The organism is Mucilaginibacter boryungensis, assembly GCF_015221995.1.
In the GTDB taxonomy this organism is placed as follows: Bacteria; Bacteroidota; Bacteroidia; order Sphingobacteriales; family Sphingobacteriaceae; genus Mucilaginibacter; species Mucilaginibacter boryungensis.
Genome location: NZ_JADFFM010000001.1, coordinates 692060 through 749730 on the forward strand (window position 1 = coordinate 692060; position 57671 = coordinate 749730).

Below are 57671 nucleotides of genomic sequence, written 5' to 3' on the forward strand. Positions count from 1 at the left end.
CCATCATAAAATCAACGCCGTAGCCCATGCCTGTTGCCATTAGTATTACAATAGGTTTGCCCATACCTGTTCGGCTTTTGGCCTCGGCTAAAGTTTGGACAACATCGGCCATATCATTACCATTCATCGTCATTACGTCCCAGCCAAAGGCACTCCATTTCGCAGCCAGGTCAAGCAGGCTCATAATCTTTTCGGTAGGGCCGTCAATTTGCTGCCCGTTCACGTCAACCGTAGCAATCAGGTTATCAACTTTATGGTGAGGGGCAAACATAGCAGCTTCCCAAATCTGACCTTCCTGTAATTCACCATCGCCGTGCAGGGTGTAAACCAGGCGCTCGTCACCGTTTAATTTTTTAGCTAAGGCCGCGCCAATAGCTACCGATAAACCCTGACCTAACGAACCTGAAGCGATACGTACACCCGGCAAATGTTCGTGCGTGGTAGGGTGGCCCTGCAACCGCGAATTTAGTTTACGGAAGGTAGCCAGTTCGGCTTTATCAAAATAACCTGCATGTGCCAGTACGCTGTAAAATACCGGTGAAATATGGCCGTTTGAAAGGAAGAACAGGTCTTCGCCAATGCCATCCATATTAAAGGCAGGGTCATGTTTCATGGCGTTAAAATATAAGGCTACCAAAAAATCGGTACAGCCTAAAGAACCACCGGGGTGGCCCGATTGGCAACCATGTACCATGCGTACAATATCGCGCCTTACCTGCGATGCTACTTGTTTTAATTCGTCAACGTTTTTGTTCATTATGGGTATTGTAATTGTTTTGAGTTGCTAATGTATGAATAAATGTCAATATGACAACTATAAAAGGTCAAGCACCTGCTGCGATGCATTCTGGGTATCTACTTTTTCAATAATGTGGGTAATAATGCCATCGCCATTAATAATAAAAGTAGTGCGGGCGGTGCCCATATATTTTTTGCCGTACATATTTTTCTCTACCCAAACGCCGTAGGCTTCGTTAATTTCTTTGCTGTCGTCGGCAATAAGGGTAAAAGGCAAGCTGTATTTGGTTTCAAATTTTTTGTGCGATTTTTCGTCGTCGGTGCTCACGCCAATCACTTCGTATCCTTTAGCCAATAACGATTGGTAATTATCCCTGAAATCGCAGGCTTCGGCGGTGCAGCCGGGTGTATCATCTTTTGGATAAAAATATAAGATGGTGGTTTTGCCTTTAAAGTCGCTTAGCGATACCTCTTTGCCGTTTTGGTCTTTAGCGGTAAAGCCGGGGGCTTTGTCGCCTGCTGTTAATGTAGCCATTATCTGTAAAAATCTGCGGTAAACTGTGAAACGTTGTTTTTAAAATCGGTAGCGGTTAATTCAAAAGTATGCTTGCCGCTACTTATCTCGGGGCCAAATGTATAAATAAACATTTTGCTTTTATAATCATGTTCAACCACCACCCATTTACCATCTATTTTACCCATTACATTTTTAACGCCCGAAAGGCTATCGTTAACCCTGAAAATAACTTTGCGTGTTGCTGCCAGGTTACTGCCATTGCGAATATTTACCGGCGATATCACCGGCGGGATACTATCTATACGGATGTCATAATCGCCAAAACCATGGATAATGCCTTTTATAAAGCCGTTCTCATAAACGCTTTCTACAGCGCCGTTAATGCTGCTTACCAGCACAGCTTTATTGGTGTATTTACCCAGGTCGGCATCGGATTTAATATACAGTGTTAAACTATCGTGAATAGGGGTGTATTTATTATGGATGCGATGCAGCGCCGAATAACTGCCCGGGCGTTTGGGCAGGATGCTGTATTGCAGGTCAAGGTCATCATATAAATTACCGGGGTCGGATACCAACCTCACTTTATCGGTGGTAAATTCGCTGTGTTTGTCGTAATGCAATAAAGTCCCTTGCGGATGAAATACCGGGTGACTTTCTTTCGGGATGCTTGATTTTACTTTTAGTTTAACGGTTGATGTATTACCCGCAATGTCTTTTACTACATACTCCACATCATGCATTTCATTATCATTAAAGGTAACCACGCCACGGTTTACCGATTGCGGGTACAGCGTAATTTTAGCGCCGGGCAGTATAAAACATTTTTGGATAAATCCGCCGGTTTTTTGGATATAAGGATAATCTATAAAAGCGTTTATGGCGTGTGTTTGGTCGAACGCAAAACGCTCGGCGGCGTAAGTAAAGACGGTTTTATCATCCACCTTCAGCTCGATGGAATAGACACCATTTTTATTAGCCGATGTACTGTTCATGTCATTAGCTGTTATACCGAAGCCAATTTCACCGCTTAATTCAAGCGTTTGGGGTTTTGCTAAATGGTAATTGCCCGCAGCGCCCCGAACGGGATAGGTTTGCCTGAAGATATTTTCATCAAATGGGCGGCCGTTTAAATGGTACACGCTTACGCTGTAAAGGCTTGGCGGTATTTTATCGGGAACGGTTAGACCAAATAACTGCGCGTTAATGGTTTCCTGGGTTTCGGTGTCGCGTATCTCAAAGTGCACATGCGGCCCGCCCGATGCGCCGGTATTACCCGATGCGGCTACCACTTGTCCTTTGTAAACCGGGAACTGGAAAGGGTTCAAGGTCAGGTCTACATCCCATTTTTGCTGCTGCTCCTGCGCCTGTTTTATTAAAGCTGCCAGTTGGGGGATGAAATGATCTAAATGACCATAAACTGAAGTAAAACCACCGGGGTGCGCAATGTAAACCGCGTTGCCAAAACCACCATATTGCACTTTTAAGCGCGAAACATAGCCTTTATCGGCCGCATGCACAGGGAAGCCAATATGCTGCTGGGTTTTAAAATCCAAACCCGCATGGAAGTGGTTGGGCCTTAACTCGCCAAAAGTACCTGCCGTAGCGGGCGGCAAATCCAGCGGGTAGCGGAAAACATCTTTCGGGTATTCTTTAGATTGTTTAAAATCCTGGGCAGAAGCAATGGAAAAAATAGCCCACAGAAATATAGGCAAACAGTACATTTTAATCATTATCGTATGGTAGATGTATAAAATCCTGGTTTTACTTCACGTAAAAGTCCAGCATTTTCTTACCCTGCAAATATCCCTCCAAATAGTCGCCTATAGCAACTTTACTTACACCGGGGGGCGTGCCGGTAAAAATCAGGTCGCCTTTTTTAAGGGTAATGTATTTTGATACGAAAGCGATAATGCTTTCGAAACTAAAAAGCAAATCTTTGGTAGTACCATCCTGACGGGTTTGGCCATTCACGTCCAGTCGCAGGTTTAAGTTATACAAGTCGCCAAGTTCGGCTTTTGGTACAAAGTTGCTGATAGGGGCCGATCCGTCGAAGCCTTTGGCCAGTTCCCAGGGCAGGCCTTTTTCTTTATGGCGGCTTTGGATATCGCGCGCGGTGAAATCGATACCCAAACCTATCTCATCATAATAATTGGCGGCAAATTTTTCATCCACATGCTTGCCTTCCTTGCACACTTTTAACACCAGCTCGATCTCATGATGCACATCCTGCGAAAAATCAGGGTGGTAAAACGGCTTGTTGTCTTTTAACAAGGCAGTATCCGGCTTCATAAAAATCACCGGAATGGTAGGTACAGGGTTATTCAATTCTTTAGCATGCTCGGCGTAGTTGCGGCCAATGGCAATGATCTTCATAGCGTGGGTATTGGTAAGGTGCCAAAGCTAAGATATTAGGGGGAAAGGTGAAAGGGGCTGATCATAAGAAACATGATTGCGAGAAACGAAGCAATCTCCAATGTATCCATGAATGATGTTTATTGACTGATAAGCGGGTAAATAGCCTCGGGCGTTTGGTTTGCGTCTATTAAAGGAATGTTCTGTTCGCGCGCCATATTTTCAAACCAATCCCCCAGATTACCAGGCCGTCGCTGTTCTCATCCATTTGCGGGGTAGGGCGCGTGCCGTTACGCAGACGTTCGCGCTGTAGTTCAGGACTGATTTGTAAGCAATAAACCCGGTCGAAAAGATCGAACATTCTTATCACATTGCCCGAGCCGCCAAAAACAAAAACATCGTTAAACCGGGCGAGGAAGTTAGATAGTGTTTTCCTGCTCCACAGGAAGGCGTAGCCGCCGTTCAAGGCTTCATCGGCGGTTTCAGGTGCCGGTACCTTTTTGCCATCGCGATCATACCAATTCTCTAAGCCTTCAATTTCTTCGGCATCAAACGCGTTTATTCCTGCTGCTTTTAACTTGCGTGAAACATACGATTTGCCGGAAGCCGACGGGCCGATCACTAATACCTTCATTTGTGAAATGGATAATCGCGTGAATTTAGGAAATAGCCGGGAAAGAAAGCGTTTTACTTAAAGTATAGAGATCCGTTTGATCACCGATTCGGTGCCTACAACAACGCGCACAAAATAAAAGCCGCTGTTTAATTTACCTTTCAGGGTGTATACAGCTTTAAACTCGCCGGGTTCTACATGCTGCGAGAAAAGGTTGATCACCTCGTTACCCAGCACATCCATAATTTTAATGTTAACGTTAGATGCCTTTGAAATAGAGTACTTTAGGTTAATCTGATCGATAACCGGGTTAGGATAAACCTGCACGTTAGTTAGCAGTTTATCTTCGGCATAAGCCGTGGTACTGGTGGTTTTATTTGCTGGTACCGGTATAGGTTTTATAGCCGGAAAATTAACGTGGTAAGTTTTTAGCACGTTCTTGTCCTTTTTACTTAACCTGGTCAGGCGTAATAAGGTGGTGTCGCTTTTTTGTTTAGGAGTAGCAACCATAGTAAAACTCATAAGCATAGCTACTGCAAGCAATAATATACGCGAATAAATTTTAGTATAGTTTTTGTTCATATCTGGTTTATTAATGCAAAAATATAAATAAACCACCGCATATGTTAATACCGGTAGCTACTTTATATGTTATTTTAACAATTTTTAACAAAATTGGTTATATGCTTAGTGTGATTTTAACAATTATTTATACGATAGATAATTAAATAGGTTATACAATTAACATTTTTAATACTTTTGCATCGCTATAATTTAAGAAAGTGTCACAACATAAAGATTTACAGAAGCTAACCGTTGCCGGTCTTCTGATCAGTTTAGGTATCATCTACGGTGATATCGGTACATCCCCTCTATATGTATTTAAAGCTATTGTAGGTCCGCATACAATTAACGAGGTATTGGTGCTTGGCGGTGTTTCGCTTGTTTTTTGGACGCTGACCATGCAAACCACCCTGAAGTATGTAATTATTACTTTAAAAGCCGATAACAAAGGTGAAGGGGGCATTTTCTCGTTATTCTCGCTGGTGCGCCGTAAAGCTAAATGGCTGATAGTGCCGGCCGTATTAGGCGGTTGCGCTTTACTGGCCGACGGCATTATTACCCCGCCCATTACCATTTCATCAGCTATTGAGGGTTTGGAGCCTTTATATCCAAATATCCCCACGGTTTGGATAGTGGCGGCTATAATTACCGTATTGTTTATTATTCAGCAGTTTGGCACATCGCTGGTGGGTAAGGCATTTGGGCCAATTATGTTCCTGTGGTTTACTATGATGGGCGTATTGGGTGTAAGCTATATCTGCCATATGCCATCGATTTTTAAAGCCTTAAATCCGTATTACGCTTATCAGCTTTTAACAAGCAGCTCCAGTCACCAGGCGTTTATTATACTGGGTGCGGTTTTCTTGTGTACTACCGGGGCCGAGGCTTTGTATTCAGACCTGGGCCATTGTGGCCGTAAAAACATTCGCATTAGCTGGATCTATGTAAAAACCTGCTTAGTGTTGAACTACCTGGGCCAGGCAGTTTGGCTGTTACAGCATAACGGCCAAAAAATGGATCTGAACCTTTACAACCCGTTCTTCCAGATCGTGCCAACCCAGTTTTATTATGGTGGTGTCGCCATCGCTACAGCGGCGGCGGTTATTGCCAGCCAGGCTTTAATCTCAGGCTCGTTCACGCTGATATCTGAAGCGGTGCGATTGAACCTTTGGCCAAAAGTGCGCATTAACTATCCAAGCGAGCAAAAAGGCCAACTATACGTACCCAGCATTAACTGGATACTTTGCGCGGGCTGTTTAATAGTGGTGGCGTTGTTCCAACGCTCGGAAAGGATGGAGGCGGCTTACGGTTTAAGTATTACCGTGGCTATGTTAATGACCACTATCCTGGTATCCCGGTTCCTGAAACGGCGCAAGGTGCCATCGTATATTATCAATACATTTTTATTGGTTTACCTGCTAATAGAGGGCACTTTCCTTGCCGGTAACCTGGTTAAATTTATCCATGGAGGCTGGTTTACGCTGACTATTGGCCTGTTCCTGTTCTGCGTAATGTGGACCTGGCACACTGCCCGTAAAATAAGGAACCGGTATGTGAAGTTTGTTGAGATTGAAGATTATTACAACATTTTGCAGGAGTTAAGCGACGATGAAACTGTGCCTAAATACGCATCGCAGCTGATATACCTTACCAGTGCTAATTTCGATTCGGAGGTAGAGTCGAAGATCATTTACTCTATCCTGCAAAAGCAACCTAAGCGTGCCGATGTGTACTGGCTGGTGCACGTGGATGTAATGGACGAACCATACACCCGCGAATACACAGTAGACTTCCTGGTGCCGAACAAGGTGATCCGTATAGATTTTAAACTTGGCTTTAGGGTTGAGCAACAGATTAACCTGCTGTTCCGCAAAGTGGTAGAGGATCTGGTGAAGAAGGGTGAGGTAGAGATTATGAGTAAATATAAATCACTAAACAAGCACAAAATTGTGGGCGACTTCCGTTTTGTGGTGATAGAAAAAGTATTGTCGCGTTCGCACGGGTTATCTTTTTACGAGAACCTGGTGATGAATATCTACAAGCAATTGAAACACCTGAGTTTATCGGAAGAACGCGGTTTTGGGCTCGACCTGAGTTTTGTGACGGTAGAAAAAGTACCGTTAATGCTGGCCAATCCGGAGGAAGTGAAGATTACAAGGATGAATTAATTTTAGTTGGGAAGTCGGAAAGACCGAAAGTCCCGAAGATAGTAATGCAAAAAAGCGATGGGCTATAAACCCATCGCTTTTTTGTTTAGCATACTTTACTATCGTGAATATACACCCGCGAGCGGCGCTTAGTTACCTTATTCAGCTCCCTAATTCTAATATCCTGTCAAATTCGGCGGCTTTTAAAGCCATTACCGATAGGCGGCCCTGGCGCACCAGGCCAATGTCTTTCAGTTGTGGGTCTGCTTTTATTTGTTCGAGGGTAACCGGATTTTTCAAAGACTCTACCGGCGCTAGGTCAACCACTAGCCAGTTCGGGTCGCTGGTGGTAGGGTCCTGGTAGGCCGCTTTTACAACTTTGGCTATGCCCACAACGGCTTTGCCTTCGTTACTGTGGTAATACAGTACCAGGTCGCCTTCCTTCATTTCGCGCAGGTTGTTGCGGGCCTGGTAATTGCGCACGCCATCCCAAAAGGTTCGGCCCTCGCTTAAAAATTTCTCCCAGCTATATTTTACAGGTTCTGACTTGACTAACCAATGGTTCATGTTGACGGTTGATTTTACAGTTGGTAAAAATGCTTAAAAGTGGGGACAATATGAAAATTAATACAGATGGATTATCTTAGTAAACCAATATTACCATGCCGCTTAAAGTAACCCTTTTCCTGATGCTGTTTGCAGTCGACGCTTTTGCCCAAACGCCTAAAGTTAGCAGCGGCGCTATTCAGCATATCGCAAACTTTCCATCTAAGTACGTACCCGCCCGTAATGTGGACGTTTGGCTGCCAGATGGTTATTCGCCATTAAAAAATTATGCGGTAGTTTATATGCAGGATGGCATGGCGCTGTTTGATGCCGGTATTATGTGGAACAAGCAGGAGTGGGGTGTAGATGAAACTATGGGCAGGTTAATTGCAGATGGCAAAATAAAAGATTGCATTGTGGTAGGCATTTGGAATGGCAACGCTAACCGCCACAGCGAATATTTTCCGCAAAAGCCTTTTGAAATGCTGACTGCCCGTCAGCAGGATTCATTGTACAGTATACCGGCGGGAAACGGTAAACTATTTGCCGAAAAGATACAATCCGAAAATTACCTGAAGTTTATGGTGCACGAGTTGAAGCCGTATATCGATAGCCATTATGCAACTTTTACGGATGCGACCAACACCTACGTAATGGGCAGCAGCATGGGCGGGCTGATATCGCTTTATGCTATTTGCGAATACCCCAAAGTGTTTGGCGGCGCGGCCTGCCTTTCCACCCACTGGCCCGGCTTGTTTACGGTAAATAACAACCCTGTACCGGCTGCTTTTATGGCTTATTTGCGTAAGTATTTACCATCGCCAAAAAACCATAAAATTTATTTCGATCACGGCGATGCAACGCTGGACGCAATGTACCAACCCTATCAGCAACAAGTGGATGAAATTATGAAGAAAAAAGGTTTCTCTGCAAATAATTGGTTAAGCAAAGAATTCCCTGGCGCCGACCATTCAGAAAACTCCTGGCGTAAAAGATTAGATGAACCAATGGTGTTTTTGCTTAAAAATTAATTGCATACATTTATGTAAACCAAAACACAATGGACTTTTTGCCTCATCCTGCTGTTAGCGTCCCTGTATTCTATTTGATGATATTTGCACATCTGTTCTCCCTGTATTTTTTGATTGATGTTTTTCGCTCGAAATTTAAAGATACTATGAGCAAGGCATTTTGGATAGTTGTGCTTTTATTTATCCCGTTAATTGGCTCGCTGGTGTACATGCGAACAGGCAAATTGGATAAAGACAAGCTAGTTTAAACAATTCGCTGATACAACTCCCAATAATCATCCACCATTTTATCGCTGCTGAATTTACTCACCGCCCAATCGCGGCAGTAGGCACGGTTTATTGCGCTCACCTGATGTACAGCGTTTACCGCCTCATCCACATTATTTACTAAAAAACCTGTCTTTTCATGTTCGATCAGTTCGGGCATTGAACCTTTGCTGAAGGCAATAACCGGCGTGCCGCATAACATGCTTTCGGCCACACTCATGCCAAAAGGTTCGTTAAAATTAATGGGGTGGAGTAAAGCCAGCGCGTTGCCTAATAGTTCCCTGCGTTTATCAGGCCCGGCATGCCCTACGTATTGTATCTGATCGTTAAGTTCGGGTTCCACCTTGCTTTCGTAATAACCCTCATCCTGTATAATGCCGGCTATCAGCAGTTTGCGCTTACTTTGTTTGGCAATCTGGATGGCCTCGTAGGTGCCTTTATCATGATGGATACGGCCAAAGTATAGCAGGTAATCATCCGGTCTGTCCACAAAATCAAAATTGTTTGGGTCCATGCCATTGTACACCGTAGCCAGGTATTTCAAATCAGGGCTGCGGTCGGCATTGCTGATGGATACATAATGCGATGTATCGTTGTATTTTTTATAAACCGGGATGATCTTTGGCGATGAGAACCCATGTATAGTAGTGATCATCGATGTATGAATAAGTCTGGAATAGGTGAGCGGCAAAAAGTCAAAGTTATTATGGATCAGGTCAAACTCACCGGCCTGCTCCATCAGGTTACTGATGTGCAGGCATTCCAGCACCTTGACATCCTGGGTGCGGTCTTCTTCATAACCCGTAGCGCAAATTGATTTTAACTTGCCAGCGGTAATAGAATCGCCTGTAGCAAACAGGGTTACATCTGCCCCTTTTTTTATAATACCTTCGGCTATAGTGCTGGCAATTTGTTCCCATGGGCCGTAATGCCTGGGCGGTGTGCGCCAGGCAACAGGCGATAATATGGCTATTTTCATTATTTATATTAATGCGTCATTGCGAGGAACGAAACAATCTATAAGCTATACAGGAGTTAGTATAAATCCACCTGTGAATATAGAGATTGCTTCGTACCTCGCAATGACGTTGTGTTTATTACATGTTGAGGTGCGTTAACAGATCTCCATACTTGCGCCAACTTTATTGTATTCGTACTCTAATTCAAAGGCACGTAGTACCGTAAGGTGCGATATCAGGTAGGCCAGCGTGCTTTCGGCGCCCTGATTACGGTTAATACCGGTTGGCAATAAGCCATCGCAGCAGCCTTTTGTTTCATGGTCATACAACGGCGCGCGCAAGGTATTTTCGCCCAGGAACCAGCGATAGCTCAGGAACATTTTTTCAATATATTCCGGCTCGCGGAAGGTTTGGTAAGCTTCAAAATGCATTAATACCATGGCCATGGTTTCAATAGCCTGCTGATCGAAAATAGGGAAGTTGCCGCCGCGATAATACCAGCCATCGTTACCAACAGGACTTAAATACCCATTGGATAAGGTTAGCTTATCCAGGAAGCCCATAGTGGTAAGAGCTATTTTCTTTACTTTTTCATCACCGGTTATTTCGCACGAGTGCAAAAGGGCCAGCGGCAGGATGGCGTTATCATAGGTCATGCCCTCTTCAAACCACTGCCAATCGGGGGTGCTGGTTCTTTCATAGGCTTCAATTAGCGGCCTGGTCAGGTTAATTAATATCCGAACCATGCCCTCATCGGTAGGGAAAACTTTCAGATAGTGGCAAATGCCTATAATAGTGTTTGCCTGCCCCCTGATAAATTTAAGGCTTTCAAAATGCTGGATAGACCGGCGGAAGATCTCGATAGCGAACTCCTGGTACGAATTATTAGGTGCGCAGCCTATCAAATATCCCAGGGCCCATATGGTGCGGCCAAATGAATCTTCAGACCCTACGTCATCTAAATACTGGCGGCTAAAACTCAGGAAGTTCCTGAAGTTGCCGTCGTCGGTTTGCATATAGTGAATATAGCTGAGATAAATAGGCAGCAGGCGTAAAGCCTCGGCGCTTTTATTACGCTGGTAAGCCATTAGCGCCATAATCAGCGCACGGGCATTATCATCTAAACAATAGCCCTCTTTTAAATTGGGGATACCAAACTTGGCATGCTGTACAATCCCGGTATCATCAGTTAAACGGGTTACATGCGCCAGGCTAAACTTGGGCAGTATCTCTGGGTCAACAATGCTGTTCTTCAATACCTTGGCGCTAAAATCGTGCGTACGGCACGATTCCTGAGCTACCCTTATAAACTCAGCACCAATTTTTGGGTAACGCAGGTGCAGGCCATATTCGTAGGCGTTTTCTTTAAGCTGGCGTAATACAGCTTTATTTCCCAAAAGGTCGTTAATGGTTATAGCTAATTGTTCGTGGTCCTTAAAATCGAACAACCGGCCACGGTTATGGGCCAGCAATTCGGTAGCGTGCCAGTAGGGGGTAGAAACCACCGCTGCGCCTGCGCCAATGGCGTATGATAATGTCCCGCTGGTGATCTGCGCTTCGTTCAGATAGGGGGTAACATATACTTCGGCAGCTGTAAGATAATTGATCAGCTCGGCATCGCTCACAAACTTATTAATGAAGGCCAGGTGTTGCGATACCCCAAGTTGTGCTGCCAGGCTTTTTAAATGATCGCGGTATTCCTCGCCCGAGTGTTTTAATACGCCGGGATGGGTATTGCCCAATATCACATACATCACATCGGGGTGTTTGGCTACAATGGCGGGTAATGCCTTTATTACAGTTTCCAAGCCTTTATTACGGCTCAGTAAACCAAATGTCAGCAGCACCCGGTGATTTTTAAAAGCGGCCAGGTTTTTTACCGGGTTATCTGCAATGGCTTCCAGATCGGGCACACCATGTTCTATAATTTGTATCCGGTCTAAAGGTATTTCATAAATAGTTGTCAGAAATTCAACCGCCCGTTTGCTCATTACAATAATTTTTGACGACTGTTCGGCAATTTCACGGATGATCACTTTTTGTACATAGCTCGGCTCGCGCAGCACGGTATGAAGTATAGATATCAGCGGTTTTTCCAAACGCTTTAATAAGGGCAAAATATATATACCGCTTTCGCCGCCGTAAATGCCGAACTCGTGCTCCAGGATGCAAACATCAGCATCACTGGTGTTAACGTAATTAGCAGCACGGATATAATCTTTCTGATGGTTTTGGCGTATTACATAACTAACTTCCTTGGGGTATTCATATTCCTGTATGGTATCGGCGTCGTTCACCGCAACAACAAAACCACCCTGCGACGGCTCCTGCCGTTTAGGAAAATTACTGTTAATGGCAGTCATTAAGTTTTGGTTAAACGTAGCGATCCCGCATTCACGCGGCGGGTAAGTGGATATATATGCGATTTTCATAAGTATATGTATAGTTCAGATTGTTGTATTTTCTAATTTTTCTGACACGAGTGGCTTAAAAAAAGGGCATCAATATACATTCAGCGCAGGTTTTTCCAGTATGAAAGCCCTTGTGGTAGTAAGCCACGGTATATTTTGCACAAACCGTACCAAGATGAAAAGCGGATGAAAAAATGAATGGGGCTAAGTGGGTTTAACCACGAAAACGCGCAAAGCCATTGTGAAAACTGGCTCCTTATTGTAGCATCTGTACATCGCCTAATTATCTAAAATTATTTATTATTATTTATAATTATTCGAAAGGGCCGTTAATTTATTCCAAATTATTCAAAAAATTCGCTTTTTATCCGCGTTTGAATTTGGCATATTGTAATAAGTTCTTTGAAAGATGGCAGCGCGTTAAAAAGATGCTTAATTGCCAAAATTCAACAGGAAAAGACCAATGTTTGCAAAACATGCCGGGTTAATACTGCGTAAATATTGGGGGTAATTCCGCGGCTATTTGCCGTCCCATTTGATTTTTGGAATGCGGTGCAACCCGGAGTTCGGGCGATTATAAGATCAGGTAGCAGTAGATGCTAAGATTGTACAATATTAGCCGTGCTTACATAGCTCCCAGGGAGCAGACAAGGGTTGAATGATCAGGCGAAATATTCTACCGCTTCTATAATAACACTGCAAGCTTGTTCAATTTGTTCAGCAGTTATTACCAGCGGTGGCGCAATGCGCATGGAGTTGCTGCAATGTAAAAACCAATCGGTAATCACGCCGTTGGATATACAGCGGTCTATGATCTTTTTATTCAAGTCGAAGCTTTCAAATTCGGCCGCCAGCATCAGGCCTTTGCCGCGTACTTGCTTTATAGCCGGGTGTATCAGTAACTCGCGGAACAGCGCTTCTTTTTCGCCTACCGTAGCAATCAGTTGTTCGTTCAGGATAACCTCCAAGGCTGCCAGTCCGGCTGCGCAGCATACCGGGTGACCGCCAAAAGTGGTGATATGCCCCAGCATCGGGTTTTCCTTCAGGGCATCCATTATCTGGTTGGATGCGATGAAGGCGCCCAATGGCATACCGCCGCCTAATGCTTTAGCTAATACCAAAATATCGGGCACTATGCCATAATGTTCAAAGGCAAATAACTTACCTGTGCGGCCCATAGCGGCTTGTATCTCGTCGAGCACTAAAAGGGTCCCGGTTTGTTGGCAGCGGGCATTAAGGGCCTGCATATAGGTAATATCCGGTACGCGGATGCCGGCTTCACCCTGTACGGTTTCAATAACTACGCAGGCGGTTTGTGTAGTTATTAATTTCAGGTCATCTACATTGTTAAAACGAATGAAGCCGGTACCGGGTAACAAAGGGCGGTAAGCTTGCTTATATTCCTCGTTACCCATAATGCTTAGGGCACCCTGGGTGCTGCCATGGTATGAGTCATAACAGGCTAATACTTCCCGCCTGTCGGTATAGCGTTTGGCCAGTTTCATTGCCCCTTCAACAGCCTCGGCACCCGAGTTGACAAAGTAAATGGATTGCAAAGTATCAGGCAGAAGCGACACCAGTTTTTCGGCCAGCTTTACCTGCGGCGATTGCACATATTCGCCATAAACCATTAGGTGCAGGTATTTATCAAGCTGTGTTTTAATAGCTTCAATAACATAGGGGTGCCCGTGCCCGGTATTACTTACCCCAATGCCTGCTATCAGGTCGATATAAGGTTTATTGTCCTTATCGTACAGATATACGCCTTCAGCCCGCTCAAATTCTAGCAGTAATGGGAAATTGGTGGTTTGGGCATTATTGGCTAAAAAAAGTTGGCGCAAGGTAAGCATGGTGCAAAAGTAGTTTTTTGCAATGAGTTTGCAGGCATAGCGCTATAAATCCGGGATCGAAATTCCGGCATCCGAAATCAAAAAGTTATCTTTGCTGCATGCATCACAACATGAACGCCAAATCGCCAAAGGAATCTTACACGATAATGAACGAATTGGTATTACCTAACGATACCAATACGCTGAACAACCTGATGGGTGGGCGTTTACTGCATTGGATGGATATTGCCGCGGCTATTTCAGGTCAAAAGCATTGCAACCGCACGGTAGTTACCGCATCTGTTGATAACGTATCGTTCAAACATCCCATAAAATTGGGCGATGTGGTGAGTATAGAAGCTAAAGTAACCCGCTCATTTAATACTTCGGTAGAAGTACGTTTAGATGTATGGGCGCAAAATATACCATCCGGTACAAAAGTAAAAAGTAATGAAGCCTATTATACCTTTGTAGCGCTTGATGCGAACGGTAAAACTGTACCCGTGCCGGAATTAAAGCCAGAGACGGAAGAAGAACTCAATTTATTCGATGGCGCACTTCGCCGTCGCCAGTTAAGGTTAATATTAAGCGGCAAAATGAACCCGGACGATGCTACCGAACTGAAGGCATTATTCTTTGCGGCAAAATCATAAACAGCTCAATTCCTGTTGCTGATAGTATTAAAATCAACTGTATAAATATCGCCAAGCCCATTGCCCGCGCTTTGCAGGTGTTTGTTAAACTGCTTAATGTTTTCTGGCCTCGAGGGAGGAGCTATCCATTTACTACGCGTGCTGCCAAAATAAAATATCCTTTTATCCGGGGTAACTTTAGGCGCCCATTCTATCCCGTCGGAATTTAAGGGTTCGGGCAATCGTTTGGCTTTGGTCCATATACCGTTGCGGTTATAGCTCATATAAAAATCAAGTCCTGACAGATCTTTTGGTGTTGAATTATAAATAAGGAAACTTTCATCGGGCGCTATGTAGCACTCATATTCATTACCTGGGCCATTAATAGCAGCCCCTAAATTTTCTGCTTTTTGGTATTTTCCGTTCACTAAGCGGCAACGGTAAATATCGCTGCCACCCTTACCGCCCTTGCGCGGCGATCCAAAATAAATGGTGCCGTTATCGGCCAGGGTAGGGTAATATTCGTCGGCATCGCTATTCACCGGCGCATCTAAATGTATAGGCTGGCTCCAACCATTTGCAGTTAATACAACTTTCCATATATCGGTATCGTTTTTTGGCGACCCGTTACCCTTAACAGGGCGGTTTGACATAAAATAGATAGCCTGCCCATCATTTGTTACAAATGGGTCGGCGTCCATATATTTCCCTGAAAAGTAAGCCACTTCCGGTTCAGTCCATTTATGGTTGCGGAAATAGGATACACATATAGCCGAAACTTTCAGATCGTTACTGGTTTTGATAAAATACAACGTATCGCAACTTGGCGAAAAAGCCCCGTGCGATTCGTAATCGCCTTTGCTGATGATGCCCTCCTGAAAGATTTGTGGTTGTATACTTTTGCGGGTTTGAGCATTCACCAGGTTAACTGAAATCAAAACTAATACTGACAAATATATTTTCATACGGATACTGCTTATATACTTCAAAATTAGAAGGTATAACACTACGATAAAAAATAGGTTTTAAAGTATCCGTAAGATGGGCTATAAAAAATAAAGGGTTATCACCACAAATTGGTAATTACTTTGTTATTAAGATATTAGTAATAGTAACCCGCTTATTATACATGCCGCCATGAAGACTTTTATTCACAACCGTTCCATAATTGCTTGTATAGCATTATCAGTTATTTTGCTTGCGGCATGTAATCATAATAAAGTAAACGATGGTGATATCACACAACCTGCCAATAACGGCGGCACAGCTGGTACTGGCGCGCCCGTTGAAACTGCCGCTAAAGTAGCACCCAACCAGGCCCCTGCATTTGACGGACAAACCCGTGTAGGCAGTGTTAAAACAACCACTGCAATTAAAGTGAGCATTATCACCAGTAGCCTGTCGTATCCCTGGGGATTGGCATTTTTGCCTGATGGGCGCATGCTGGTAACCGAGAAACCAGGTCGCATACGTATTGTAACTACCAGCGGAGCAATTGGAAATCCAATAACCGGGGTGCCACTGGTAAGTTATGCCGGCGAAAGCGGTTTGTTAAGTATAGCGTTAGATCCTGACTTTGCTACCAGCCGGATGGTGTTCTGGACATTTACCGAAACGGTGACAGGCGGTGTTACTATGAGCGTGGCTAAAGGCAAATTATCGGCCGATGAAACGGCTTTTGAAAACGTGCAAGTGATCTATCGGGCCACACCTGCTTATAATGGCACCACTAACCATAAAGGGTCTAATTTATTGTTTGATAGTCAGGGGCGGTTATATGTGAGTTTTGGTGAACATTCTGCCGATGATATTCGCGTGCAGGCGCAATCGCTGGGTGCTACCATAGGTAAAATTATACGCATTAATAAAGATGGTACGGCCGCTGCCGGTAACCCCTTTGCCGGCACAGCTGGCGCCAAACCGGAGATATGGTCGCTGGGGCATCGCAATCCGCAAGGCCTGGCCTGGAATCCAGTGACTGGCGATTTATGGGAGAGTGAACATGGCCCCCAGGCAGGTGATGAGATTAACCTTATAAAAGCCGGGGGAAATTATGGCTGGCCAACCATTGCTTACGGACTGGAATACAGCGGGGCCAAAGTGGGCAACGGTACCCAGCAAGCCGGAATGGAGCAACCTGTTTATTACTGGGACCCCGCCATCGCGCCAAGCGGAATAACTTTTTATACCGGCAGCCTTATCCCCGAATGGCGCAATAACCTGTTTGTAGCCGCACTAAAAGGCATGCATATTGTCCGGCTGGTAATTAAAGATAACAAAGTTATTGGCGAAGAACGCCTGCTGGCAGATCAGGGCCAGCGTTTCCGCAAAGTAGTGCAAGGGCCAGATGGCGCTTTATACGCCATAACCGATATGGCACAGGGTAGAATTTACCGGATTGGGATATAAAGGAATTATCTCCATCTTTAGGCATGCCTTTTTATAGTGACCTGTTCATTTATTTATTCCTGCTAAGTGGGGTTATTATAAGCTATACCACCCGTAAATTAACATTAGCCGGTGCTATTACAGGCGGCCTGGTTGGTTTGTTAATTTATAAAGGTGCGGGTTATAGTGGCTTGCTCATGATGTCTTTTTTCTTCATTGCCGGGTCATGGGCTACGGGGTGGCATAGTCAAGATAAACAAACTATACCTACAGTCGAAAATGATAATAGCCCACGCACAGCCGGACAGGTTGTGGCCAATGGCGGTGTGGCTGCTATACTTGGTGGCGTAACCTGGTGCATGCCTCAATATATTACCTTAATGCAATTAATGATAGCCGGCAGCCTGGCATCGGCTACTGCTGATACTTTATCATCTGAACTGGGTACAGTTTACGGGCGAAATTTTTATAATGTTTTAACTTTCAGAAAAGACCAGCGCGGGTTAGACGGCGTAGTGAGTCTGGAAGGTACGCTAACTGGCGTTTTAGGGGCGGGTTTTATAGCCGTTATCTACGCCTTGTTCTTTGGTTGGGGATGGCCTGTGTGCTGGGTTATTATCGCCGGCACTATAGGTAACCTGGCCGATTCTGTTTTAGGTGCCGCGCTTGAGCGTAAACACCTGATTGGAAACAACCTGGTTAACTTTTTGAACACGCTGGTTGGAGCGGCAGTTTGCGGTCTCCTGATATATCTGGTATAATTAAGCCTCTACTTTCTTTTCACGGGCAAACAAGCTACGATGGCCTCAATTACCCGTTTTGTTTCTTCGGGGCCTTTTACCTGTATGCAATCTACACCGGTAGTGCGGGCAGGATGATCGTTACCGCCGTCAAACAAGGCATCACCTATAAAAATCATTTCTGATATCTTAATATCAAGCACCTTTTTAAGCTTGCGTATACCGTAGGCTTTATCAATACCCGGTTTGGTAACATCAATAGAAGTAGCGCCGCCCATTTGTACGGAGAATTCTTTTAGCGATTTATCCAGCCGAAGCTTAATTTTTTTGCGCTTTGTGAAATTGGGGTCCCATTTTTTCTTTTCTTCAAGCGGCGCCTGCTGACCGAGGGCTGAAAAGGTGATCTGGCTACCACGGTCTTCAATTTGTTCGCCCCAGGTTTTCTTAGCTTTAAAACCCGAAGCTACTACTGCCTGATTAAGATTGGTGATGATCCTGGTTTTTTCTTCATCGGTAAAGTTTTCGGCATATAATTGCTTCCAGCCTTTTTTGTACTGGTAAAATTTGGTGCCGCAGGTAGGTAAAATAGCTAAGCGTTTTAATGATTTACCGGCCGGTAAATAACTTAATACCTGTTTTTCAAACTGCGGCCAATCGCCGCCTGAAATAATTGATACCCTGGCTACCTTTAACAGGTTGCTTAAAATCTCAGCCATCTCTTTATCAATGGCCGATTTACTTTCGGCCAGCGTACCATCCAAATCGAATATGATAAGTTTCTTCATGTCGGTATAAGAACACGGAAATACAGAAGGTTGTTTACGCTATTGCTTTTTGATCTCCACCCGGCGGTTCAACGCGCGACTTGCTTCATCGATATTTTTTGATATCGGGTTGGCTTCACCGTAACCTTTGGCGATTAAAATATCGCCGCTTACGCCGCTGTTAACTAAATATGTTTTTACCGAGTTGGCGCGCTCCTGCGAAAGGGCCAGGTTATGTTCGTCAGTGCCCTCGTTTGAAGCATAGCCATTAAGCATAAATTTAACTGATGGGTCTTTTTTCAGTTCGGCGGCAGCTTTATCTAAAATGGGATAAGCGCTGGTTTTTAATACAGCCGAATTGAACTCAAATTGGATATTCTTAAAGTTATAATCAGGCTTTGGCGCTGGTGGCGGTGCCATTTCCGCGGCCTGTTGCTGTACAGGTTCAGTTTTTTTTGAATCAGGTACTACTTGTGGTTTCACTGGTTCTTCAGCAGGCGCAGGCTTTTGTACCAGCGGTTTTTTCGATTTGCAAGCAGGTGCGACGGTTACGGCCAATAAAACAGCAGAAATAATGGTTATATTTTTTATAGAAGTCATGAATAATTGTTTGGTTCCAGGTTTTAACGCTTTTTGCATAGGCGATATTGTTTTATAGCCGGCGGTGAGGCTATTGGACATAAGTAAATTTTTTAAAAAAAGTGTATGTAAAAAGCGTACCTTTGCCAACTTATTTTATTGAAAATAAAGTGCTTAATAATTGTGCTTTGCAATCAATGATGAAGAACTAAGAGAATTTGTGATATGAAAAAAATTGTTGATTACAGAAAATTATTAGGCGTTGCCAAAGAAGCGGAACTGCAGGAACTGAAAACGGTTTACCGTAGCTTAATGAAAACCTGGCACCCCGACAAGTTTAACGATAATGCCGAACTTAAACTGGAGGCCGAAGAAAAAAGCAAAACCATTATTGAAGCTTATCACTTTTTGGTAAGCATAGCCCCTGAAACCGTAGCGCAAACTTTTGGCGCTTATACCGAAACTGTGACTTTGGCTAATATTGCCGATTTTGAATACAAATCGCAAGTATTACGGGTTGATTTTACCGATGGTAATTCTTACGAGTATTTCGACGTGCCCAAAGCAGTTTATGTAAAACTCATCAATGCCGATTCGCCCGGCAGGTTTGCACGCAGGCATATTTTTAACGAATATGTTTATCGCAGTGTAAGCAAACTGGTGGCGACAGCCTAAACAAATAGAGACGGCTACAATTCCTTTATTAAGCTGCCTATATATGCGGGAGATTGCTTCGTTCTTGGCAATGCCGCGGTGTGTATAAACAAAAAAAGCCTCTCCAATTTGGAGAAGCTATATCTATAAATCCGAAATCGAAAATCCGAATTCCGAAATTACTTAGCCATTTGCGCACGAATGATATTCAGCGCGCCGCCGGCTTTAAACCATTCTATTTGTTGTGCATTATAGGTGTGGTTAACCGGGAAGCTTTCAGTTGTGCCATTGGCGTGGTGCAATACTACATTAAGCTGCCTGTCAGGTGCGAAGGTGGTTAAACCGGTAATATCGATCACATCGTCCTCCTGGATCTTTTCGTAGTCGGCAGGGTCGGCAAAGGTGATGGCAAGCATACCCTGTTTTTTCAGGTTGGTTTCGTGGATACGGGCAAATGATTTTACCAGTATGGCACGCACACCCAGGTGACGTGGTTCCATAGCTGCATGCTCGCGTGATGAGCCTTCGCCGTAGTTCTCGTCGCCTACTACTACTGTACCAATACCATGCGCCTTATAATCGCGCTGAGTGGCCGGTACCGGGCCGTATTGACCTGTCAGTTCGTTCTTAACGCTATCGGCAGTATTGTTAAAGTAGTTAATGGCGCCTATCAGCATGTTATTACTGATGTTGTCCAGGTGACCACGGAATTTCAACCATGGGCCAGCCATAGATATGTGGTCGGTAGTACATTTACCTTTAGCCTTAATTAACAGCTTTAGACCTGTAATATCGGTACCTTCCCAAGGTTTAAACGGATCAAGCAATTGCAAACGTGCCGATTTTGGATCGACAATTACGCTTACTGCGCTGCCATCGGCCGCTGGTGCCTGGTAACCTGCATCTTCAACAGCGTAACCTTTTACCGGCATTTCAATGCCTTGTGGCTCATCCAGTTTTACACGCTCGCCTGCTTCGTTGGTCAGGTAATCGGTAAGGGGGTTAAAGGTCAGATCGCCTGCTATCGCGAAAGCGGTAACAATCTCTGGCGATGCTACGAAGGCATGCGTGTTAGGGTTACCATCCTGGCGTTTAGCAAAGTTACGGTTGAATGAGGTAATGATAGAGTTTTTGCGGGTAGGGTCATCAGTATGGCGCGCCCACTGACCGATACAAGGGCCGCAAGCGTTGGCCAATACTACACCGCCAATTTTTTCAAAAGTATCTAAATAGCCATCGCGTTCAACAGTATAGCGCACTAATTCCGAACCTGGAGTTACGGTATACTCTGCTTTAGCTTTCAGGTTTTTATTGATAGCCTGTGTAGCGATAGATGCCGCACGGGTAATATCCTCATATGATGAGTTGGTACATGAGCCGATTAAACCTACTTCTAATTTTGCAGGCCAGCCGTTTTCTTTAACAGCGGTAGCAAATTTAGATATAGGCCAAGCCAGATCCGGGGTGAACGGACCGTTTACATGTGGCTCCAGTTCGCTCAGGTTAATTTCAATCACCTGGTCAAAGTATTGCGCCGGATTTGCGTAAACCTCCGGATCGCCGGTTAAGTGCTGGGCAATCGCATCGGCAGCGTCGGCTATTTCAGCGCGTTTGGTACCACGCAGGTAGGCGGCTTGTTTAGCATCATAGCCAAATATCGATGTGGTCGCGCCAATTTCGGCACCCATATTACAAATGGTACCTTTACCGGTAGCCGAAAGCGATTGCGCGCCTTCGCCAAAATATTCAACAATAGCGCCTGTACCACCTTTTACGGTAAGGATACCGGCAACTTTCAAAATAACGTCTTTGGCCGATGTCCAGCCCGATAATTTACCGGTTAGTTTTACACCAATCAGTTTAGGGAATTTTAGTTCCCATGGCAGTCCGGCCATTACATCGCAAGCATCGGCACCGCCAACACCAATGGCGATCATACCCAAACCACCCGCGTTAGGGGTATGTGAGTCGGTACCGATCATCATACCACCCGGGAAAGCATAGTTCTCTAACACTACCTGGTGGATAATACCTGCACCTGCTTTCCAGAAACCGATACCATATTTGTCTGATACCGAGGCCAGGAAATCATAAACCTCTTTGTTAATATCAACGGCGGTGTGCAAATCCTCAACAGCGCCAATTTTAGCCTGTATAAGGTGATCGCAATGCACGGTTGAAGGTACAGCAACCTGCGGGCGGCCAGCCTGCATAAACTGCAGCAGCGCCATTTGGGCCGTAGCATCCTGCATCGCCACACGATCGGGTGCAAAGTCAACATAATCCACACCACGGCCAAAAGCTGTTTTAGCATCGCCTTCGGAAAGGTGGGCGTATAAAATTTTCTCGGTTAAAGTAAGTGATTTACCAGTAGCCTTACGCGCAGCCTCAATACGGGTGCTGTAACGGTCGTAAACCTTTTTGATCATATCTAAATCAAAAGCCATCTTTCTTATTGATTTTTAGTAAAAAGAAATAACATTCGGAGGCGTAAAGGCTACGTCATCCTTAAGCGGCGAAACTACAAAAATTTATACCTTTTTAGTAGTGTTTGCAAGGGTAAATCTTATTTGGATATATTCTAAATAAGAGATTAAATTTTGGAGGTTAAGATTAGTGACGTGATTACAGGGCGTTGCCTGCGGCCCGTGCTATTCACTGCAAGTCCTCGCTTCCCCACGCTATAGCCCCAGGCACGCTGCGGGCTTTCCGTTGCTATCACTAACGCGTTGCCCTCCAGCCACTGCTGCTTATAATTGCAACTACTTAATGTCCGCCTGTTTTCAGATACATATACACCACGGCTACTACAACCAATACGGCCAATATAATTAACCCGGTGGTAGCAGTTTTTTTGTTTTTATCCTGGCGCATTAACCAAACAAGGAATGCAACCAGCGGCAGTACAAACACCGCCCAAAATATTAATGATGGAATACTCATATTTTTGTAGTCCGGAAGCCGGAAAGACCGAAAGTCCGGAAGGTTTTAGTTATTAAGTTCTATTTGTTTAAGTCAGTTCTATCTTTCGGACTTTCCGACTGGCACTTCGCGCCTAAAACGGCATCCTTGCCAGCGGCGCAATATCCTGGTCCACAAATTCGCCTTGCAGATATTTGTAATAACCGGCAATGGCAATCATGGCGGCATTATCGGTACAGTACTCAAACTTAGGGATAAATGCATTCCAGCCCTGTTGCTGGGCCAAATCATTTAAACCCTGGCGCAAGCCTGTATTGGCCGATACTCCGCCAGCCAGCGCGATATCTTTAATGCCGTATGCTGTAGCAGCTTTTTTTAACTTGTTTAGTAATATAGTCACCACACGCTTTTCAACCGAGGCGCAAATATCGGCCATGTTCTCCTGCAAAAAATTGGGATTTACCTTTACGTTATCGCGAATGAAATACATAATGGATGTTTTCAATCCGCTGAAGCTGAAATCATAACCCGGTATCTGCGGTTCGGGGAATTTATAAGCATCGGGGTTACCCTGGCGTGCGTATTTATCTATTAATGGCCCGCCGGGATAGGGTAGTCCCAGCACTTTGCTGGTTTTATCCAATGCCTCGCCGGCGGCATCATCGGTGGTTTGTCCAATGATCTCCATATCAAAATAATCTTTTACCAGCACGATCTGTGTGTGACCACCCGAAACCGTAAGGCATAAAAATGGAAATTGAGGTTTATGGTCGCCAATAAAATGTGCCAAAACGTGGCCTTGCATATGGTTTACCTCAATCAGTGGCTTGTTCAAGGCCAGCGCGAACGCTTTAGCAAATGATACCCCAACCAATAAAGAACCTAAAAGGCCCGGCCCACGTGTAAAAGCTACTGCATCAATATCATTTTTGTTTACTTTTGCGTTAATTATTGCCTGCTGAACTGCGGGAATGATATTTTGCTGATGTACGCGTGAAGCCAGTTCGGGCACAACGCCGCCATAAGCCTCGTGAATGGTTTGATTTGCAATTACATTGCTTAATATCCCGCCATCAACACAAACCGAGGCAGATGTTTCATCGCATGAAGATTCAATTCCTAATATTACAGGCATAGTTTAATTTTGAATGAGCCAATGAGTGATTGCGCGAATGAAAAACAAATTTTGGTGCGAATATTTAAACCATACCAGTTAAACTTTGTTAAACATTCACTCAGGCGCTTATGCACTAATTCACTCATTTTCTAATTTGCAAAGTTATTAAAAAAGTACTCAAAATAGCGCTTAGTATCGTTCTGCTGCTGTTGCTAATGGTTAGCGTGCTATTGTTGGTATTCCAATACAAGCCGGTACAAACATGGGCCGCGCAAAAATTAGCCAAGCATTATTCTAAAGAATGGAAAACGGAAGTGCATATTGCCGGGCTTTATCTTAAACCATTTTCTTCAGTTGTGCTTGATAGCCTGTACGTGCTCGACCACCAAAAAGATACTTTAGTTAGCATTCCAAAACTTACGGTGGAATTGAGTGGCTTCTCGATATTTACAAGCATTGGCGACCGCAAGCTTGATTTTAGTAAAATTCAGTTAGATAATGGTTCCGTATATCTTAAAAAACTGAATGATACCACCACCAATCTGGATTTTATTATAGACTATTTTAAACATCCGGATACTGTTAAAACCATAATTAAGCCCTGGACGCTAACGTTTGAAAAATCTGTAGTAAACAATTTCCATTTTAGGTTTAAAAACCTTACCAGGCACAATGTGACCGCCGCCCGCATTAATTTTGACGACCTTGATATTTATCATTTCAGCGTTGATGTGCGCAATATGGACCTGGTGCACCACCTGTTTAAGGGAAATGTCCGCCATCTGACTTTACAGGAAAAAAGTGGTTTTTATATCAAAAGTTTTACCGCTAATGCCACAGTTGACACCAACCAGATACTGGCGCAAAATATGTTCATTGTTACGCCGCATTCAACCTTGAAGGATTTTTTCAGGATGCGGTTTAAGCACTTTAGCGATATTGGTGATGACATTGAAAGTAAGGTATTAATGGATGCCGATTTTAAATCATCAAAAGTATCATCGACGGATATTGCCTATTTCACCCCCTCACTTGATAAAAGCAAGTTTGATTTTGGGATTGATGGCCGCGTGAAGGGCTATGTAAATAACTTAAAAGCAAGTCACCTTACTGTTACCGCGGGCCAAGCCACCTACCTGAAAGGTGATTTTAGTTTAAAAGGGCTACCTGATTGGAACAACACCCTGATGGAGCTTAACTTCGATCAGATAGCTACTAATAAAAAAGACCTGGATTATCTGTACAACCGCTTTAGCGGCACTAATAACCGCAAACTGCCCGCTATTATTGAAAAATTTGGGAACGTAAATTTCAAAGGGAAATTTGCAGGCGTACAAAATGATTTTATTGCCTATGGCGATTTTAAGACGGGGTTGGGCAGGTTTCAATCGGATATAAACCTGAAGATCAATAAAGTAGGCACCCCAAGCTATAGCGGCAATATTAAAACATATGATTTTGACCTTGGCACGCTGATAGACCAGTCCGACCTGGGCCGAATTACTATGGTTGCTGATGTGAAAGGCAGCGGAGATGAATTGAAAAACCTGACAGAAAAGGTAAACGCCAGGATAGCCTACATCGACTTTAAAAAATATCGTTACAAAAACGTAAGCCTTAATGGCACCGTGATACGTAAGGTGTTTAACGGTAGCGTAGCGGTTAACGATAACAATGTTAAACTTGATGCAAAAGGTACTGCCGATTTAAATCCGGTTATGCCTGCCTATAATTTTGCCGCTAATATTACCAATGCACGCTTAAATACGCTTCATTTATTAAAAGATACCATTACGCTTAGCGCGAATTTAAATACACAATTTTCGGGTACCAACCTAAATAACCTGACAGGCAAGGTAGCCTTAACACCTATACGTATAGTTGACCCAAGACATAACTATTTAGTTGATTCAGTAACGCTGGCGGCCAGCGGCACGGGCCGCAACCGGCTAATCAGTTTACAATCGCCAATTGCAGATGGTAGCATTAAGGGTAATTACGATGTAGCCAGTTTACCCTCCTATTTTAAAAGTGTTGTAAAAAAGTATATCCCATCGTTAAAGACAAATATAACGCCGTTTAAACCACAGCAGTTTGATTTCAATTTCAAGATAAAAAATGCCGACCCAATGATCGCGCTATTTATGCCCAATTTAAAAATACCCGACCAGGGCACGTTTACAGGGCAATTCAATTCGGCAGAAAAAACAGCCACGCTGAACGGGTATGTAAAAACTATTAATTACAATGGCATAATTTTTCATGATCTTATCCTGGATCAAAGTACAATGGGCGACCAGTTAGGGGTCAACATATCATTAGACAGGATCGACTTAAATAAGGACCTGTTCATTAAAAATATCACCATTAACAACGCGTTAAGAAAAGACAGTTTAAACTTTAACGTAAAACTATCGGACAAGGACGCAACAAACCAGTTAGACTTATACGGTTTAGTAGAGTTTGGGCGAGATACTACAGCAAAGCTAAAGCTGCTGCCATCGGACGTGGTATTAGAGCATGAAAAATGGAAGATAACGGAACAGGTACGTATCCGTTTGCTGGATGGTAAAACACAAGTATCGGGCTTTGAACTTTCACGGGGGACACAGAAAGTCCGCATTAATGGGTTTATCAGCGACAATAGCGCTGACAAGCTGAAAGTGGAGTTCGATAAATTCAGTATGGCTACGCTGGATCAGTTAACCAAGCCTTCGGGCATAATGTTACACGGCGCTTTGAATGGCGATGTGATATTAAGCGGCATTACAAAAGCGCCAGGTGTAGATGCGCATTTACGTATCGATTCGTTAGCGATGAACGAAACGTTGATTGGCAATGTAAAACTGGAATCGACTTTGGATAACGACAGGACACAAGCCAAAGTAAAACTGAATATTTTAAACCGTGGCCTGGAAACCATGAACATTAACGGGGTATATAACCTTGGAAAAGATGTTGGGAATGTGCTTGATTTTGATGTGAAGATGAACCAAACCGAAGCCATTATTTTTGATCCGTTTGTGAAAAACCTGGTGACAAGCCTTAAAGGCCATGTTTCTACCGATTTAAAACTGACCGGTACACCATCTAAGCCTGAATTGAATGGTAAAATTACACTGGTAAATACTGGTCTTACAGTGAATTACTTAAAAACGGCCTATACCCTTAACGATGAGCTGACGGTTGATAAAAGTGTGATAAAGATAAACAAGCTTACCCTGACAGATATCCGGGGCAACCATGCCGTGGCCGAAGGTACAGTCGACTTAAATAATATATCCAACCCAACGCTTGATTTAACTGTGAAGGCCACAAACTTTATGGCACTAAACACTACTTTTAAAGACAATCATATTTATTACGGGACGGCCTACGGTACAGGTACATTTACCTTTACGGGCCCAACTGATAATATGAATATTGACATAAAAGCCAGCACGGAAGAGGGAACGGTATTTAATATCCCGCTGAACACATCGTCTACAGCCAGTGATTATGACTTTATAAGGTTCGTTGGACATAACGATACCACAAAATATATAGAATCGATTAACGCATTTAAAGGTGTAACGCTGAACCTTGAACTGAAGGTTGACGAAAAATCGCTGGTGAAAATTGCTACGGATTATGGGCGATTGGAAGGCCGGGGTATAGCCAACAACCTTAAGCTGAACATTAACAGCCTGGGCGACTTTGAAATGCTGGGCGATTTCCAGATCACATCAGGTAAGTTTGAATTTACCGCTAAAGATTTTATTAGTAAAAACTTTACAGTTGACCAAGGGGGTACCATCCGCTGGACAGGTAACCCCGGCAATGCCGATATTAACCTGAAAGCCATTTATGAAGTACGTACAGATGTGGCCAACCTTTACCAGGCGGCGGGTTTACAACTGCCATCGGGTAACCAGCAAAAACTGGTGCAGGCTGAGCTGATTTTGACACACACCCTGCTACAGCCAAAAATTGATTTTGATTTCACTTTTCCAACCGATCCATCCATTAAAGACGACCTGGCTACTTATTTAACAGATGAAAGTAACCGTAACCAGCAAGCGTTAAGCTTAATTATACGCCGGCAATTTGCTACGGGCACTGGCAGCAATTTAACCAACCAGGTAGCGCAGACAGCCGAACAGGCACTAAGCGAATTTGCATTTAATAAGATCAATACCTTTATATCGCAATCAAATATTAAGAATGTGGATATCAACATCCGTTCTACCAGCGATGCCAGTGCCACATTTCGCTTTTTTAACGACAGGCTGGTTTTAAACGGCAGCCTTTACAGCACCTCGGGTACCAATAATATTTTTGGTAATAACTCGGCCAGTTTCTTTAGTACGGATATTAATAACTTTACGAAGGATTTTGAGGCCGATTACCTGCTGCGGGCTGACGGACGGCTGCGGGCTAAATATTCTTACCGGGTATTGAATAGTACCACCCTGTCTTTATATAACCCCTTAAGTGTACAGTATGTAAACGGCATAGGATTGGTTTACCAGCGGGATTTTGACACTTTTGGCGAATTTTTCAGGGCTTTGTTCCACGGCCGCCGCCGTTCAACCAATAGCGGGGCAACAGGCACAACTACTACGCCTAATACAGATGCCGATAACCAGGACGAGAGGGATTAATAAACCAAGTTGCGGAATAGTTTTATTGCCATTGGCTTCAGTCAACGGAACAGAGGAGTAAACAAAATGGCGTTAGCTCAATAATATAATGGTAACATGTGGCTAAAGCCATTTAATAGGGGAGCAATATAACCGGCCCATAAATGGGGCGGCAATGAATTACTCCAACATTTTACCCCCTGTAAATTGAGTTAATTACCTTGCTTTTGCATAATAGCGTGGTCCATTTTGTCACGCTTGGTTTTCAGGTAACTCTCGTTATGCGGGTTAGATGCTATTTCAATGGGAATATTTTCCACCACTTCTAAACCATAGCCAATAAGGCCAGCGCGTTTTTTAGGATTATTTGTTAACAGGCGCATTTTAGATATGCCCAGGTCGCGCAATATCTGCGCCCCCACGCCATAATCACGTTGATCCATTTTAAAGCCTAATTGCAGATTGGCCTCAACAGTATCAAAGCCATTTTCCTGTAAGTGGTAAGCTTTTAGTTTATTGATCAACCCTATGCCGCGGCCTTCCTGGTTCATGTAAATAATTGCGCCCTTGCCTTCCTTCTGGATAATTTCCATAGCCTTATGCAACTGCGGCCCGCAATCGCACCGGCATGAGCCAAAAATATCACCTGTAACGCACGAACTATGTACACGTACCATAACAGGTTCATCGGGTTCCCAGGTACCTTTTACCAGCGCCAGATGATTTTCCCCCGTATCGTTCTGCGTAAACGCTATCATATCAAATTCGCCCCATTCAGTCGGCATTTTTACGGCAACTTCTTTAGTAACCAGGCTTTCCGTACGCAGGCGATAGGCTATTAGTTCTTCAATAGAAATAATAACCAGGTTATGTTCTTTAGCCAGTTCTATCAGGTCGGGCAGGCGGGCCATTTCGCCGTCTTCCTTCATAATCTCGCATATCACACCGGCTGGCTCAAACCCGGCCATTACAGGCAGGTCAATAGCAGCCTCGGTATGCCCCGCACGGCGCAGTACGCCGCCATCTTTAGCAATAAGCGGGAAAATGTGTCCCGGGCGGCCAAGTTCAGCAGGGTCAAGGTTTTCGTCAATCAATGCCAAACAGGTTTTAGAACGGTCGGATGCTGATATACCGGTAGTGCAGCCATGTCCCAGCAGGTCGACAGATACAGTAAAAGCTGTTTCGTGCGATGAAGTATTTTGCATTACCATTGGCTCCAGCCCCAATTTTTGGGCACGCGACTGCGTAATAGGGGCACACACCAAGCCACGGCCATATTTTGCCATAAAATTGATGGTTTCGGGCGTGGCGTTACGTGCTGCTGTTAAAAAATCACCTTCATTTTCGCGGCTTTCATCATCAACAACTATTATGGTTTTGCCATCTTTAATAGCGGCTATAGCTTCTTCTATGGTATTCAGCATTGTGTGTATGCGTTGTTAAGTATGGCCTTGTAATAATTAAGTGCCATTTAAATATAATACGTACAAATGTACATTAAGGTGGCTTTATGTGGGTCTTTCATTTGTAAAATCAGCACGACAGCTTTACTGCGCTGTTTTCTTTGTAAAAAATGCGGTAACTTTTTTAATGAATTTATTATAGGTCTCTACATTAAACAATTCCGAATCATTAGCAGCCTTATATGACAAGAATATGCCTATCGGCGTAAGCACAATAATTGCTATCCACATACCTATCATGGGGGAAAGGTCGCCATCCTTTACAAACTTTTCTCCAATGGTTGATATGATATAATAGATCAAAAAGAAAGCAACGGCTACCACTACCGGCAAACCCAGTCCGCCTTTACGTATAATGGCCCCCAGCGGGGCGCCTATTAAAAACAAAGCCAAACACGCTGCCGAAAGGGTGAATTTTTTTTGATATTCTACCCGGTTGCGCCGTTGTTCAAGGCTAAGATCTGAATAGCGTTGCGCACGGACTTTTACCTGGTCTTTTACCCCTTTGGCTTCGTTAAGGGCGTTGCCAATTACCGAAATCTGTTTATCGTGGGGCAGGTTTTTTAAATAATTAGCCTTGCCGGGAATAAACTTTATGGGTTTACTTGTTTTATGCGGTATGCCAAAGTATTTGAAATAAGGGGTAATAAGCGAGTAGTTTCTTTCGAGCCCTATATTTAAAAGGTTGCCGGTTGAATCCTTCCATTTATTCAGCAGCTTTAAATCCATCATCTGGAAAGCTGATTTAAATTCATTCTCATCGGTACGTGCCAGTTTAAAGCTGGAGAGATCGAATTTTTGCACCAGTTCATGAAAACGGAGACGGATTAACTGTTGGCGTGGGTCGTATCCGTTTTCAGCTTTTTTCTCTTCATACCGGATACCATCCTTCAAGCGTAATATCAACGATAAATTATCCGGCGACCGGTACATTACCCCTTCTTTAGCAAAGGTGACATTCATGCTGTTACTTTGCATATCCTGTCCTTTTTCGTAGATCATGATCTCGTGCAGGGTTTGGCCGTCGGCATCTTTACGCTTTACGCGGATGGAATAGCCGGGGAAACTATTGTTGAAAACGTTTTCGTTGATCAGGAACGCTGTTTTTTGTTTACGGGCATCGTACAATAGCGAGTAATACTTAAGGTTGGCCACCGGCAGCATATAGTCCGAAAAAATGAATGCCGAGATACTGAGTACACATACCGCAATGATCATCGGGTAAAGCGCCCTCCCTAAAGAGATACCTGCCGATTTGATAGCTACCAACTCATAGTTCTCGCCCAGGCTGCCGTAGGTCATGATAGATGACAGTAATACCGATAACGGCAGCGCCATAGCTACATTGGTAGCCGATGAATACAGCATCAGTTCCATTATAATATACCACTCAAAACCTTTGCCTATCAGGTCGTCGATGTATTTAAATAAAAATAGCATCAGCAACACAAACATTACAATGAAAAAGGTAACAATAAAGGGCCTTATAAAAGAGCGGAGGATTAAAAGGTGGATCTTTTTCACGGTGCAAATTTAGAGAATTATAAATTCTCCGGCTGATATAATTAAACGCGTTTGAATTGCGCTGCTTCTATAACTTACCAGTTTAAGCTTTATTGCAAATGCGGTCCGGTTTTTATCAGGCACCCAATACGCTTATCAGATAATCAACCTGATTATCCCATATCAGTTTACGTTCGGAAATGGTTTCTTCGGTAGCAAAATCGGTTATGCCTAGGGCAACATCATTAGTAAGTTCATCCTGCATAATTTCCATTTCAAAATAGCAGTTGGGGTCATCGTCCATCCATTTAAAACGGACCAGCTTGTTTTCTTTCATCAGCAACAACTTTGCTTTCTGTTGCTCGCCATCCCAAGTAAAGGTATATATCTGATCTTTAACGGCTACATCATCTGCAAACCATTGTGTTAAACCGTTGGGCTCGCTTAAAAATGAGTATAGTATACGCGGAGATGATTTTATTTCATACTCAATATTAAATTTTTTCTTATCAGACATATCGGTTTAAATCAATTGGTTAGCCCAGGGGACTATAAATGTTAACATTTTTTCTAAAGAAAACTAATTTATCCTATATTTGCAAACCTTTTTAAAAAGGATGTTATCGGGCCATTAGCGTAAATGCAAGTGTATCGAATTAACATGAAAAACAAGAATAAATTCGGCGGGGTAGCTCAGATGGTTAGAGCGTAGGATTCATAACCCTAAGGTCGGCAGTTCGATCCTGCTCCCCGCTACTCATTATCAGCCTGTTACGAATTTCGTAACAGGCTTTTTGTTTCTAAAAAGGGTTTAAGTAACCGTTAACAATCTTCTAAATGGGTAGCACTCATTTATTTAATATACTAATAATAAGTTATTTACATAGATCTTAATTTCAAAAAGCCCTACGCTGAATTTTCGGGTTAAACATAATATTGTAGATGGCATGTAGCGTTTAGCGGCCAGCAGGACTTTCACTTTCTTTCGCAGGTAAGCATAATCCGCGAAATACCTTCCACCGGCGATGAGAAGCCTAAAAAACTCCACGATCACCCTTTCTGTACGCCGCCAGCGTTTCATGCCGCAATAACAACTTTTTTCTTCTTAGCCCAATAGTGACCGTCGCCACATTTTAAAACTTTGGTCCCGGCAATGATGACCATCAGACAGAGGATTGAAGTTGATCATGGCGGGTTAGGTGCAACGCGGCTAGTTTTGCTGCATAACACTTATAACATGAAAACTTTCAAAACTATTTTAACCACTATCGCCCTGTTGATGGGGCTGAACACTTTTGCACAGGAGAAAAAAGAATAGGACATCAGGCTGCGTACCATCGCGGTGGTGCCGCAGGAAAGCGCGACGATCGGCGTCATAGGCGGCAATATTGCCCTGACCAATTCTTTTGCGCCGGAACTGGATATAACTTATTTCTTTGCGAAGAACTTCTGGGCCGAGCTGATCCTGGGCACAGTGAAACATAAAGCTAAAACGACCGGCTCGAACCTGACTGCTATCGGCGGCCCTGCCGCAGCAGACGTCGACCTTGAACCTGCAATATCATGTGCCGACCGGTTCGGCCTGCAAACCTTACCTGGGCGCAGGTGCCAACTATACGATCTTTTACAGCGCGGATAAAGGCAGCGTGGTCCAGGGCATCGATTATCAGAACCGCTTCGCTTTCGCGGCACAGGCCGGGTTTGATGTAGACCTGAACAGAAAGGTGTTCCTGAATGTCGACCTGAAAAAGTTGTGGTTATCAACCGCCGCTACGGTCAATGCCGCTAACCTGACCCCGTCGGGCAGCCCGGCGCTGGTCCCGGTCTTAAAGGCCATCCCGGCGGAGGTAAAGATCAATCCCTGGTTAATCGGTATCGGTATCGGCTACCGCATCAAATAAACGCTGCGCTGAACCGGTTGTTTCATCCGTCCAAAAAAGCCCCTCCGTTTTGTGCCGGAGGGGCTTTTTTCTGAAAAGAAATACGCTGCAATACAATTACCTTAATGCCTTGTCGCTGGTGCTGCCTGAGTTCGGGCTGGGCGGCACCGCGGGCCTGAACGTAGCGCACGCCCGGTTCAACGCCCTTTTTCTGGCTTTTTTTACCAGTTCTTAAAAGGTAGCCCAAACGCTTTTGATGATGGAAACAGTTAAGCCGGGAGGTGTTCAGGTGGACAGCCGGTAACGTGCCGTTTTATTTTAAAGTGTTTGTTGGTGACCCGTACCATTTACGATCGCCCTTAACATTTCAGGTTCTAAAAGGCTGATCCGTTTTTTACTGACACGCAGCAAGCCTTCACCGACCATCAGTTTAATGGTCCGGAACACGGTCTCATAGGTCGCCGCGGTAAAATCTGCCAGATCAGTCCAGGCCAAACGAAAATTGATCGCTCCCTGTTGATCTGTGCCGAACTGTTGTTCCAGGCGCAGCAGCGCCTGCGCTACGCGGCCTTTGACGGGCATATGGGCCAGGTCTCGCATTTTTTGTTCTGCGGCATCCAGCTCTTCGGCAAACAAGACCATGAGCTTATAACACAGCTGGCTGTCGGAGCTTAACAGCTGGCGAAAAAAATCAAGATCAATGAAGCACACCGTTAACGGTTCAAGCGCGGTAGCCGAAACGGCGTAAACGAGGTTACTGCCCAGTCCCCTATGGCCCATGATATTCCCGCTGGAAGCGAAACGCAGGATAAGGTCCTTACCGGCATCCCAGTGTTTATGCACTTTAGCGGTGCCGCTGTAAACGAAATAGATCCCGCTGACCGGCTGGCCTTCGCGGAAGATCACTTCGCCCTTTTTGAATTGCAGGTTCCGGCGGTGCCGGCCGATGTTCAGACGGGCGCCGGGCGATGCCTCACGGCAAATCATACACTTCTCCAGGTCACATACTGGCGCGTTACCGGTTAATTGGGCCATGGCTTCAGGATCTGAAATATTGCGAAAATAAAGCCAGCTGGTCACGGGCCTGTTGGTAGGCTAAATGCGCGGCAGCTTCATCCGTCGCTTTGTTGAGCCGGACGACCTGTTCCATCAGCGGTTCCAGCCAATGATGCAGGGCCTGGTGGGCTTCCCCTTTCATATGGCATTCCCGGATCATTTGGCCGATCCTTTTTTGCAGCGCCACGCCGGCACGGTTGTACTCAGCCAGGTCGGCTTTTTGTCCGGCAGTCACCAATTGCCGGAGCGCGGCCACATTTTTCGCGGTTGGCTGATCAACCTGCCATTTGGCACCATGGTTCAAGGCCAGTTTTTCCTGGGCGGAAGCCCGGTCGAAGGTCGTTGTCAATGCAACTAAAATGATCAATAAGTATTTTTTCATCAGAGGTCTTTCTTTTTAAATATGCGTAAGGCCAGCCCCAGGGGCAAAATGATCCAGACCAGCTGCATAAACAGTGAAAATGCGATGCCGTAACCGCTACCAAAGAACTGCTGGTACAGTGCACCCGTATAACCCATCAGGGCTGAGATATCCAGTTGCAGCAGGATCAATATCCGGGCCAGATCAATGGGGTTCAGAGCGGTAAGCACGATCATTGCTTTTTCCAGCGGATAATCGGCAAAGGTATAAAGGAACAGCAGTACAAGGCCGTCAAAGATAATGGAGAAGTAAAACCAAATCATGAGCGCCAGGCCAATGCCTTTGGCTTTGTCGCGGGTGATCACCGAGGTAAAAAAGGCCAACGACAGGAAACTCAGGGTCAGCAAGCAGCCGGAAAGCATCAGTGTCAGGCCCGTTGCGTTGAAGGCGAACAGGCCGACCGGGATACAGACGCCGATGATAAAAGCCAGCAGTACCGCGCTGCTGATGCCGATAAACTTACCCAGCAGGATATTGCGGCGGCTGATCGGTTGGGCTACCAGCATCTCGGTAAATTCTGCCGCGTTAAAATAATAGGTGGTGGCATAAACGACACTCACCAGCGGAACGATGATCAGGATCACCGTGGTAATGCTTACCAGGCCTTTGGTCACATCCGCATCAGAGATGAAGATGGTCAGGCTGATCGCCAGCAATAATAAAGTATAGGCCAGCAGCACTTTACTGCGGATAATATCCAGGAGGATATATTTAGCGATCTTTAGCATGGCGTCGTACTTAAAAGCCTAGTCAAAGCCCGGCTGAGTTTTTGTTCACCGGTCTCCGCTTTCAGGTCCGGCAGTGTTTTATAAAATTCGATCCGCCCCTCAAACAGATAAAGGATATGATCGGAGATCTCGTCCGCCTCGCTCAGGATATGAGAGGTGACCAATACCAGTTTCCCTTTGGCCCTTTCAGCCAGTATCTTTTCTTTCAGCGCTTCGGCGGCAAGGGGGTCCAGCCCGGCCGATGGTTCGTCTAAAATGAGCACATCCGGGCTGAACATGAATGCCAGCGCAGCACTTACTTTCTGCAAGGTGCCGCCGGATAAGGTGCGCATGGTTTTCTGATACATGCTTTCCAGCCGGAAGGTTTTTAACAGGTCCGTATCGGATGCCTCCTGCTGCCGGATATCCACCACCATTTTAAAGAGCTGGCCAATCTGCATATTATCGGGATAATGCCCTATCTGCGGCATATAGCCAATATAACTTTTGTAGTCAAAGGTATTCAGCACAGGGCGCCCTTTAAACAGGATATTCCCACTGTCGGGGATGACCATGCCCAGGATAGACTTTATCAGCGTGGTTTTACCCGAGGCGTTAGGCCCAAGGATGGACACTACGCCGCCGGCCTCAAAGCCACAGCTGACATTCTTCAGCACCTCCAGGCGGCTAAATGATTTTTTCAGTCCTTCGACCGCTATGATCTTTTCCATGGTTTTATTCTTGGTTTTTCGTCTTTTACAGATTCCGGCGTGATAGAGGGGATCGCCCTTTCTACTTTATCGATCAGGTTAACGATAAAGCTGCGCATCAGCATCACGCTTTGCGGGTTCTGTTCAATGATCTGGGCATACATGCTTATGGGGCGGTACGGGACATCGCCGGTTCCATTCTTATCCAGATCGTAGCCTTCGTATTTGTCCCAGTAGTTATCACTAAAATAGATCTCTTTGAGTGTGCCATTGGTGGTCACATCAAAAGAGTTCCCAGTGTAGTTGTTTCGGGTAAAATAATTTTTATTGCAGCTGGCTAACACACGCATAGCCCAGCCATTAGAGATAAAATCGTTACGGGTGACCGTGATGCGGTCAGAATTCTCCATATAAATACCGGTCGTATTCCGAATAAAGTGGTTGCCTTCGATGCGGGCATCGGTGATCTCTTTGAGCAGGACGCCGTAGATGGTACTGCCCCAGTTCTCTATAAACGTATTATTCAGCATGGCAATGCGCCGTGTGTACATGACCGATACGCCTGAACCATTATTTCTAAAAGTATTATGGCGGTAAGTATCATCATCAGAAAACATAAAGTGCAGACCGTAACGGATGTTTTTTTCACTCAGATTGTCTTCGATCAGGCATTTTTTAGCAAATTCAAAATAAATGCCGTCGCGGTGCCGGGTGATATGGTTCCCGCGGATCAACACCTCTTTGCATTTCCACAAATGAATCCCATTCCCTGAGTTTTCGATGTCGTTCGAACCGCTGATCTGGTTGCTCAATACCTGGATATGGCGGCAGTTGGAAAGGTAGATCCCAAAAAAGTTATTACGCAGAATGTTATTGCTGAGCGTCACATTTTCAGCGTTACTAACCCGGATGGCGGCAAAATCACGCATGGATCCTGTTTTAGTATTCACAACTACAAAGCCGTCCAGTTTTACATGGCCGGCGGTGATCGTCAGTACCTCTTCACGAAAGCGCGCATCCAGCATCGGCTGCCCTTCACCTATAATGGTGAGTGATTTATCAACAAGGGTATTCAGCGAGGTATAGGTGCCTTTTTTTACGCGGATCGTATCGCCGTTGGCAGCCAGTATCACTGCCTGCCGCAGGTTGTTGACCGATGTACCCGGTGCAACAACGATGGTCCGACCGGTGGTAGCTAGCGGTATGCAAAAAAACAGGAGATTGAGCAGGCCTTTCATTAACGATCTTGTTTTAATAAAGTTGGCCAGTCCATGATATTTGCTTTCGGATCGTGCTTTGCATTTTCCGCACTGCCGCGTTTTGAAAAAGCAGCCAGGTTCCCGCCCATTGGAGAGGCAAGATCCGCTTCATGCAGGAACCAGGCCTTGCGTGCATCCTGGAAAGCACCAGGGTGTTCATAATCCTGGATCAGGAAGCTGCTTCCGGCGTCAGTGGCCAGCGCGGGGTTCTCTTTCAGAAATGCTGTCAGACATTCGATCGCATCGAACTTATATACTTTACCCCGTGCAGTTACCAGTTCATTGGCGAAGCGCTTGTCCATAATGGTCATTTTGCAATGGGCACAGGCTTCCTTACCATAATTGATGGGTTCAGGGCCGGAACTGCAGGCAGCAAGCAAGCCGATGCATAGTAACAAAATCAATGTGTTCAATTTCATTTTGTATGATTTGATGAGCGTCTCGGAGGATAAAAAATTGCAATGGCTACCAGTACGCCACCCAGGCCCACCAATAACCCTCCGGTATCCGGCAGGGAGCCAGCGGTAAAATTCAGGAGTTGTTTATAGCCGAACAGTGGCGGCTGATAATTCATACCCTCAACTTTGATGGCGGCATGCGGATTAAGTTTGTGGCCGTAATTATATTCCCACATATAAAAGTCGCCGAAGCCGACAATAGCGAACAGGCAAAGCCCTGCAAACCAGACAATCAAAAGGCGACGGCTTTTTAAGACCGCAGCCAGTAACCCTACAAAAGTCAAAGCGCCAAAAACATAAGGCAGAATCTTGAATTCTTTAAAGTCGTCTACTGAAATGAACTTCATCCCGATATAATGGTTAAGGCCATTAATCTGATCGATATTACCGGTCAACCCGTTCAGCCAAATCTTCATTTCCAGTCCTTCGGGGTATTGCGGCGCCTCTAACCCGATGTGCCAGAGGGGCAAAAAATAGGCAGTCAACATCAGTAAACAGCTGATGAAGATCAACGTTCTTGTAAAAGTTTTCATGATCTTGGAATTAGCATAAGCGTGTAGCCCTGGAACCGGGCTACACGCTATGATCGGCATTTATTGGGTTACCGGGTTAACCCCGATAGAAAATTTGATAGGCACATTAGAGCCTGCAGGAGATACCCGGAAATAACCCTGCATTTCCTGGTGCAGCGCAGAGCAGAAGTCAGTACAGTAGAATGGAACAATACCTTGCTGATAAGGGTTCCATTTCAGGGTTGTCGTTTCACCCGGCATGATCAGCAATTCCGCATTATTGGCGCCTTTAATTGCAAAGCCATGCGGTACATCCCAATCCTGCTCCAGGTTGGTCACGTGGATATATACCTCGTCACCTACTTTGATCCCTTCAATATTATCCGGAGCCAGGTGTGAACGCATAGCAGTCATGTAAACATCAACTCGTTTGCCGTTCCGCACTACTTTGGTTTCTTTCTCTGATTTTACAGCATATGGATTTGTGTTCTCAGCCAGTTTAAAGAATTTTACCTGGTTCTTTACGATCTTTTCAGCCGGGATAGACTGTGCATAATGCGGTTCACCGATGGTCGGGAAATCCAGCAACAGTTTCATTTTATTGCCTGAAATATCAAACAACTGAGCTGCCTGGCATAATTCCGGACCAGTCGGCAGGTAACGGTCTTTAGTAATCTTATCCATTACGATGACATATTTACCATACGGTTTTTTAGAATCGCCACCAGGAATAGACAGGTGGCCAGGCGAGTAAAATGCCGGTGAACGGTCGATGATCTCCAGGTTATCTACTTTCCATTTTACCACTTCGGATGAAACGAACATGGTGGTATAGGCGAAACCTTTATCATCGAATTCGGTGTGTAACGGACCTAAGCCGGGTTTTTTCACTTCGCCGCGCAACACTGCTTCATATTTTAAAACCGGCAGCGCGCCGTCGATAGTACCGTCATATTGTTTCTTATCGATGGCGTCCAGCATCTTTTTGTAAGAGAATACTGGGATTACAGCGGCCAGTTTACCACTGGCAACAATACTTTCGCCATCCGGGCTTACGTCTACACCGTGTGGTGATTTCGGACATGGCATGTAATAAACTAACCCTGGAAATTTGGTCACATCCAGTGTTTGAGTTTCATTCTCCATAACAGAGGTTGCCGAATGTGTTTTTTCGTTATAAACGTTATGCGCATACTTAGCAGGCGTTTTTGTGCCTTTACCCTGTGCTATCAGTTCTTCCGCTTTCTTCCAGTTAATGGCCATCACAAAATCCTTGTCGCGCTGGCTGGCGTTTACTTCCAGCAGGGTATGTGCCTGTTCTGTATTATAACAGGTAAAGAACATCCAGTCATGTGACGGACCTTTGCCTGCGTGGGCCAGGTCATAATTAAAGGGCGGCACAATCAGTTGGAAAGCCAATTTCATCGCACCACTTTCCTTATCAACTTTCACGAAAGAGACCGCACCTTTAAAGTTTTTTTTATAGCTATCAATTGGCACATCACCGGCAGCATTATCAAGCGGCTCGCTGAAGCGGGTATTGCCCACTACATACTCGGTATTTTCCGTGCAGAATGGCGAAGCGTGGTTACCACCAATATTGGGCAATTCCAGGATTTCGTCTGTTTTAAAGGTTGAAAGATTGATACGCGCGATACGTGGAGTATTGTTACCATTGATGAACAGCCAGCGGCCATCATCTTCGCCATTGGTTTTAGATAGTTCGGGGTGGTGGGAGTCATCCCATGCAACAAAACCGTGTGAGGTATTCAGCATCGGCTTGGTCTCTTCGGAATAGCCCCAGCCATTTTCAGGGTTCTGTGAAAATACGGGGATCACTTTTAATAAACGCCCTGAAGGTATCCCATAGGCAGCTACCTGCCCGCTGAACCCACCAGACATAAAGGTGTAGACCTCGTCATACTTACCTGGCGCTACATAAACTTTTTTTGCGGCGTCGGCATCCGTGTTGGCACCGCCTTGTCCCGGTTTACAGCCAGTCAGTGCACTGCCCGCCAGGAACGCGGCGGCGGGAAGTATTAATTTATAATTTAATATTTTCATGATTGTGTAAGCGTTTTTTTATTTACTATCAATTTGTCTGAAGTATTCCAGTAGCTGACGGGTTTGTTCATCACTGACATCCTGGAAGGTCATTTGAGTAAGGTGTTTAGCCAGCAAAGCTTTTCCAACAGGATCTTTGGCTTCCATTTCCACAGGGTTGGTAATTTGGTTCATGATCCATTCAGGGGTACGGCGCTTGGTTACCCCAAGCAGGCCCGGACCCACAACCTTCTGGTCGGTCACTTTATGGCAGGCAGAACATTTTGCGGTAAATACAGCCTCGCCTTTAGCCGCCATAGCAGGGTCGAGTGCGGCCAGCTTAACATCGGTAAACTTACCAATACCTTTACTATCACTTTTGGCTTCCGGATCAACGTCCGCGCTTGGGGCGGTCGTATTGGGCGCCGCTGCAGTAGTAGTTGAGTCGTCAGACCCACCGTTAGATTGTCCGCAAGCAAATAAAAGGGTCATTCCGGCCAGGATAGCAGCGAGAAATAAGGTTTTTTGCGTTTTCATTTTTGTAATTATTTTATGGGTTAAAACTATTGGTAAGTGTTAGGGTACCACATGATCATCCTCAGTTAAAAAGATGATTTACATCATGTTTTGATGTTGGAATAAAAGATGTTTATATCTTTTACTATTTCAAATTTTTTTATTTTAAGAAATATCCGCCCGTGCCAAACTCTGCGACAAGTTCGGTGACCGGCTTTTTAGAGAATTCCGTCAGTAACATTTCCCGGATGGGTTTCACCTGCTCATGCATTGGGCAGGGCTGTGTTTCTGAACATCTTTCGAGCCCGAGTACACAGGCACTGAATAAACCATTGCCGTCGATAGCGCGGATGATGTCAACCAGGAACAGTTGGCTGCCATTTTCAAGATAAAAACCACCAGTTGGGCCTTTGGCCGAGGTGAGCAACTTTTTTCGAACGAGGGTTTGAAGGATCTTACCGGTGAAATGCATGGGCGACCCGATCGCCTCGGCGACCTCAATGATGCCCACTTTTTCGCCACGACCGCTTTTTAAAGCGATGTACACCGTGGCGCGGATAGCATATTCACATGACTTGGATAATATCATTTCCTTTTAAGTGTTACAAACCTATCAATTACCAAGCATTATGACAATTCCTTTTCCAACTGGATAGCTTTCGGGAAAAGGATATTGCTTTCCAGGTGCACATGGCGGTACAGGTCGTTCTCATATTCCTCCAGCTTTTTAAAAAGTATGGTGTAGGAACTGCAGGCATCCGCTGGTAAGGTATAATTACCGGTAATCTCCCGGATGGTTTCAAAGTCGCCCCCAACCTGTTCATGTTCCGAATCCATTACCTGGATAGGCACTGTTATCTTTCCAAAGTTTGCAGCCGGCAGCAGGCCACCGGAATTATAGACATGGGCCAGTTCCTTTATAAAAGGGAACAAGATCTTTTCTTCCTTAACCATATGGAGTGTCAGATCGTTGCCGATCTTTTCGAAAAGTTGAGCAACACGTACCAATTCGGGATGGCGATCGCCATGAACACGGGCTACCTTTTGAGCAATTTCCATGATAAACTGAGTATTATCCCGCACATAACGGTGGTGCGTGTTAATAATGTAATCACTTAAAAAACCGATATCCCAGTTCTGGAAATCGTTTTCGCTATTGGCGGCTTCACCTTTCACAGCTTCCAGTTGGCGTTCAACCTCTGCAGGATCGATCCCCTTTTTCTCACAAACTTCCGCTATCGTTTTTTTTCCGCCGCAACAAAAATCAATGCCCATGTTTTTAAATATCTGTGCCTTCCGATAATCTTTGGCCACAATTTGACCTATGGTTTCCGCATTTTCGGCCTCGGATCTTTTAGCAATTTTTACCTGCCAAACTTCAGGGCCACTTTCAAGGTATTCCCAGTTAAATACTTGTCCCCTTTCGGCCAGTAATTGGTAATAAAGCGGTTTGGGATCATGGTCGTTGTGAATAATGAAGGCTTCGCCACCGATGAGCGAATCGAATTTGTCAAAGATCGTTGGGTGTTTAAAGCGGGGCTCTATCACCGTCACGTCCAGAATGTCTAATACTTCCATTTTAATATGTTTTAATTAATAAAAGACAAACATATCTTTTATTAGATAAGCGAAAAATGATGTGTATCACAATATTAAATAGATCATAACATAAAAGGTGTTGCCGGGTAACGCTTTTGAAGGAGTTCATTACCTAAGTCTCTTTCGAAATACTGCAATCCGTGAAGATCAAGCGACTTTCTTTATAATGAAGCGGCTGTTTTAATCCAGATACTGATTCCCCAGCAAAAGAATAAAACGCTAATAATGAATAGGGATAATTGGTAAAAGGGAATAATGATACCAACTAAACCCAGCAACGGTTGCAGGAATAGCAAAAACAAATAAAGTACAACCAGCAGCATATAAACACCAAGTAGCCGCGCTGTCGATGCATTCTGCCGCAGATATCCCCCACGGATGAATTGTCCGATTAATAACGGCATCACAATTCCCAGCGTCAGAAGATGGATATAACCGATGATCAGGTTGCGGTTGAGAAAGGTCCATTCCCCGATCAGTGGAAAACAGACTACCAGTTGCAGCAGGCATTTCAGGGTCAGGGCTACCAGGGCAAGCCTTTCCGGCCAGCTCAACTGTAGCCAGCAATCGCGGTAACGCGTGGCAAGGACCAACCAACTGAGCAAATGAAGACTTGCACCTGTTCCCGCTATCCACCATACCGGTGAAGCGGGATGTGACCATAAACAAAAGATCAGGTATAAAGGCATTACAGATAAAGTAAATATGTGTAGCCAGCGCTTATCGTCGGTTGTCACCATGCCAATCGACAACCTTCTTGCCAAAAGGCCAAGTACAGCCAGTTCCATGAAGCCATTCAATTGAAAATGCAGGTAAAAATAGATCGCGTCCTGGTAAACAGACTGGGCTTTCATTCCGCGCGCCGCCAATGGCCCCAGTGCAAATGGGCCCAACGCCGACAGGCAAAGGAAAATCAATGAATAACTGATCATCAGACGGGCAGGTGTGTTGACCGCAGTATGTAAACCCTTACTTTTCCATACCAGGTAAGCCAAACGAAAGCCGACCAGCACAAAAAGCGTTGAAAAGGTGATCGAAACTGCCCGGTACCCCTGTAGCGAAAAACTCAGCAACATGCCCCAGGCGCTTACTTGCGCCAAAATGAGTACCCAACAGAACTCGGTGGATAACTTCCCGTTGCTGCAATGGCGCGCTATCAGGAAAGCTATGGCCAGGAACATCCAGCCTGAAAATGCAAAATGAGAATGCGCATGCAGCAAATACTGGTAATTGAAGGGCAGGCCAGCAAGTTGCATATAGCGGAGGACAACGCCCCAAAGCGACAACACGATAAAGTTGAACAATGCAAGGCGGGTAAAAGGAATACTTTGTAAATGTCGCATCAGAGGCCCAATAAACGTTTACCTTCCTCCGAAATGCTGTCATAAGACCATACGGGTTGCCAAACCAGCACCACCTCGGCCGTGTAGCCTGTATAATGCCCTTCGATACAGTTTTTCACTGCCGAAATGATACTTTCGCCCATGGGGCAATATGCGGAAGACAAGGTCATGGTCACCAGTACCGCCCTATTGTCCGCATCTATGGCAATACCATAAACCAGGCCCAGGTCGATGATATTGATATGCAGTTCCGGGTCGATGACCAGGCGCAGGGTTTCCATAATTTCCGCCTTTAAAAAAGACAACGGGTCGGTGATATCAAAGCTGGCCATAAGTGCGGGTTTGATGAAAGATAACAATACAAACATTACATATATACAACAGCGCTGTAGTCATAAGGGCGGTAACACCGGTATAGATTAGCGGTAACCACATGAAATAGCAGCCGGGCATGAAAGTGACACAAAATATCAGGAAAGCAATGGTTTGCGCTTTCAGCAAGTAGTCTGCGAACAGATCGGACGGCAACGGCGTTTTAAATTTCCCTGTCAGGTGCTCATAGTGTTTAACCCAAACAATAAACGGCAGGGTCTTGAAGGTTTGTCCTAAGATCAGCGAGGTGATCCAGCCCATGAACATCAGTTCCCCATAGACCATGGAAAACCGAATCGTTGCCGGGTTATGTTTGAGGTGGAAATAAATAATGAAAGGCACCAGCAGCACCGCAATTTTTAATAAGATAAAAGAAAGAAAGCTGTTCAGCATCGGCAGGTCAATTTGTTTGCGCAAGCGTGAACGAAGGCATTTATAAAGAAATACAAAATAACACGCCAGGCCGGCACCGCCGATCAGGAACATAATATAGGTGCGGTAACTAAGCCCGAATAAATAAGCATCGATCAGGAAATATAATAGGGCACTGATGATTAGGTAGTAACTCCAGGTCAGCAGCCGGGTGCCCTGATAACGGGATACAAGAAACATGGGGATCAGCTTGGAGCTTACACCAATCAGCATCAGCAGGAACCAGCCGATCAGGCCAAGATGGGCATGCAGCTTTAAAAAGTGCAGTGAATCCTGAGAAAATATCTGCATGGTAAAATTAAAGACCAACGCCGCGCCTAAGGCAACGGTAAAGCAAAGGCAAAGACAGGCACTGAAGATAAAATCCTCCTGAATTGTTTCCTGTTGCTTTTTGCACCCGGTTAAGTAAACATTAACTGTAAACAGGATGCTACTGGTTAGCAGCAGCAAAGCGCTGCATTGCATATGGATACCTGGTATAAAGGTCCAAAAAGACCAGACCAAGCCGACCATGCCTGGCAAAAAAAGGCCGAAGCTCAACCAGGCCAGTTTTTCGCTGTAGAGATCGGTCTCTAATACTACAGGGATCAATTGGTAAGATGCGCCCATAATGATCAGTGTACCCCAGCCGAGTGCGGCGAGGTGGGTTATCGCCAGTATCTGGGGATGAAAATAGTGCCCGGTAAATGCCTTAACCGAAAGCAGCATAAGCAATGTGAGCGCCAGGAAACAGCAGGCCGATACGGCGTAGTGGGTAACCACGATCCGGTAAAGCCCGGGATTTTGTTTGATAGCGGTCATTTCCTCAAAATCAATAAGTGTACATCACCGGGGCCAATATTTTTAAACAAATAGGCCAGGCCCTGTTTTTCCAGTTCTGGCAGCAGGTATATAGGAATCTTTTTATGATAAACGAACAAGGGTTTCCCTACTCTAATTGCGGATGTTCTTTCCAAAATCGTCAGCATTGGTTTGGGCATTTCTAATTGCCGAACATCGACATAAGTGATATTTTGGGGACTAAACCCGGCCAGGGTCCGGTCAAATAACTCGCCATCCACTACGGGTTCCGTAGCCACCGGCAGCCTTGTTAAAGGGCCAGCCGCCACCTGGTTAAAACAAGTGATCACCAGATCAGGCGCTTCGCTGGTCACACGATGGGCAAAGCCTTTTTCGGCCAGCAGGTGAATCAGCGGTAAGGGTTCGAAAGAATTGATCAGCTTTAAACCTTGTTCCACTTCCAATAGCTTCACCGCCGCTAAGATCTCTTTTAGCGGGTCGCGACCGTCGGCAAGGATCGGACGTACATCCAGTTCCAAGTAATCGCGTGGTTCGGCGAATGCCGGAACCGACGAACATATAACTGTGGTGGGCGTCACTTTCGCCACCCGGAAACCGATCTGCTCCATACTCCACAAAAAATCCGATAAGGGTGTATGGGAGATTTTGCAGGCATCAGCAACGCTGACGCGTTTCGCGAACAATCCCCGCAGTATAGGATTTTTTAGCCGAGCGAATTTCTGGTTCAGACCAACCAGGGTGTTGATGACCAACTCCCGGTTAACTTCCAGTAACTGGCTGATCTTGGTATTAGCGTCAATCGTTATTTGCATCCCGCAAATTTGCGCACAAAGGCCCGCTCAAAATATGATCCCTGTCATGTTTAAGCGTGACAGGGGACAGCAAAGCAAGCTGCTGAAAGCCTATTTTTCGTTATGGAAACCGTCTTTAGCCTTCCGTTGCAAAGCCCCGCCACGACCATGCTGGCTTTAGGTATGATCCTGCTGCTCATACCGTCACTGACGCGGTTCTTGCGGGTGCCGCCCATTGCAAGGTTCATCATTGCGGGCATGCTCGCCGGATCGTATGGACTGGCTTGTTGGCCCGTGAAAGTCTCGTAAAGTTCTGAAATTAGTAATAGAAAATATCGAAGTCGAACCGATGACCTCTTGCATCCATACTTGTTTCCAGCGCGCACATGATTACTATCACTTTCATAGCCCCAATACCGGTTTAAAATGGTCTGTAAAATGACCTAATATTCATATTAAACCATGTGGAGCCAATTAAAATTAAACTCTGAGGGCTTCATAACCCTAAGGTCGGCAGTTCGATCCTGCTCCCCGCTACATTTAAGTTAGAAGCCCCGGGCATGAGAACCTGGGGCTTTTTTGTTGATCTCATTCGCCCCATTCCCGGAATGCTTGTTCTTCCATATCATAAAATCTACTACTAATTTTTTCTTTTGTATTATCGAGCGCCAATCGATAAATAGAATGGCAGACAGGAAGATCAACCCGATGATTAAACTGGAAACAGATTTCCAGGAAAATCCTTCGGCAAATATGTTTTGGGTATTCTCCGAGACGTATTTCCCAAGATTCACGGTGATCGCATCGCTTGTAAACTTACCCACAAAAAAAATTGGCATAATGTAAGCCGCATTTATTCTTGCCATGCCACTTGCCAGGAACAAGGGTGTGGTAGGCAGAGGTAGCAGGGTATAAGCGAGTATGGCTATTTGGCCTTTCCAACCCCTTGCTTTAATTTGATCGCCAAGAAATTGCACATCTTCATTTTTTGATTTCCTGAATATCCTGTTTGCTAAAAACGGAATATATAAGGTAAGCACATACCTTCCTGCAATTGACCCCATGACCCCTATAATAATAACCCACCAAATGTTTAATCCGTAGGCAATTTGAAGAAATACCATAATTGTAAAAGCCGGAGGAAAAGGAAAAGGCACCACATCAAACAAAAACGAACCGATAAATACTAAAAGATATTGCCACCACATATTAAAAAAGTCAACATTACTAATCCGCAAATTAAAGATACAAACAACCACAGGCAGGCGAATGATCTGTATCACCTGATTTATTGAGGCATATCACTTAGCAGCAGATCGGTTAAATAAGCTACGACTGAGGATACCCTCTACTCTTCCAGCTTAAATATTCGGTCCATCAGCACCCATTTTTCGCCAGACCTGGCGCCGGGAATGGCCTGCTGATATTTCCACATCAGTTGTTCCCATTCCTGCACTTTTGGGTTAAGGGCATCCATTTCACCTTTGCGGGCGAAGCTGAAAGACCCATCTGTTTCCATGATCATGAACAGGCGGTTGCCAAAACGGTATATTTCCATGCTGGTAATGCCCGCGCTGGTAATGCTGTCCTTAATTTCGGGCCATACATTTTGATGATAGGCTTCATATTCGGTTATCAGGGCAGGGTCGTTTACAAGGTCAAGCGCTAAGCAGTATCTTTTCATAGGTAATGGTTATATGCAGGCATCAAAAATAATACATATTGCATGATATTATATCGGCAAAACATTATAAATTTAATCTCCTGTTAACTATTAATCTCCCCTGTTATTTTTATCCAGGAAAACAACGAGATATTTATGCGCTATAATTAAACCTTTGATGTTCAAACATGTCTAATCCGCTTAATTGACCTTACGTCTACACCTTTTTATGAATCTATTCAAATACCCCTACCTCAAGTTATTGGCCGTAACACTGTTGATATGTGCCGCGCAATTAGTAAAAGCGCAAACCGGTATCAATAACATTATTGCTAAAATTGATACTTTTAACAACCGCATGCCCGCCGAAAAACTGTACATGCAGTTTGATAAGCCCTATTATGCCGTGGGCGATACCATTTGGTTTAAAGCATATTTATTAAATTCTAATCTTAATTACTCGCGTTTAAGCAGCCGGTTATATGTGGAAGTATTAAACGATAGCAGCAAGGTACTGCGCCGCATGGCTATTCCAATGGGGGTGGGTATCACCTGGGGCAATATATCGTTAGAGGGTATCCGCGAAGGATCAGTAAGTATACGCGCCTACACTAATTGGATGCGCAACTTTGGCCAGGATTACTTTTTTAATAAGGCCTTTTATGTAGCTAATCCTAAAAAACAAACATGGCTGGTTAATGCAGGCAGCACACTGGCCGATGCCAACCATATAAAAATGGCTATGAAGTTTACCAGCCTGGATAATCAATCGGTAGGTTTACGGCCTTTAAACCTGCGGGTAACAGATGGAAAAAAAACTTTATTTAAAGGCACCGCGCAAACTACAGCCGAAGGTATGCTGGACGTAAACTTTCCGCTACCCGATAAAACCCCGGTAAAAAACCTGGTATTAGTAGCGCAGGATAAAGATAACAAGAAGCAAGCTGCCGTACCGGTAGTTACACACCGCGCTAAAGATGTTGATGTACAGTTTATGCCCGAGGGGGGCTACATTGTGGCCGGGCTGCCATCGCACATTGGTTTTAAGGCTGTGGGCGATGACGGGCACGGGGTAGCTATCAGTGGTAAAATAGTGAATGCCGCCGGCGAAGATGTGGTATCATTTGCATCTGCTTATAAAGGCATGGGAACGGTTGACCTTGCCCCGCAGGCGGGCGACGTATATATTGCGAAAGTTAACCTGCCCGATGGCCAAACAAAAGATATACCGTTACCGGTTATAAAGCAATCGGGGACAGAGATACGCGTGCGTAACCTTGCTGCACGCGATAGTATGGACGTATCGGTGTTTTTAAGCGCCGACCTGGTTAAACCCGGCAATACTTATTATTTGGTTGGCCAGGCGCGCGGCGTAGTTTGCTTTGGCGCCGGGATACCCACTACCAAAGCTTTTGCAACTGTACATGTGGCTAAAAGTTTGTTCCCTACCGGGATAGTACATTTTACATTGCTAAACGCGCAAAGCCAGCCACTTAACGAGCGGCTGACTTTTGTTGAGCATCATGATAACCTAAAAATAAGCATAGCGCCCGGGCAGCAAAATTTTGCCCCGCACGATAGCATCCCTTTAAAAATTACAGTGAAGGACCCATCGGGCAAACCGGTTATAGGCAGCTTCTCGGTAGCGGTTACCGATGATACCCAGGTTAAAACCGATAGCGTAAACGCCGATAACATTTTAACCCATTTCCTGCTCTCGGCAGACCTGAAAGGCTTTGTTGAAGACCCCGCCTACTATTTTAGCGGCGATAAAATGGCCTGGCAGGCGCTGGACGCATTACTGCTTACCCAGGGCTGGGTGGGGTATGATTGGGCTGCTATTAACGCCCAGGCTAAACCAACGTTTAACCCCGAGTATGAATATACGGTTAACGGTTATGTAGGTAACCTGCTTAATAAGCCAATAGCAAATGCCGAAGTAACCTTATTGGCTACCGGGCGGTACCACTATATTAAAGATACCTTAACCAATGCGCAGGGCCGGTTTGTATTTAAACATTTCCCACCTATTGACAGCGCTACGTTTGTTTTGCAGGCCATGAACAAACGGCATAAAGTAATTAATGCGGGTATCACGGTTGATGAAAATATTGCCCCCGACGTTATAAAAGCCAATATACCCCACGCTGCGCCATGGTATGTAAACAGCGACCCTGCCATGCTTAATTATGTAAAAACTAATCCCACCTATCATAACGATCTGGATAAGGCCGTATATGGCCCGCAGGGCCGTATGCTAAATATGGTAACCATACGCAATCAGGCTATTATTAAAGGATCGGCCAACCTTAACGATGGGGGCGAGGCCGACCAGATAATTGATGAGCAAACTATAGAGGAAGCCAACAAAACATCATTAGGCGATCTTTTAGAGCAAAAGGTAAAAGATTTCAGGGTAGGGTATCCGCCCAGGAGCCATAATTTGACTTATTTTTTAAAAGACAAAAAAGTGCGTTTTATATTTGATGGTATAGATTTGAACAGGTTTTATACCCCGATGGAGGCTACTGAAGGTGCCCCTCTGCAAAATGATTATTACATCTATATTAAACAATATCTTGATTATTTTACCGCCGAAGATATTAAAGGGATAGAAGTTCAATACTCATCAAGGAACACTGCGCGGTATAGTAACAGGAATTTAACTTCCGATGAAATATTGGCTGAAAACCCGGCCGGCGCGCGTGGTTCAGCAACAGCTTTTATCGAGATAACCACCCGTTCGGGCAATGGTCCGTTTATGCGGAAGGCTAATGGCATATACGTTTACAAACCGTTGAAAAGCACTTTGCCCAAAACCTTTTACCGCCCAAGATATACCGTTGCAAACCCCACCAGTAAATACGGCGATCTGCGGTCTACCATCCATTGGGAGCCGGCAGTAGTAACCAACCAAAGTGGCGAGGCCACCCTATCGTTCTTTGCTGCAGATAAACCGGCTACCTACACCATCACTATGGAAGGCGGCGATTTAAATGGCAAGGTTGGCTATCAAACCCAAAAGGTAACCGTTGCAGGTGGGAAATAACATTTGATTAACAAATGAAAAAGGGCCGTGCCATATTGTACGGTCCTTTTTTATTTTATACAGATGAAGTTCTTTCAATTTTGTATTTTGAACAATATTATTAAAGTCAAATAAAACCTCCTGACGTGATGAGATTTACTGCTATACTTTTTTTTACGCTTTTGGCTATCAGCAACATTAATTGTACTGCACAAAGTGCATTAACAAAGCAACATGCATTTAATAAGCGGGGAATTATTACAGGCGCCGACCAGACTGAAAAATATTTGCCTTATTTAAATGGAAAGCGAATTGGCCTGGTGGCCAACCAAAGTTCCCTGATTGGTAAGAAAAACAGCGTAGACAGTTTATTAAGCCTGGGAGTTAAAATTATAAAAGTGTTTGGGCCCGAGCATGGGTTTAGAGGCAATGCCAGTAATGGAGCTGTGGTAGGCGATGAGAAAGATGCGAAAACCGGCATTCCAATTATCTCGTTATATGGCAAAAACCAAAAACCGACAGCAGAACAACTGGCAGATATCGATCTGATGATCTTTGATATCCAGGATGTGGGTTGCCGCTTTTATACTAATATCAATACGCTTGAACATGTAATGCAGGCCTGTGCAGAAAACAACAAAGAACTGCTAATACTTGACAGGCCTAATCCTAACGGATACTTATTGGATGGGCCGGTAATGACTGATGATAAATTTAAATCGGGTATTGGGATACATCATACGCCAATGGCCCATGGCATGACCATAGGAGAATTTGCACAATACCTTAACGGCGAGGGGTACCTAAAGCAGCAATGCAAAATAACTATTATAAAAATTGCCAATTACAATCATAACATGCCTTATGTATTACCCATACATCCTTCACCAAATTTAAATACACAGCAAGCCGTAATGCTTTTCCCCAGCCTGTGCATGTTTGAAGGGACAGCTATTAACGAAGGCCGGGGCACGTATATGCCATTTACTGTTTTGGGTGCACCCGCATTACGGGGCAAATATTCATTTTCATACAAACCGTTAAGTATCCCCGGAATGAGTGAGACCCCCAATCATAAAGACTCTGTTTGCTATGGCCTCGACCTTCGTAATTATGATGTCAACAATTTACGCAAAAGCCGCCAGATCAATTTGGCATGGGTTATTGAATTATATCATGCTTATCCTGACAAAGCCCATTTTTTTGCTGAAGAGAGGGCCAGTACCGGTGTATCTCCATTCGATCTGCGTATAGGTACAGATCAACTCAGAAAGCAGATAATAGCCGGGGTTCCTGAAACTGAAATCAGGAAAAGCTGGGAACCGGGATTGCAAAAGTTTAAGGCTATACGGGCAAAGTATCTTTTATACCCGGATTAATTAAATCGCAGCGTAAGCGTTTTCCGCTACTGAAAATTAAACAGTATCTCCTTATATTTTTCCCCCTCATTACTTATATCATAGTACCAGGAATTTCCCACATTTTCTATAGTATAAGTAAATCCGGCTTTTATAGTAGTATCGTCATTGCCGGGCACTGCTTTTTCTACAACTAATTTATGGGCCAGGTTGGGGATGTCTTTAATCCTCATTGGGGGTAATACCGAATCCCAAAGTATTTGATTGGGCAATTTTTGTATAGATAGTTTGAATTGGATATTACCATTATCGCCCGAGAAATCTTTATCGGTATAAAGTATAAATTTAATTTTCCTGGTAGTTACAGGGTCGGGTGTTGAGCTTTTTTTACATGCTGCCGTAAATAAGACTGCACAGCCACAAAAAATTGCTAAAAGGTTTGTTTTCATATTCGGGATAACGACGACTGACGAACAAAGGTTGCCTTGCTGTTTTTTTGATTAGCATGCCTTAGCCTCTTTTAATAATAAAGCAACGTTTTTAAATAAAATACGGTATATACAGGCAAACCTATATACATGAAGAAAATAGTTATACTCTGTTTATTTAGCTTAACGTTTGCGGCCTGCAAAAAGGCCCCGGTAACTACACCAGCTTTACAAACAGGAAATGGGATAACCGGCAAATGGAATATAATCTCGGTAACCGTTATTCCGCGCGATTCAACAGGGAAGGCCATAAACAACGGGACTGGATATGCCGAACCGGCTTATTATTTTTTTCAGTTTAACGCCGATAATACCTGGGTAGAGAATCTGGACCCTGCACCAACCAATCCGTTGGGCGAAAGCGGCCGCTATGTTTTGCATGCAGATACCAGCTTTACCCTGATCAATGTTAACCTGCCTTCAAGTCCGGTAGAGTGCAAAATTGTGTCCCTTAGCGGTTCATCGTTTGTATTTAGCCACCAAAAAGCCACCTTGTATAATGGCGTAACCCCCGGTCGATTGGAATACGTTTTTGAATTAAAAAAGTAATATGAGCGGTAAAGCATTTGTTGTGCCGCGAGTTAAGCTATGATACTAAAACATAGTATACCAATAGAGCTATAATTAGGACGAATATCTGCAATATATCTGTTTTAATTAGTAACCACCGCCAATTTAACTGAACATTTAGCCAACATGCGGCATTCGGCATTCGCTGAAATTCATCAATTTAGCTATACGGTATCACCAATCCGTTAAACCTATATGATAAACTTAAATACCCGCACGTCAATAGTAGCATTGGCCGCAATAACAATTGCCGCGTTTGCTTTTAAAGCCGGCAATAAAGACGGCTGGCAATCTAAATTTGTAACGCAGAACGCCGACGGTTCGTTAACCTACCATCCCGATGACCGCGGCAATACCATCCCCGATTTTAGCCGGGTAGGTTATCACGAACAGGATACAGCCATTCCGGATGTAGCCGTAGTGAAAACCCTTGAAGCGCCTAAAGATGGCAGTAACGCCCGTCAATTGATACAGGATGCTATAAATGAAGTAGCCCAACGCCAACCAGACGCTAAGGGCTTCCGCGGCGCTATCCTGCTTAAAAAAGGGGTTTATAAAATAGCCGACAGCCTGTATATCCATACCGGCGGCATTGTGCTGCGCGGTGAGGGCGATGCAAAGAATGGTACAGTGCTGGTAGCTGCGGACAAAGGCCAGCGCACATTAATTAACGTAGTGGGCAAAAAAGGGATCAGGGTAGAAGGTGAAAAGATAAAGATCACCGATGATTTTGTACCGACGGGCGCTAAATCGTTCAATGTGGCGTCAACCGCGGGCTTAAAGGTTGGCGATAGGATCATCCTGTTTCGCCCAAGCCCCGAAAACTGGATACACGACCTGAAAATGGACCAGATACAGGAACGCCAGGGCACTAAGCAATGGAAGCCGGGTGAGTACGATCTGCAATTTGAACGTAATATCAACAAAATTGAAGGGAATAAAATATTTATGGATAACCCGGTAGTGATGGAAATGGATGCTAAATACGGCGGCGGCGCTATCTATAAATACAGCACCCCCGGTCGCATCAACGAGGTTGGGGTAGAGGATATCCGTTTTGAATCGGAATATACCAGTGATACCGACGAAGACCATGGCTGGATAGCGGTAGGTTATTCTAATATCGAGAACGGCTGGGTGCGCAACGTCAGTTCGTACTACTTTGGTTATGCCTGTGTAAGTACCGAAGGCGGTTCGTGCAACATCACGGTCAATAATTGCAAATGCCTCGACCAGAAATCGCAGATCACCGGTGGGCGGCGCTATTCGTTTAACAACGTGGGCCAGCTTAACCTGTTTATGAATTGCCACGCCGAAGAAGGCCGGCACGATTATGTTACCGGCGCGCGCGTTTGTGGTCCTAATGTGTTTTATAATAGTACCGCCAAAAATGAACACGCCGATATTGGCCCGCACCACCGCTGGGCATCGGGCACGTTGTTTGATAATATTGTTTCAGACGGCCAGATTAACGTACAGGACCGCCAGTATATGGGTAGCGGGCATGGCTGGGCAGGTGTTACCCAGGTAGTTTGGAATTGCACGGCAAAATCGGCCGTGGTGCAAAAGCCATGGGTAAGCGGGACTAACTATTGCATTGGCTTCCATGGAAAAAAAGCCGATGGCGCATTCAAAGGCCGTATGGATGGCGAATGGGAAGGACAAAACAAGGACGGTTTAACCCCGGCATCATTATACATGGCGCAATTTAAAGCAAGGCACCTGAAGTAGGTATTAGAGGTTAAAGATTTAAGATTAGTTTGAATGTGATATTCCAACAGTTCCCTGTAGATATCTATCCATGCGGTCAAGGTCAATAGCATCATTCATAAACCCGATGTGCATATCCGGGCGTACTAATAGCGTGCGGTGCTGGCCCTGGCCAACCTCGAAGGCATCAAACACCTGCTGGTTCTTATCCGATGGCGGCAGATAGTAAAAATTGATATACCCATTATGGTTTTGAGTGATCCATTTGGCAACTTTAAACAGGTCTTCCTCAATTAGCTTGCCCATTAATATAAGCGTAAAACCTGGTTTGAAACACCATTGGTGCAGGTCTGTTTCTTCCTGGCGCTTCTCGTCAAACACGGTTAAATAAGGCAGGCGGTCGCCGGCTTTAATGGTTTTTGCCTGGCTTAAATGCAGGTTCAGTTTACTTTCGCGATAGCTGATACCGGTTTGTGATACCGTAAGGAAAAAGAACTTGCGGATACGCTCCTTTCCCCACATAAAATGAAGCAACCGTGTCATGACATATTTCTTAAACAGGTTAGAAATGAAACTGTTAGACATAGCAAAAGTGAAGGCGCTGTCTGTAGTTTTAAGCAGCTTTTTAGCTACAGGCATACGCTCTTCGGCATAGCTGTTAAGCAGGCTTTCATTCGCCTTTTTATTAATCACCAACGCCAGTTTCCAGGCCAGGTTATACGCGTCCTGTAAGCCGGTATTCATCCCTTGCCCGCCAACCGGCGAGTGGATATGTGCTGCGTCGCCAATCAGAAAGCATCGGTTTTGCCTGAAACTGTCAGCCATGCGATGATGTAATTTGTAGGTGATCAGCCAGCGGCAATCTTCAACCGTTACCTCATGCCCAACCACTTTGTTAAGCGAAGGCAGTATTTCATCCAGTTTTAATTCTTCATTGTGTTTAAGGCTATCGGGCAGGTTGCCTATAATGCGGTAGTAACCTTCATCAGGCATGGGGAAAAACCCAACTAAACCTTTGTTCGACAGAAAAACCCGGATGAGGTCGATATCAAACTTTTCAGATAATTTACCGTCTATCAAATAGAACAGGCTTTTGTAAGTGTCCCCGTTAAACGGGATGTTTAACGACTTGCGTACCGGGCTGTGCGCCCCATCGGCACCTATTACCCAATCGGCAGTAATGGTTTGGCTAATCCCGTTGCTTTCAATATTTGCGGTGGCCAGCGTAGTAGTTTGTGTTAAACTGGTTAGCGTAGTATTCCAGTAAACCGGGCAGCAATTCAGGGTTAAATAGTCAAGCAATACACGTTCATTACTGCTTTGGGGATACAATAATATGTAAGGATAAAGTGTATTTACATTGCCTACATTACCCAACAGCAGCTGCGCGCCGGGTTTTCCCTCCTCGTAAAAAGCTATGCCCTTGCCCGGTTTGCCCCCGGCCAGTACTTTATCTACTACCCCCAACTGCCGATAGATCTCCAGCGAACGTGCCTGTACAGCCAATGCCTTGGAATGACTGGTTGGCCCCTGCCGACTATCAATAATTACAGGCTGAATGCCATAGCGCAGTAATTGCGCAGCCATCATTAAACCCGAGGGGCCAGCGCCGACAATTAATACGGTGGTATGTTCCGCGGAGATGTTCATACTGTTTAAGAATGAAACAACAAAAATATAGCAGGTTGTTTGTGCAGGTCGGGAATTTGTTTTTTCCAGGCGGCAATGGTTTGGGTTTTAACCATCTCATTTACACCGGTAAGGTTGGCGGCAATACACAATCGGGTGCTGGGTTTGCAACTGCGTAAAATCTCCTCCAGCATGGGGTTATTGCGGAAGGGGGTTTCTATAAATAACTGGGTTTGCTTCAGGCGTTCGGCCTGGCTTTCCAGTTCTTTTATTTTGCGTGCTCGGTCAGCTTTATCTATCGGCAAATAGCCATGAAAAGTAAAGCTTTGCCCGTTAAAGCCCGATGCCATCAGCGCCAGCAAAATAGAACTTGGGCCTACCAACGGGACTACTTTAATGCCCTTGCGGTGCGCTTCGGCCACTATCTCTGCGCCGGGATCGGCTACACCGGGGCAACCGGCTTCACTCATCAGGCCCACATCTTTACCGGCTAATAAGCCTTTAAAAAAGTCATTATCGTTCTTATCACGGTTATGCTTACCGTAATCGTGTATCAGTAGTTCGCTTTGAGGTGTTTTTAGGCCCGCCTCTTTTAAAAAGCGGCGCGCGGTTTTCTCGTTCTCTACAATATACTCACTGATATGGTTTATCGTATCCACCAAATACGGCGTAAAAGATTTGCCCGCAGCTTCTTCAGCCAATGGTACGGGGATGAGGAAGAGGGTTCCGGTGGGCATACGTATTATATTAAGTTATGTCATTTCGAGGGGGCATAGCGACGCGGCAATCTCGTAGTTTGCAATCATACTACGAGATTGCCACGCTGTCGTTCGCAATGACAGTTTGGATGTTTATTTCAACTTCTCCAATGCAGCCTTAATCCTTGACAGCATATTTTTAATATCCTGTAAAGAACATGCCCCTACAGATGCCCTGAACCAATTTTCGGTTTCATCGGTACCAA

General features: G+C 44.8%; 57 protein-coding genes and 1 tRNA gene (2 of these 58 running past the window's edge). 16 read left to right on the forward strand and 42 right to left on the reverse strand.

Annotated features, from left to right (window positions below; all coding sequences use genetic code 11):
* The 6 genes from IRJ18_RS02965 to IRJ18_RS02990 form a co-directional block, all read right to left on the reverse strand.
* Positions 1-757: the 5' portion of a transketolase gene (locus IRJ18_RS02965; protein WP_194104710.1), read on the reverse strand. Its footprint begins 89 nt before the window's first position; only the first 757 of its 846 coding nucleotides appear in the window; it begins with the start codon at positions 755-757; the stop codon falls past the left edge of the window.
* 57 nt (positions 758-814) lie between these two features.
* The gene (gene bcp / locus IRJ18_RS02970; RefSeq protein ID WP_194104711.1) at positions 815-1273 is read right to left on the reverse strand and encodes a thioredoxin-dependent thiol peroxidase; all 459 of its coding nucleotides are present in this window, start codon (positions 1271-1273) and stop codon (positions 815-817) included.
* On the reverse strand, positions 1273-2988 hold the full coding sequence (locus IRJ18_RS02975; RefSeq protein ID WP_194104712.1) for a M23 family metallopeptidase: 1716 nt from the start codon (positions 2986-2988) through the stop codon (positions 1273-1275). Before IRJ18_RS02975 ends, bcp begins: the two co-directional genes overlap by 1 nt.
* A 31-nt stretch (positions 2989-3019) precedes the next feature.
* A complete protein-coding gene (locus IRJ18_RS02980; RefSeq protein ID WP_194104713.1) occupies positions 3020-3631 on the reverse strand; it encodes a fumarylacetoacetate hydrolase family protein in 612 nt (203 codons plus the stop codon).
* A gap of 169 nt (positions 3632-3800) precedes the next feature.
* Positions 3801-4244 (reverse strand): nucleoside/nucleotide kinase family protein, encoded by a 444-nt coding sequence (locus tag IRJ18_RS02985; RefSeq protein WP_194104714.1) that lies wholly within the window; start codon positions 4242-4244, stop codon positions 3801-3803.
* Between the two features lie 57 nt (positions 4245-4301).
* Positions 4302-4805 (reverse strand): T9SS type A sorting domain-containing protein, encoded by a 504-nt coding sequence (locus tag IRJ18_RS02990; RefSeq protein ID WP_194104715.1) that lies wholly within the window; start codon positions 4803-4805, stop codon positions 4302-4304.
* Positions 4806-5005: 200 nt separating this feature from the next.
* Between IRJ18_RS02990 and IRJ18_RS02995 the strand changes: the two genes are divergently transcribed.
* A complete protein-coding gene (locus IRJ18_RS02995) occupies positions 5006-6955 on the forward strand; it encodes a KUP/HAK/KT family potassium transporter (protein ID WP_194104716.1) in 1950 nt (649 codons plus the stop codon).
* A gap of 141 nt (positions 6956-7096) precedes the next feature.
* Here the strand turns inward: IRJ18_RS02995 and IRJ18_RS03000 are convergent, their stop codons facing one another.
* On the reverse strand, positions 7097-7501 hold the full coding sequence (locus IRJ18_RS03000; RefSeq protein WP_194104717.1) for an EVE domain-containing protein: 405 nt from the start codon (positions 7499-7501) through the stop codon (positions 7097-7099).
* 95 nt (positions 7502-7596) lie between these two features.
* Between IRJ18_RS03000 and IRJ18_RS03005 the strand changes: the two genes are divergently transcribed.
* Entirely contained in the window at positions 7597-8511 is a 915-nt protein-coding gene (locus IRJ18_RS03005; RefSeq protein WP_194104718.1) for an alpha/beta hydrolase, read from the forward strand.
* A 77-nt stretch (positions 8512-8588) separates the two neighbouring features.
* On the forward strand, positions 8589-8759 hold the full coding sequence (locus IRJ18_RS21265; protein ID WP_377095100.1) for a PLDc N-terminal domain-containing protein: 171 nt from the start codon (positions 8589-8591) through the stop codon (positions 8757-8759).
* Here IRJ18_RS21265 and IRJ18_RS03015 read toward each other — a convergent pair.
* The 3 genes from IRJ18_RS03015 to IRJ18_RS03025 form a co-directional block, all read right to left on the reverse strand.
* On the reverse strand, positions 8756-9757 hold the full coding sequence (locus IRJ18_RS03015) for a glycosyltransferase family 4 protein (RefSeq protein ID WP_194104720.1): 1002 nt from the start codon (positions 9755-9757) through the stop codon (positions 8756-8758). The two genes, IRJ18_RS21265 and IRJ18_RS03015, sit on opposite strands and share 4 nt — an antisense overlap.
* Before the next feature lie 135 nt (positions 9758-9892).
* Positions 9893-12169 (reverse strand): glycosyltransferase family 4 protein, encoded by a 2277-nt coding sequence (locus IRJ18_RS03020; protein ID WP_194104721.1) that lies wholly within the window; start codon positions 12167-12169, stop codon positions 9893-9895.
* Between the two features lie 641 nt (positions 12170-12810).
* Positions 12811-13998 (reverse strand): aspartate aminotransferase family protein, encoded by a 1188-nt coding sequence (locus IRJ18_RS03025; protein ID WP_194104722.1) that lies wholly within the window; start codon positions 13996-13998, stop codon positions 12811-12813.
* Between the two features lie 110 nt (positions 13999-14108).
* Here IRJ18_RS03025 and IRJ18_RS03030 point away from each other — a divergent pair, with 110 nt between their 5' ends.
* Entirely contained in the window at positions 14109-14630 is a 522-nt protein-coding gene (locus IRJ18_RS03030; RefSeq protein ID WP_194106623.1) for an acyl-CoA thioesterase, read from the forward strand.
* Positions 14631-14635: 5 nt separating this feature from the next.
* Here the strand turns inward: IRJ18_RS03030 and IRJ18_RS03035 are convergent, their stop codons facing one another.
* On the reverse strand, positions 14636-15574 hold the full coding sequence (locus tag IRJ18_RS03035; protein ID WP_194104723.1) for a TolB-like translocation protein: 939 nt from the start codon (positions 15572-15574) through the stop codon (positions 14636-14638).
* 172 nt (positions 15575-15746) lie between these two features.
* Between IRJ18_RS03035 and IRJ18_RS03040 the strand changes: the two genes are divergently transcribed.
* Together IRJ18_RS03040 and IRJ18_RS03045 are read left to right on the forward strand one after the other, a co-directional pair.
* Positions 15747-17018 carry a PQQ-dependent sugar dehydrogenase gene (locus tag IRJ18_RS03040; RefSeq protein ID WP_194104724.1) on the forward strand — a complete coding sequence of 424 codons (1272 nt, stop codon included), beginning with the start codon at positions 15747-15749 and terminating at the stop codon, positions 17016-17018.
* Between the two features lie 23 nt (positions 17019-17041).
* Positions 17042-17758, forward strand: coding sequence for a DUF92 domain-containing protein (locus tag IRJ18_RS03045; RefSeq protein WP_194104725.1), 717 nt, complete (start codon positions 17042-17044; stop codon positions 17756-17758).
* Between the two features lie 8 nt (positions 17759-17766).
* Here the strand turns inward: IRJ18_RS03045 and IRJ18_RS03050 are convergent, their stop codons facing one another.
* Both IRJ18_RS03050 and IRJ18_RS03055 read right to left on the reverse strand, forming a co-directional pair.
* Positions 17767-18522 (reverse strand): HAD-IIB family hydrolase, encoded by a 756-nt coding sequence (locus IRJ18_RS03050; RefSeq protein WP_194104726.1) that lies wholly within the window; start codon positions 18520-18522, stop codon positions 17767-17769.
* Positions 18523-18561: 39 nt separating this feature from the next.
* On the reverse strand, positions 18562-19182 hold the full coding sequence (locus IRJ18_RS03055; protein ID WP_228072503.1) for an OmpA family protein: 621 nt from the start codon (positions 19180-19182) through the stop codon (positions 18562-18564).
* Positions 19183-19305: 123 nt separating this feature from the next.
* Between IRJ18_RS03055 and IRJ18_RS03060 the strand changes: the two genes are divergently transcribed.
* Positions 19306-19755 carry a KTSC domain-containing protein gene (locus tag IRJ18_RS03060; protein WP_194104727.1) on the forward strand — a complete coding sequence of 150 codons (450 nt, stop codon included), beginning with the start codon at positions 19306-19308 and terminating at the stop codon, positions 19753-19755.
* A gap of 158 nt (positions 19756-19913) precedes the next feature.
* Here the strand turns inward: IRJ18_RS03060 and IRJ18_RS03065 are convergent, their stop codons facing one another.
* The 3 genes from IRJ18_RS03065 to tsaD form a co-directional block, all read right to left on the reverse strand.
* Positions 19914-22181 carry an aconitate hydratase gene (locus IRJ18_RS03065; RefSeq protein ID WP_194104728.1) on the reverse strand — a complete coding sequence of 756 codons (2268 nt, stop codon included), beginning with the start codon at positions 22179-22181 and terminating at the stop codon, positions 19914-19916.
* A 319-nt stretch (positions 22182-22500) separates the two neighbouring features.
* Positions 22501-22677 (reverse strand): hypothetical protein, encoded by a 177-nt coding sequence (locus IRJ18_RS03070; protein WP_194104729.1) that lies wholly within the window; start codon positions 22675-22677, stop codon positions 22501-22503.
* 112 nt (positions 22678-22789) lie between these two features.
* Positions 22790-23791 (reverse strand): tRNA (adenosine(37)-N6)-threonylcarbamoyltransferase complex transferase subunit TsaD, encoded by a 1002-nt coding sequence (gene tsaD, locus IRJ18_RS03075; RefSeq protein WP_194104730.1) that lies wholly within the window; start codon positions 23789-23791, stop codon positions 22790-22792.
* Positions 23792-23988: 197 nt separating this feature from the next.
* Here tsaD and IRJ18_RS03080 point away from each other — a divergent pair, with 197 nt between their 5' ends.
* Positions 23989-28416, forward strand: coding sequence for a translocation/assembly module TamB domain-containing protein (locus tag IRJ18_RS03080; protein ID WP_194104731.1), 4428 nt, complete (start codon positions 23989-23991; stop codon positions 28414-28416).
* A gap of 191 nt (positions 28417-28607) precedes the next feature.
* Here the strand turns inward: IRJ18_RS03080 and IRJ18_RS03085 are convergent, their stop codons facing one another.
* The 3 genes from IRJ18_RS03085 to IRJ18_RS03095 all read right to left on the reverse strand — a co-directional run bounded on the left by IRJ18_RS03085 (position 28608) and on the right by IRJ18_RS03095 (position 31878).
* Entirely contained in the window at positions 28608-29819 is a 1212-nt protein-coding gene (locus tag IRJ18_RS03085; protein ID WP_194104732.1) for a bifunctional 3,4-dihydroxy-2-butanone-4-phosphate synthase/GTP cyclohydrolase II, read from the reverse strand.
* Positions 29820-29942: 123 nt separating this feature from the next.
* Positions 29943-31382 carry an LptF/LptG family permease gene (locus tag IRJ18_RS03090; RefSeq protein ID WP_194104733.1) on the reverse strand — a complete coding sequence of 480 codons (1440 nt, stop codon included), beginning with the start codon at positions 31380-31382 and terminating at the stop codon, positions 29943-29945.
* 115 nt (positions 31383-31497) lie between these two features.
* A complete protein-coding gene (locus tag IRJ18_RS03095; RefSeq protein WP_194104734.1) occupies positions 31498-31878 on the reverse strand; it encodes an START-like domain-containing protein in 381 nt (126 codons plus the stop codon).
* 165 nt (positions 31879-32043) lie between these two features.
* On the opposite strand from IRJ18_RS03095, the gene IRJ18_RS03100 reads away from it, so the two are divergent.
* A tRNA-Met gene (locus IRJ18_RS03100) sits at positions 32044-32117 on the forward strand.
* A 100-nt stretch (positions 32118-32217) separates the two neighbouring features.
* Here the strand turns inward: IRJ18_RS03100 and IRJ18_RS03105 are convergent.
* The gene (locus IRJ18_RS03105) at positions 32218-32442 is read right to left on the reverse strand and encodes a hypothetical protein (RefSeq protein WP_194104735.1); all 225 of its coding nucleotides are present in this window, start codon (positions 32440-32442) and stop codon (positions 32218-32220) included.
* 72 nt (positions 32443-32514) lie between these two features.
* Between IRJ18_RS03105 and IRJ18_RS20975 the strand changes: the two genes are divergently transcribed.
* Genes IRJ18_RS20975 through IRJ18_RS21105 form a run of 3 tightly spaced genes read left to right on the forward strand, consistent with a single transcriptional unit; the run spans position 32515 to position 33262 of the window.
* Positions 32515-32679: a hypothetical protein gene (locus tag IRJ18_RS20975; protein ID WP_228072505.1), complete on the forward strand. Its 165-nt coding sequence runs from the start codon at positions 32515-32517 to the stop codon at positions 32677-32679.
* A gap of 27 nt (positions 32680-32706) precedes the next feature.
* The gene (locus IRJ18_RS21270) at positions 32707-33000 is read left to right on the forward strand and encodes a hypothetical protein (protein WP_377095102.1); all 294 of its coding nucleotides are present in this window, start codon (positions 32707-32709) and stop codon (positions 32998-33000) included.
* Positions 32909-33262 carry an OmpW/AlkL family protein gene (locus IRJ18_RS21105; protein ID WP_262893251.1) on the forward strand — a complete coding sequence of 118 codons (354 nt, stop codon included), beginning with the start codon at positions 32909-32911 and terminating at the stop codon, positions 33260-33262. The genes IRJ18_RS21270 and IRJ18_RS21105 overlap by 92 nt, the downstream gene beginning before the upstream one ends.
* A 22-nt stretch (positions 33263-33284) precedes the next feature.
* Here the strand turns inward: IRJ18_RS21105 and IRJ18_RS03115 are convergent, their stop codons facing one another.
* The 18 genes from IRJ18_RS03115 to IRJ18_RS03200 all read right to left on the reverse strand — a co-directional run bounded on the left by IRJ18_RS03115 (position 33285) and on the right by IRJ18_RS03200 (position 47945).
* Positions 33285-33488, reverse strand: a complete 204-nt coding sequence (locus IRJ18_RS03115) for a hypothetical protein (protein WP_194104736.1) — start codon at positions 33486-33488, stop codon at positions 33285-33287.
* Positions 33489-33559: 71 nt separating this feature from the next.
* A complete protein-coding gene (locus IRJ18_RS03120) occupies positions 33560-34276 on the reverse strand; it encodes a Crp/Fnr family transcriptional regulator (protein ID WP_194104737.1) in 717 nt (238 codons plus the stop codon).
* 4 nt (positions 34277-34280) lie between these two features.
* A complete protein-coding gene (locus tag IRJ18_RS03125; protein ID WP_194104738.1) occupies positions 34281-34679 on the reverse strand; it encodes a hypothetical protein in 399 nt (132 codons plus the stop codon).
* Positions 34679-35446 (reverse strand): ABC transporter permease subunit, encoded by a 768-nt coding sequence (locus tag IRJ18_RS03130; protein ID WP_194104739.1) that lies wholly within the window; start codon positions 35444-35446, stop codon positions 34679-34681. The genes IRJ18_RS03125 and IRJ18_RS03130 overlap by 1 nt, the downstream gene beginning before the upstream one ends.
* Positions 35440-36156 (reverse strand): ABC transporter ATP-binding protein, encoded by a 717-nt coding sequence (locus IRJ18_RS03135; protein ID WP_228072506.1) that lies wholly within the window; start codon positions 36154-36156, stop codon positions 35440-35442. Before IRJ18_RS03135 ends, IRJ18_RS03130 begins: the two co-directional genes overlap by 7 nt.
* Positions 36141-37373: a nitrous oxide reductase family maturation protein NosD gene (locus tag IRJ18_RS03140; RefSeq protein WP_194104740.1), complete on the reverse strand. Its 1233-nt coding sequence runs from the start codon at positions 37371-37373 to the stop codon at positions 36141-36143. Before IRJ18_RS03140 ends, IRJ18_RS03135 begins: the two co-directional genes overlap by 16 nt.
* Complete coding sequence (locus IRJ18_RS03145; protein WP_194104741.1) at positions 37373-37792, reverse strand: nitrous oxide reductase accessory protein NosL; 420 nt, start codon at positions 37790-37792, stop codon at positions 37373-37375. The genes IRJ18_RS03140 and IRJ18_RS03145 overlap by 1 nt, the downstream gene beginning before the upstream one ends.
* 17 nt (positions 37793-37809) lie before the next feature.
* Entirely contained in the window at positions 37810-38385 is a 576-nt protein-coding gene (locus IRJ18_RS03150) for a hypothetical protein (RefSeq protein WP_194104742.1), read from the reverse strand.
* Between the two features lie 60 nt (positions 38386-38445).
* The gene (nosZ, locus tag IRJ18_RS03155; RefSeq protein WP_194104743.1) at positions 38446-40428 is read right to left on the reverse strand and encodes a Sec-dependent nitrous-oxide reductase; all 1983 of its coding nucleotides are present in this window, start codon (positions 40426-40428) and stop codon (positions 38446-38448) included.
* Between the two features lie 18 nt (positions 40429-40446).
* Positions 40447-40944 carry a c-type cytochrome gene (locus IRJ18_RS03160; protein ID WP_228072508.1) on the reverse strand — a complete coding sequence of 166 codons (498 nt, stop codon included), beginning with the start codon at positions 40942-40944 and terminating at the stop codon, positions 40447-40449.
* 139 nt (positions 40945-41083) lie between these two features.
* The gene (locus IRJ18_RS03165) at positions 41084-41512 is read right to left on the reverse strand and encodes an RrF2 family transcriptional regulator (RefSeq protein WP_194104744.1); all 429 of its coding nucleotides are present in this window, start codon (positions 41510-41512) and stop codon (positions 41084-41086) included.
* A 38-nt stretch (positions 41513-41550) separates the two neighbouring features.
* Entirely contained in the window at positions 41551-42501 is a 951-nt protein-coding gene (gene ric, locus IRJ18_RS03170; RefSeq protein ID WP_194104745.1) for an iron-sulfur cluster repair di-iron protein, read from the reverse strand.
* Between the two features lie 182 nt (positions 42502-42683).
* Entirely contained in the window at positions 42684-43865 is a 1182-nt protein-coding gene (locus IRJ18_RS03175) for a hypothetical protein (RefSeq protein WP_194104746.1), read from the reverse strand.
* Entirely contained in the window at positions 43865-44197 is a 333-nt protein-coding gene (locus IRJ18_RS03180; RefSeq protein ID WP_194104747.1) for a metal-sulfur cluster assembly factor, read from the reverse strand. The genes IRJ18_RS03175 and IRJ18_RS03180 overlap by 1 nt, the downstream gene beginning before the upstream one ends.
* On the reverse strand, positions 44184-45470 hold the full coding sequence (locus IRJ18_RS03185; RefSeq protein WP_194104748.1) for a heme-copper oxidase family protein: 1287 nt from the start codon (positions 45468-45470) through the stop codon (positions 44184-44186). Before IRJ18_RS03185 ends, IRJ18_RS03180 begins: the two co-directional genes overlap by 14 nt.
* Complete coding sequence (locus tag IRJ18_RS03190; RefSeq protein WP_194104749.1) at positions 45467-46282, reverse strand: DUF2249 domain-containing protein; 816 nt, start codon at positions 46280-46282, stop codon at positions 45467-45469. The genes IRJ18_RS03185 and IRJ18_RS03190 overlap by 4 nt, the downstream gene beginning before the upstream one ends.
* Positions 46283-46806: 524 nt before the next feature.
* Positions 46807-47544, reverse strand: a complete 738-nt coding sequence (locus IRJ18_RS03195; RefSeq protein WP_194104750.1) for a hypothetical protein — start codon at positions 47542-47544, stop codon at positions 46807-46809.
* A gap of 65 nt (positions 47545-47609) precedes the next feature.
* Positions 47610-47945, reverse strand: a complete 336-nt coding sequence (locus tag IRJ18_RS03200) for an L-rhamnose mutarotase (protein ID WP_194104751.1) — start codon at positions 47943-47945, stop codon at positions 47610-47612.
* A 208-nt stretch (positions 47946-48153) separates the two neighbouring features.
* Between IRJ18_RS03200 and IRJ18_RS03205 the strand changes: the two genes are divergently transcribed.
* The gene (locus tag IRJ18_RS03205; protein ID WP_194104752.1) at positions 48154-50973 is read left to right on the forward strand and encodes a carboxypeptidase-like regulatory domain-containing protein; all 2820 of its coding nucleotides are present in this window, start codon (positions 48154-48156) and stop codon (positions 50971-50973) included.
* A gap of 128 nt (positions 50974-51101) precedes the next feature.
* Entirely contained in the window at positions 51102-52331 is a 1230-nt protein-coding gene (locus IRJ18_RS03210; protein WP_194104753.1) for an exo-beta-N-acetylmuramidase NamZ family protein, read from the forward strand.
* 26 nt (positions 52332-52357) lie between these two features.
* Here IRJ18_RS03210 and IRJ18_RS03215 read toward each other — a convergent pair whose 3' ends face one another.
* Positions 52358-52759: a hypothetical protein gene (locus IRJ18_RS03215; RefSeq protein WP_194104754.1), complete on the reverse strand. Its 402-nt coding sequence runs from the start codon at positions 52757-52759 to the stop codon at positions 52358-52360.
* A gap of 129 nt (positions 52760-52888) precedes the next feature.
* Here IRJ18_RS03215 and IRJ18_RS03220 point away from each other — a divergent pair, with 129 nt between their 5' ends.
* Both IRJ18_RS03220 and IRJ18_RS03225 read left to right on the forward strand, forming a co-directional pair.
* Positions 52889-53347 (forward strand): hypothetical protein, encoded by a 459-nt coding sequence (locus IRJ18_RS03220; protein ID WP_194104755.1) that lies wholly within the window; start codon positions 52889-52891, stop codon positions 53345-53347.
* A gap of 216 nt (positions 53348-53563) precedes the next feature.
* A complete protein-coding gene (locus IRJ18_RS03225) occupies positions 53564-55099 on the forward strand; it encodes a hypothetical protein (RefSeq protein WP_194104756.1) in 1536 nt (511 codons plus the stop codon).
* A gap of 24 nt (positions 55100-55123) precedes the next feature.
* Here the strand turns inward: IRJ18_RS03225 and IRJ18_RS03230 are convergent, their stop codons facing one another.
* The 3 genes from IRJ18_RS03230 to IRJ18_RS03240 form a co-directional block, all read right to left on the reverse strand.
* Positions 55124-56728 carry an FAD-dependent monooxygenase gene (locus tag IRJ18_RS03230; RefSeq protein WP_194104757.1) on the reverse strand — a complete coding sequence of 535 codons (1605 nt, stop codon included), beginning with the start codon at positions 56726-56728 and terminating at the stop codon, positions 55124-55126.
* 5 nt (positions 56729-56733) lie between these two features.
* A complete protein-coding gene (locus IRJ18_RS03235; RefSeq protein WP_194104758.1) occupies positions 56734-57444 on the reverse strand; it encodes an SAM-dependent methyltransferase in 711 nt (236 codons plus the stop codon).
* A 114-nt stretch (positions 57445-57558) separates the two neighbouring features.
* On the reverse strand, positions 57559-57671 hold the 3' portion of the coding sequence (locus IRJ18_RS03240; protein WP_194104759.1) for a pyridoxal phosphate-dependent aminotransferase. 1144 nt of this gene lie beyond the right edge of the window; the window shows 113 of its 1257 coding nt (coding positions 1145-1257); its start codon lies beyond the right edge, outside the window; the stop codon is at positions 57559-57561.

What these genes read in the sequence shown, in the direction of transcription:
- IRJ18_RS03050 (WP_194104726.1), bottom strand. Translation starts at nt 18,522, where the DNA reads ATGAAGAAACTTATCATATTCGATTTGGATGGTACGCTGGCCGAAAGT.
- IRJ18_RS02985 (WP_194104714.1), bottom strand. Translation starts at nt 4,244, where the DNA reads ATGAAGGTATTAGTGATCGGCCCGTCGGCTTCCGGCAAATCGTATGTT.
- IRJ18_RS03210 (WP_194104753.1), top strand. Translation starts at nt 51,102, where the DNA reads ATGAGATTTACTGCTATACTTTTTTTTACGCTTTTGGCTATCAGCAAC.
- IRJ18_RS02980 (WP_194104713.1), bottom strand. Translation starts at nt 3,631, where the DNA reads ATGAAGATCATTGCCATTGGCCGCAACTACGCCGAGCATGCTAAAGAA.
- IRJ18_RS03080 (WP_194104731.1), top strand. Translation starts at nt 23,989, where the DNA reads ATGGTTAGCGTGCTATTGTTGGTATTCCAATACAAGCCGGTACAAACA.
- IRJ18_RS03040 (WP_194104724.1), top strand. Translation starts at nt 15,747, where the DNA reads ATGAAGACTTTTATTCACAACCGTTCCATAATTGCTTGTATAGCATTA.
- IRJ18_RS03180 (WP_194104747.1), bottom strand. Translation starts at nt 44,197, where the DNA reads ATGGCCAGCTTTGATATCACCGACCCGTTGTCTTTTTTAAAGGCGGAA.
- IRJ18_RS03020 (WP_194104721.1), bottom strand. Translation starts at nt 12,169, where the DNA reads ATGAAAATCGCATATATATCCACTTACCCGCCGCGTGAATGCGGGATC.
- IRJ18_RS03130 (WP_194104739.1), bottom strand. Translation starts at nt 35,446, where the DNA reads ATGCTAAAGATCGCTAAATATATCCTCCTGGATATTATCCGCAGTAAA.
- bcp (WP_194104711.1), bottom strand. Translation starts at nt 1,273, where the DNA reads ATGGCTACATTAACAGCAGGCGACAAAGCCCCCGGCTTTACCGCTAAA.
- ric (WP_194104745.1), bottom strand. Translation starts at nt 42,501, where the DNA reads ATGGAAGTATTAGACATTCTGGACGTGACGGTGATAGAGCCCCGCTTT.
- tsaD (WP_194104730.1), bottom strand. Translation starts at nt 23,791, where the DNA reads ATGCCTGTAATATTAGGAATTGAATCTTCATGCGATGAAACATCTGCC.
- IRJ18_RS03225 (WP_194104756.1), top strand. Translation starts at nt 53,564, where the DNA reads ATGATAAACTTAAATACCCGCACGTCAATAGTAGCATTGGCCGCAATA.
- IRJ18_RS03185 (WP_194104748.1), bottom strand. Translation starts at nt 45,470, where the DNA reads ATGACCGCTATCAAACAAAATCCCGGGCTTTACCGGATCGTGGTTACC.
- IRJ18_RS03005 (WP_194104718.1), top strand. Translation starts at nt 7,597, where the DNA reads ATGCCGCTTAAAGTAACCCTTTTCCTGATGCTGTTTGCAGTCGACGCT.
- IRJ18_RS03215 (WP_194104754.1), bottom strand. Translation starts at nt 52,759, where the DNA reads ATGAAAACAAACCTTTTAGCAATTTTTTGTGGCTGTGCAGTCTTATTT.
- IRJ18_RS03150 (WP_194104742.1), bottom strand. Translation starts at nt 38,385, where the DNA reads ATGAAAACTTTTACAAGAACGTTGATCTTCATCAGCTGTTTACTGATG.
- IRJ18_RS03230 (WP_194104757.1), bottom strand. Translation starts at nt 56,728, where the DNA reads ATGAACATCTCCGCGGAACATACCACCGTATTAATTGTCGGCGCTGGC.
- IRJ18_RS03000 (WP_194104717.1), bottom strand. Translation starts at nt 7,501, where the DNA reads ATGAACCATTGGTTAGTCAAGTCAGAACCTGTAAAATATAGCTGGGAG.
- IRJ18_RS03175 (WP_194104746.1), bottom strand. Translation starts at nt 43,865, where the DNA reads ATGCGACATTTACAAAGTATTCCTTTTACCCGCCTTGCATTGTTCAAC.
- IRJ18_RS03035 (WP_194104723.1), bottom strand. Translation starts at nt 15,574, where the DNA reads ATGAAAATATATTTGTCAGTATTAGTTTTGATTTCAGTTAACCTGGTG.
- IRJ18_RS03065 (WP_194104728.1), bottom strand. Translation starts at nt 22,181, where the DNA reads ATGGCTTTTGATTTAGATATGATCAAAAAGGTTTACGACCGTTACAGC.
- IRJ18_RS20975 (WP_228072505.1), top strand. Translation starts at nt 32,515, where the DNA reads ATGATGACCATCAGACAGAGGATTGAAGTTGATCATGGCGGGTTAGGT.
- IRJ18_RS03060 (WP_194104727.1), top strand. Translation starts at nt 19,306, where the DNA reads ATGAAAAAAATTGTTGATTACAGAAAATTATTAGGCGTTGCCAAAGAA.
- IRJ18_RS03160 (WP_228072508.1), bottom strand. Translation starts at nt 40,944, where the DNA reads ATGAAAACGCAAAAAACCTTATTTCTCGCTGCTATCCTGGCCGGAATG.
- IRJ18_RS03140 (WP_194104740.1), bottom strand. Translation starts at nt 37,373, where the DNA reads ATGAAAGGCCTGCTCAATCTCCTGTTTTTTTGCATACCGCTAGCTACC.
- IRJ18_RS02990 (WP_194104715.1), bottom strand. Translation starts at nt 4,805, where the DNA reads ATGAACAAAAACTATACTAAAATTTATTCGCGTATATTATTGCTTGCA.
- IRJ18_RS03085 (WP_194104732.1), bottom strand. Translation starts at nt 29,819, where the DNA reads ATGCTGAATACCATAGAAGAAGCTATAGCCGCTATTAAAGATGGCAAA.
- IRJ18_RS03125 (WP_194104738.1), bottom strand. Translation starts at nt 34,679, where the DNA reads ATGAAAAAATACTTATTGATCATTTTAGTTGCATTGACAACGACCTTC.
- IRJ18_RS03055 (WP_228072503.1), bottom strand. Translation starts at nt 19,182, where the DNA reads ATGTCCAATAGCCTCACCGCCGGCTATAAAACAATATCGCCTATGCAA.
- IRJ18_RS03135 (WP_228072506.1), bottom strand. Translation starts at nt 36,156, where the DNA reads ATGGAAAAGATCATAGCGGTCGAAGGACTGAAAAAATCATTTAGCCGC.
- IRJ18_RS03190 (WP_194104749.1), bottom strand. Translation starts at nt 46,282, where the DNA reads ATGCAAATAACGATTGACGCTAATACCAAGATCAGCCAGTTACTGGAA.
- IRJ18_RS03025 (WP_194104722.1), bottom strand. Translation starts at nt 13,998, where the DNA reads ATGCTTACCTTGCGCCAACTTTTTTTAGCCAATAATGCCCAAACCACC.
- IRJ18_RS03220 (WP_194104755.1), top strand. Translation starts at nt 52,889, where the DNA reads ATGAAGAAAATAGTTATACTCTGTTTATTTAGCTTAACGTTTGCGGCC.
- IRJ18_RS21265 (WP_377095100.1), top strand. Translation starts at nt 8,589, where the DNA reads ATGATATTTGCACATCTGTTCTCCCTGTATTTTTTGATTGATGTTTTT.
- IRJ18_RS03235 (WP_194104758.1), bottom strand. Translation starts at nt 57,444, where the DNA reads ATGCCCACCGGAACCCTCTTCCTCATCCCCGTACCATTGGCTGAAGAA.
- IRJ18_RS03045 (WP_194104725.1), top strand. Translation starts at nt 17,042, where the DNA reads ATGCCTTTTTATAGTGACCTGTTCATTTATTTATTCCTGCTAAGTGGG.
- IRJ18_RS03030 (WP_194106623.1), top strand. Translation starts at nt 14,109, where the DNA reads ATGAACGCCAAATCGCCAAAGGAATCTTACACGATAATGAACGAATTG.
- IRJ18_RS03070 (WP_194104729.1), bottom strand. Translation starts at nt 22,677, where the DNA reads ATGAGTATTCCATCATTAATATTTTGGGCGGTGTTTGTACTGCCGCTG.
- IRJ18_RS02975 (WP_194104712.1), bottom strand. Translation starts at nt 2,988, where the DNA reads ATGATTAAAATGTACTGTTTGCCTATATTTCTGTGGGCTATTTTTTCC.
- nosZ (WP_194104743.1), bottom strand. Translation starts at nt 40,428, where the DNA reads ATGAAAATATTAAATTATAAATTAATACTTCCCGCCGCCGCGTTCCTG.
- IRJ18_RS03105 (WP_194104735.1), bottom strand. Translation starts at nt 32,442, where the DNA reads ATGAAACGCTGGCGGCGTACAGAAAGGGTGATCGTGGAGTTTTTTAGG.
- IRJ18_RS03200 (WP_194104751.1), bottom strand. Translation starts at nt 47,945, where the DNA reads ATGAAAAGATACTGCTTAGCGCTTGACCTTGTAAACGACCCTGCCCTG.
- IRJ18_RS03205 (WP_194104752.1), top strand. Translation starts at nt 48,154, where the DNA reads ATGAATCTATTCAAATACCCCTACCTCAAGTTATTGGCCGTAACACTG.
- IRJ18_RS03095 (WP_194104734.1), bottom strand. Translation starts at nt 31,878, where the DNA reads ATGTCTGATAAGAAAAAATTTAATATTGAGTATGAAATAAAATCATCT.
- IRJ18_RS03165 (WP_194104744.1), bottom strand. Translation starts at nt 41,512, where the DNA reads ATGATATTATCCAAGTCATGTGAATATGCTATCCGCGCCACGGTGTAC.
- IRJ18_RS03015 (WP_194104720.1), bottom strand. Translation starts at nt 9,757, where the DNA reads ATGAAAATAGCCATATTATCGCCTGTTGCCTGGCGCACACCGCCCAGG.
- IRJ18_RS03120 (WP_194104737.1), bottom strand. Translation starts at nt 34,276, where the DNA reads ATGGCCCAATTAACCGGTAACGCGCCAGTATGTGACCTGGAGAAGTGT.